The organism is Parafrankia discariae (assembly GCF_000373365.1).
Taxonomy (GTDB): Bacteria; Actinomycetota; Actinomycetes; order Frankiales; family Frankiaceae; genus Parafrankia; species Parafrankia discariae.
Genome location: NZ_KB891225.1, coordinates 1 through 55,520, shown reverse-complemented (window position 1 = coordinate 55,520; position 55,520 = coordinate 1). Strand labels below are relative to the sequence as shown.

General features: G+C 71.8%; 54 protein-coding genes and 4 pseudogenes (1 of these 58 running past the window's edge). 34 read left to right on the top strand and 24 right to left on the bottom strand.

Annotation, left to right across the window (positions count from 1 at the left end; translation table 11 throughout):
* Both B056_RS39585 and B056_RS37310 read right to left on the bottom strand, forming a co-directional pair.
* Nucleotides 1-542, bottom strand: the 5' portion of a protein-coding gene (locus tag B056_RS39585) for a hypothetical protein (RefSeq protein ID WP_051105684.1). It extends 160 nt beyond the left edge of the window; only the first 542 of its 702 coding nucleotides appear in the window; the start codon lies at nucleotides 540-542; the stop codon falls past the left edge of the window.
* The gene (locus B056_RS37310) at nucleotides 542-1,501 is read right to left on the bottom strand and encodes a ParA family protein (protein WP_018503673.1); all 960 of its coding nucleotides are present in this window, start codon (nucleotides 1,499-1,501) and stop codon (nucleotides 542-544) included. The genes B056_RS39585 and B056_RS37310 overlap by 1 nt, the downstream gene beginning before the upstream one ends.
* Before the next feature lie 1,049 nt (nucleotides 1,502-2,550).
* Between B056_RS37310 and B056_RS37305 the strand changes: the two genes are divergently transcribed.
* Nucleotides 2,551-3,189, top strand: a complete 639-nt coding sequence (locus B056_RS37305) for a hypothetical protein (protein ID WP_018503672.1) — start codon at nucleotides 2,551-2,553, stop codon at nucleotides 3,187-3,189.
* Between the two features lie 317 nt (nucleotides 3,190-3,506).
* Here B056_RS37305 and B056_RS0120165 read toward each other — a convergent pair whose 3' ends face one another.
* A complete protein-coding gene (locus B056_RS0120165; protein WP_018503671.1) occupies nucleotides 3,507-4,355 on the bottom strand; it encodes an NAD(P)H-binding protein in 849 nt (282 codons plus the stop codon).
* A gap of 83 nt (nucleotides 4,356-4,438) precedes the next feature.
* Between B056_RS0120165 and B056_RS0120160 the strand changes: the two genes are divergently transcribed.
* From B056_RS0120160 to B056_RS0120145, 4 genes are all read left to right on the top strand, one after another.
* Nucleotides 4,439-4,921 carry a MarR family winged helix-turn-helix transcriptional regulator gene (locus B056_RS0120160; RefSeq protein ID WP_018503670.1) on the top strand — a complete coding sequence of 161 codons (483 nt, stop codon included), beginning with the start codon at nucleotides 4,439-4,441 and terminating at the stop codon, nucleotides 4,919-4,921.
* Between the two features lie 235 nt (nucleotides 4,922-5,156).
* Nucleotides 5,157-7,283, top strand: a complete 2,127-nt coding sequence (locus B056_RS39580; protein WP_018503669.1) for an Hsp70 family protein — start codon at nucleotides 5,157-5,159, stop codon at nucleotides 7,281-7,283.
* An 83-nt stretch (nucleotides 7,284-7,366) separates the two neighbouring features.
* Nucleotides 7,367-8,416 (top strand): hypothetical protein, encoded by a 1,050-nt coding sequence (locus B056_RS0120150; RefSeq protein ID WP_018503668.1) that lies wholly within the window; start codon nucleotides 7,367-7,369, stop codon nucleotides 8,414-8,416.
* A gap of 88 nt (nucleotides 8,417-8,504) precedes the next feature.
* The gene (locus B056_RS0120145) at nucleotides 8,505-9,233 is read left to right on the top strand and encodes a class I SAM-dependent methyltransferase (protein WP_018503667.1); all 729 of its coding nucleotides are present in this window, start codon (nucleotides 8,505-8,507) and stop codon (nucleotides 9,231-9,233) included.
* A gap of 123 nt (nucleotides 9,234-9,356) precedes the next feature.
* Here B056_RS0120145 and B056_RS0120140 read toward each other — a convergent pair whose 3' ends face one another.
* From B056_RS0120140 to B056_RS0120120, 5 genes are all read right to left on the bottom strand, one after another.
* Nucleotides 9,357-9,908 carry a hypothetical protein gene (locus tag B056_RS0120140; protein ID WP_018503666.1) on the bottom strand — a complete coding sequence of 184 codons (552 nt, stop codon included), beginning with the start codon at nucleotides 9,906-9,908 and terminating at the stop codon, nucleotides 9,357-9,359.
* A 138-nt stretch (nucleotides 9,909-10,046) separates the two neighbouring features.
* On the bottom strand, nucleotides 10,047-12,002 hold the full coding sequence (locus tag B056_RS0120135; RefSeq protein ID WP_084647201.1) for a dynamin family protein: 1,956 nt from the start codon (nucleotides 12,000-12,002) through the stop codon (nucleotides 10,047-10,049).
* Nucleotides 12,002-12,556 carry a nucleotide exchange factor GrpE gene (locus B056_RS42010; protein WP_154677134.1) on the bottom strand — a complete coding sequence of 185 codons (555 nt, stop codon included), beginning with the start codon at nucleotides 12,554-12,556 and terminating at the stop codon, nucleotides 12,002-12,004. The genes B056_RS0120135 and B056_RS42010 overlap by 1 nt, the downstream gene beginning before the upstream one ends.
* 133 nt (nucleotides 12,557-12,689) lie before the next feature.
* Entirely contained in the window at nucleotides 12,690-14,240 is a 1,551-nt protein-coding gene (locus tag B056_RS0120125) for a GTPase (RefSeq protein ID WP_084647200.1), read from the bottom strand.
* A gap of 17 nt (nucleotides 14,241-14,257) precedes the next feature.
* Nucleotides 14,258-14,824 (bottom strand): RNA polymerase sigma factor, encoded by a 567-nt coding sequence (locus B056_RS0120120; RefSeq protein WP_063826644.1) that lies wholly within the window; start codon nucleotides 14,822-14,824, stop codon nucleotides 14,258-14,260.
* A gap of 218 nt (nucleotides 14,825-15,042) precedes the next feature.
* Here B056_RS0120120 and B056_RS39570 point away from each other — a divergent pair, with 218 nt between their 5' ends.
* From B056_RS39570 to B056_RS46100, 5 genes and pseudogenes are all read left to right on the top strand, one after another.
* Complete coding sequence (locus tag B056_RS39570) at nucleotides 15,043-17,316, top strand: Hsp70 family protein (RefSeq protein WP_018503661.1); 2,274 nt, start codon at nucleotides 15,043-15,045, stop codon at nucleotides 17,314-17,316.
* A 38-nt stretch (nucleotides 17,317-17,354) separates the two neighbouring features.
* On the top strand, nucleotides 17,355-19,580 hold the full coding sequence (locus tag B056_RS39565) for a hsp70 family protein (RefSeq protein WP_026239914.1): 2,226 nt from the start codon (nucleotides 17,355-17,357) through the stop codon (nucleotides 19,578-19,580).
* Nucleotides 19,581-19,719: 139 nt separating this feature from the next.
* Nucleotides 19,720-20,496: a class I SAM-dependent DNA methyltransferase gene (locus tag B056_RS0120105; RefSeq protein ID WP_018503660.1), complete on the top strand. Its 777-nt coding sequence runs from the start codon at nucleotides 19,720-19,722 to the stop codon at nucleotides 20,494-20,496.
* 111 nt (nucleotides 20,497-20,607) lie between these two features.
* Nucleotides 20,608-21,276: a GNAT family N-acetyltransferase gene (locus B056_RS37280; protein WP_326828237.1), complete on the top strand. Its 669-nt coding sequence runs from the start codon at nucleotides 20,608-20,610 to the stop codon at nucleotides 21,274-21,276.
* A gap of 63 nt (nucleotides 21,277-21,339) precedes the next feature.
* Nucleotides 21,340-21,648: pseudogene (locus B056_RS46100) on the top strand (VOC family protein); the annotation flags it as partial.
* On the opposite strand, the gene B056_RS37275 reads toward B056_RS46100, so the two are convergent.
* A complete protein-coding gene (locus B056_RS37275) occupies nucleotides 21,604-22,479 on the bottom strand; it encodes a DNA-processing protein DprA (RefSeq protein WP_018503658.1) in 876 nt (291 codons plus the stop codon). The pseudogene B056_RS46100 and the gene B056_RS37275 overlap by 45 nt on opposite strands.
* 856 nt (nucleotides 22,480-23,335) lie before the next feature.
* Between B056_RS37275 and B056_RS37270 the strand changes: the two genes are divergently transcribed.
* From B056_RS37270 to B056_RS0120065, 5 genes are all read left to right on the top strand, one after another.
* Nucleotides 23,336-23,713: a dihydrofolate reductase family protein gene (locus B056_RS37270; RefSeq protein WP_018503655.1), complete on the top strand. Its 378-nt coding sequence runs from the start codon at nucleotides 23,336-23,338 to the stop codon at nucleotides 23,711-23,713.
* Between the two features lie 153 nt (nucleotides 23,714-23,866).
* Nucleotides 23,867-24,073 (top strand): hypothetical protein, encoded by a 207-nt coding sequence (locus B056_RS0120080; protein WP_018503654.1) that lies wholly within the window; start codon nucleotides 23,867-23,869, stop codon nucleotides 24,071-24,073.
* 33 nt (nucleotides 24,074-24,106) lie between these two features.
* Entirely contained in the window at nucleotides 24,107-24,433 is a 327-nt protein-coding gene (locus B056_RS37265; RefSeq protein WP_018503653.1) for a YdeI/OmpD-associated family protein, read from the top strand.
* Between the two features lie 307 nt (nucleotides 24,434-24,740).
* A complete protein-coding gene (locus tag B056_RS0120070) occupies nucleotides 24,741-25,652 on the top strand; it encodes an SAM-dependent methyltransferase (protein WP_035752143.1) in 912 nt (303 codons plus the stop codon).
* Nucleotides 25,653-25,888: 236 nt separating this feature from the next.
* Nucleotides 25,889-26,176: a hypothetical protein gene (locus B056_RS0120065; RefSeq protein ID WP_018503651.1), complete on the top strand. Its 288-nt coding sequence runs from the start codon at nucleotides 25,889-25,891 to the stop codon at nucleotides 26,174-26,176.
* A 133-nt stretch (nucleotides 26,177-26,309) separates the two neighbouring features.
* On the opposite strand, the gene B056_RS0120060 is transcribed toward B056_RS0120065, so the two are convergent.
* Nucleotides 26,310-27,104 carry an alpha/beta fold hydrolase gene (locus B056_RS0120060; RefSeq protein ID WP_018503650.1) on the bottom strand — a complete coding sequence of 265 codons (795 nt, stop codon included), beginning with the start codon at nucleotides 27,102-27,104 and terminating at the stop codon, nucleotides 26,310-26,312.
* Nucleotides 27,105-27,196: 92 nt separating this feature from the next.
* Nucleotides 27,197-27,580 (bottom strand): VOC family protein, encoded by a 384-nt coding sequence (locus B056_RS0120055; RefSeq protein ID WP_018503649.1) that lies wholly within the window; start codon nucleotides 27,578-27,580, stop codon nucleotides 27,197-27,199.
* 56 nt (nucleotides 27,581-27,636) lie between these two features.
* Here B056_RS0120055 and B056_RS0120050 point away from each other — a divergent pair, with 56 nt between their 5' ends.
* From B056_RS0120050 to B056_RS0120035, 4 genes are all read left to right on the top strand, one after another.
* Nucleotides 27,637-28,299 carry a TetR/AcrR family transcriptional regulator gene (locus tag B056_RS0120050; protein ID WP_018503648.1) on the top strand — a complete coding sequence of 221 codons (663 nt, stop codon included), beginning with the start codon at nucleotides 27,637-27,639 and terminating at the stop codon, nucleotides 28,297-28,299.
* A gap of 188 nt (nucleotides 28,300-28,487) precedes the next feature.
* Nucleotides 28,488-28,850 (top strand): PadR family transcriptional regulator, encoded by a 363-nt coding sequence (locus B056_RS0120045; protein WP_018503647.1) that lies wholly within the window; start codon nucleotides 28,488-28,490, stop codon nucleotides 28,848-28,850.
* Nucleotide 28,851: 1 nt separating this feature from the next.
* Nucleotides 28,852-29,442 carry a hypothetical protein gene (locus B056_RS0120040; protein ID WP_018503646.1) on the top strand — a complete coding sequence of 197 codons (591 nt, stop codon included), beginning with the start codon at nucleotides 28,852-28,854 and terminating at the stop codon, nucleotides 29,440-29,442.
* A gap of 134 nt (nucleotides 29,443-29,576) precedes the next feature.
* Nucleotides 29,577-30,839 carry a serine hydrolase domain-containing protein gene (locus tag B056_RS0120035; RefSeq protein ID WP_084647199.1) on the top strand — a complete coding sequence of 421 codons (1,263 nt, stop codon included), beginning with the start codon at nucleotides 29,577-29,579 and terminating at the stop codon, nucleotides 30,837-30,839.
* Nucleotides 30,840-30,910: 71 nt separating this feature from the next.
* Here B056_RS0120035 and B056_RS0120030 read toward each other — a convergent pair whose 3' ends face one another.
* Together B056_RS0120030 and B056_RS0120025 are read right to left on the bottom strand one after the other, a co-directional pair.
* Nucleotides 30,911-31,417 (bottom strand): hypothetical protein, encoded by a 507-nt coding sequence (locus tag B056_RS0120030; RefSeq protein WP_018503644.1) that lies wholly within the window; start codon nucleotides 31,415-31,417, stop codon nucleotides 30,911-30,913.
* On the bottom strand, nucleotides 31,414-32,358 hold the full coding sequence (locus B056_RS0120025) for an ADP-ribosylglycohydrolase family protein (RefSeq protein ID WP_018503643.1): 945 nt from the start codon (nucleotides 32,356-32,358) through the stop codon (nucleotides 31,414-31,416). Before B056_RS0120025 ends, B056_RS0120030 begins: the two co-directional genes overlap by 4 nt.
* Before the next feature lie 403 nt (nucleotides 32,359-32,761).
* Between B056_RS0120025 and B056_RS0120020 the strand changes: the two genes are divergently transcribed.
* Together B056_RS0120020 and B056_RS44545 are read left to right on the top strand one after the other, a co-directional pair.
* Nucleotides 32,762-33,643 (top strand): DUF4232 domain-containing protein, encoded by an 882-nt coding sequence (locus B056_RS0120020; protein ID WP_026239913.1) that lies wholly within the window; start codon nucleotides 32,762-32,764, stop codon nucleotides 33,641-33,643.
* A 105-nt stretch (nucleotides 33,644-33,748) separates the two neighbouring features.
* On the top strand, nucleotides 33,749-33,973 hold the full coding sequence (locus tag B056_RS44545; RefSeq protein WP_018503641.1) for an N-acetyltransferase: 225 nt from the start codon (nucleotides 33,749-33,751) through the stop codon (nucleotides 33,971-33,973).
* On the opposite strand, the gene B056_RS39560 is transcribed toward B056_RS44545, so the two are convergent.
* Nucleotides 33,974-34,612, bottom strand: a complete 639-nt coding sequence (locus tag B056_RS39560) for a nucleoside deaminase (protein WP_051105682.1) — start codon at nucleotides 34,610-34,612, stop codon at nucleotides 33,974-33,976.
* Here B056_RS39560 and B056_RS46095 point away from each other — a divergent pair.
* Nucleotides 34,611-35,210 (top strand): annotated as a pseudogene (locus tag B056_RS46095) (hypothetical protein); the annotation flags it as partial. The gene B056_RS39560 and the pseudogene B056_RS46095 overlap by 2 nt on opposite strands.
* Nucleotides 35,211-35,300: 90 nt before the next feature.
* On the top strand, nucleotides 35,301-36,173 hold the full coding sequence (gene purU, locus B056_RS46090) for a formyltetrahydrofolate deformylase (RefSeq protein ID WP_026239912.1): 873 nt from the start codon (nucleotides 35,301-35,303) through the stop codon (nucleotides 36,171-36,173).
* Nucleotides 36,174-36,313: 140 nt separating this feature from the next.
* Here the strand turns inward: purU and B056_RS0120000 are convergent, their stop codons facing one another.
* Nucleotides 36,314-37,069: an AfsR/SARP family transcriptional regulator gene (locus tag B056_RS0120000; protein WP_026239911.1), complete on the bottom strand. Its 756-nt coding sequence runs from the start codon at nucleotides 37,067-37,069 to the stop codon at nucleotides 36,314-36,316.
* A gap of 521 nt (nucleotides 37,070-37,590) precedes the next feature.
* On the opposite strand from B056_RS0120000, the gene B056_RS0119995 reads away from it, so the two are divergent.
* The 4 genes from B056_RS0119995 to B056_RS0119975 all read left to right on the top strand — a co-directional run bounded on the left by B056_RS0119995 (nucleotide 37,591) and on the right by B056_RS0119975 (nucleotide 41,285).
* Nucleotides 37,591-38,265 (top strand): hypothetical protein, encoded by a 675-nt coding sequence (locus B056_RS0119995; RefSeq protein ID WP_018503637.1) that lies wholly within the window; start codon nucleotides 37,591-37,593, stop codon nucleotides 38,263-38,265.
* Between the two features lie 23 nt (nucleotides 38,266-38,288).
* The gene (locus tag B056_RS0119990) at nucleotides 38,289-40,034 is read left to right on the top strand and encodes a pyridoxal-dependent decarboxylase (protein WP_018503636.1); all 1,746 of its coding nucleotides are present in this window, start codon (nucleotides 38,289-38,291) and stop codon (nucleotides 40,032-40,034) included.
* A 51-nt stretch (nucleotides 40,035-40,085) separates the two neighbouring features.
* Nucleotides 40,086-40,355 (top strand): phosphopantetheine-binding protein, encoded by a 270-nt coding sequence (locus B056_RS0119985; protein WP_020572603.1) that lies wholly within the window; start codon nucleotides 40,086-40,088, stop codon nucleotides 40,353-40,355.
* Nucleotides 40,356-40,640: 285 nt separating this feature from the next.
* A complete protein-coding gene (locus B056_RS0119975; protein ID WP_018503633.1) occupies nucleotides 40,641-41,285 on the top strand; it encodes a class I SAM-dependent methyltransferase in 645 nt (214 codons plus the stop codon).
* A 30-nt stretch (nucleotides 41,286-41,315) separates the two neighbouring features.
* On the opposite strand, the gene B056_RS0119970 is transcribed toward B056_RS0119975, so the two are convergent.
* A complete protein-coding gene (locus B056_RS0119970) occupies nucleotides 41,316-42,071 on the bottom strand; it encodes a class I SAM-dependent methyltransferase (protein WP_018503632.1) in 756 nt (251 codons plus the stop codon).
* A 163-nt stretch (nucleotides 42,072-42,234) separates the two neighbouring features.
* On the opposite strand from B056_RS0119970, the gene B056_RS0119965 reads away from it, so the two are divergent.
* Complete coding sequence (locus B056_RS0119965) at nucleotides 42,235-42,879, top strand: class I SAM-dependent methyltransferase (protein WP_018503631.1); 645 nt, start codon at nucleotides 42,235-42,237, stop codon at nucleotides 42,877-42,879.
* An 84-nt stretch (nucleotides 42,880-42,963) separates the two neighbouring features.
* On the opposite strand, the gene rox is transcribed toward B056_RS0119965, so the two are convergent.
* The gene (gene rox, locus B056_RS0119960) at nucleotides 42,964-44,508 is read right to left on the bottom strand and encodes a rifampin monooxygenase (RefSeq protein WP_018503630.1); all 1,545 of its coding nucleotides are present in this window, start codon (nucleotides 44,506-44,508) and stop codon (nucleotides 42,964-42,966) included.
* A gap of 387 nt (nucleotides 44,509-44,895) precedes the next feature.
* A complete protein-coding gene (locus B056_RS0119955; RefSeq protein ID WP_026239910.1) occupies nucleotides 44,896-45,639 on the bottom strand; it encodes an alpha/beta fold hydrolase in 744 nt (247 codons plus the stop codon).
* A 76-nt stretch (nucleotides 45,640-45,715) separates the two neighbouring features.
* On the opposite strand from B056_RS0119955, the gene B056_RS0119950 reads away from it, so the two are divergent.
* Nucleotides 45,716-46,297, top strand: coding sequence for a TetR/AcrR family transcriptional regulator (locus B056_RS0119950; RefSeq protein ID WP_018503628.1), 582 nt, complete (start codon nucleotides 45,716-45,718; stop codon nucleotides 46,295-46,297).
* Nucleotides 46,298-46,317: 20 nt separating this feature from the next.
* Here the strand turns inward: B056_RS0119950 and B056_RS0119945 are convergent, their stop codons facing one another.
* A complete protein-coding gene (locus B056_RS0119945) occupies nucleotides 46,318-47,379 on the bottom strand; it encodes a hypothetical protein (RefSeq protein ID WP_018503627.1) in 1,062 nt (353 codons plus the stop codon).
* Nucleotides 47,376-47,933: a SigE family RNA polymerase sigma factor gene (locus B056_RS0119940; RefSeq protein ID WP_018503626.1), complete on the bottom strand. Its 558-nt coding sequence runs from the start codon at nucleotides 47,931-47,933 to the stop codon at nucleotides 47,376-47,378. The genes B056_RS0119945 and B056_RS0119940 overlap by 4 nt, the downstream gene beginning before the upstream one ends.
* 214 nt (nucleotides 47,934-48,147) lie before the next feature.
* On the opposite strand from B056_RS0119940, the gene B056_RS0119935 reads away from it, so the two are divergent.
* Nucleotides 48,148-48,816 carry a class I SAM-dependent methyltransferase family protein gene (locus tag B056_RS0119935; RefSeq protein WP_018503625.1) on the top strand — a complete coding sequence of 223 codons (669 nt, stop codon included), beginning with the start codon at nucleotides 48,148-48,150 and terminating at the stop codon, nucleotides 48,814-48,816.
* Between the two features lie 64 nt (nucleotides 48,817-48,880).
* Entirely contained in the window at nucleotides 48,881-49,732 is an 852-nt protein-coding gene (locus tag B056_RS37255) for a hypothetical protein (protein ID WP_018503624.1), read from the top strand.
* 25 nt (nucleotides 49,733-49,757) lie between these two features.
* Here B056_RS37255 and B056_RS37250 read toward each other — a convergent pair.
* A pseudogene (locus tag B056_RS37250) lies at nucleotides 49,758-50,720 on the bottom strand (aldo/keto reductase); the annotation flags it as partial.
* A gap of 122 nt (nucleotides 50,721-50,842) precedes the next feature.
* Here B056_RS37250 and B056_RS0119920 point away from each other — a divergent pair.
* Nucleotides 50,843-52,294: an amidase gene (locus tag B056_RS0119920; protein WP_018503621.1), complete on the top strand. Its 1,452-nt coding sequence runs from the start codon at nucleotides 50,843-50,845 to the stop codon at nucleotides 52,292-52,294.
* A gap of 152 nt (nucleotides 52,295-52,446) precedes the next feature.
* Here B056_RS0119920 and B056_RS37245 read toward each other — a convergent pair whose 3' ends face one another.
* Both B056_RS37245 and B056_RS0119910 read right to left on the bottom strand, forming a co-directional pair.
* On the bottom strand, nucleotides 52,447-52,989 hold the full coding sequence (locus B056_RS37245; RefSeq protein WP_018503620.1) for a transcriptional regulator: 543 nt from the start codon (nucleotides 52,987-52,989) through the stop codon (nucleotides 52,447-52,449).
* Nucleotides 52,989-53,543, bottom strand: a complete 555-nt coding sequence (locus B056_RS0119910; protein WP_407672399.1) for a hypothetical protein — start codon at nucleotides 53,541-53,543, stop codon at nucleotides 52,989-52,991. Before B056_RS0119910 ends, B056_RS37245 begins: the two co-directional genes overlap by 1 nt.
* 291 nt (nucleotides 53,544-53,834) lie before the next feature.
* Between B056_RS0119910 and B056_RS45420 the strand changes: the two genes are divergently transcribed.
* Nucleotides 53,835-54,206, top strand: coding sequence for a ClpX C4-type zinc finger protein (locus tag B056_RS45420; RefSeq protein WP_018503618.1), 372 nt, complete (start codon nucleotides 53,835-53,837; stop codon nucleotides 54,204-54,206).
* A gap of 175 nt (nucleotides 54,207-54,381) precedes the next feature.
* Here B056_RS45420 and B056_RS0119900 read toward each other — a convergent pair whose 3' ends face one another.
* On the bottom strand, nucleotides 54,382-54,903 hold the full coding sequence (locus tag B056_RS0119900) for an AAA family ATPase (RefSeq protein ID WP_018503617.1): 522 nt from the start codon (nucleotides 54,901-54,903) through the stop codon (nucleotides 54,382-54,384).
* 463 nt (nucleotides 54,904-55,366) lie between these two features.
* Between B056_RS0119900 and B056_RS37240 the strand changes: the two are divergent.
* Nucleotides 55,367-55,520, top strand: a pseudogene (locus tag B056_RS37240) (transposase); the annotation flags it as partial.

Genomic DNA, 55,520 nt, shown 5'->3' with positions numbered 1-55,520 from the left:
AGATGGTCGTCCCGGGCCGGGAACAACGACCCACGGGGCTGGGCGGCGGCCCTCGCCTGGGCGACGAGCTCGGGGATCCGGCCGTGGCACTCGTCCAGCGCCTCCAGCACGATCGACGTGTTCGTGCGGCCCTTCTTCGCCCGCCGGTACTCCTCCAGCCGTCGGGAGACGGTGGGGCTGACCAGGATGGCGGTGATGCGCACCGTCCCGGTCGGCGACAGATCGCCCCTACCGGCCTCGGGGATGTCGACGGGGGCCGGGACAGGGGTGACGTGTGCCTGGATCCTGGCTTCGGGAATCGCGGGACCGTTGTCAGCGCGCTCCACGGGAACGGGCACGGGTGCCAGGGCCGGGCGCGGCTCGGCGGGCACGCCCTCGACAGCCGGTGCGGGTGCCGGGGCCGGGCGCGGGGCGGGCCGGCGCCGGGCCAGCGCCCCCAGGTCCGCCGTGCGATCCGGCCGGGCGAACAGCTGGCCCAGGTCCTGGGCGGGCATCCGGCGCGGAGCCCCCACGCCGTTCTCAGTCTGCTGCTGCTCGTCCATCACGGGGCCGCCACGGCTTCGAGCTCGTTCAGCAGCACCTGACGGCGGGTGAGGATCTCCCGGGTCAGCGCGGCCAGGTCGCCGGCGACCGCGCCCGCCGTGCCGGCGATCATCTGCGAGCGGTCGGCCTTCCCGCGCAGGACGTCGAACGGGGTCGGGCCGGAGGCGGCGGCGGCTTCCAGTTCGTGGAAGGGCTGCCCGCGGCGGCGGGCGTCGCGGGCCGAGGCCTCGGCGTGGCGGATGATCGTGTCGAACATGACGTCCTTGCCGCCGAGGTCGTCGATGACGTCGCGGCGGACCTCCTCGCGGATGCGGCGGGCGCTGGTCCCGGCGGCGAACAGGACGACGCCGAGCAGGTCGAGGGTGGGGTTCACCCGGCGCATCCGGGCGAACTCGTAGGCGACCTGCTGCATGCCCTTGCGGGACGAGTCGTCGCTCTTGATCGGGATGAGCAGCCAGTGGGCGGCGCCCAGGACGAGCTGCAGCAGCGGCCGGTTCTCGGGCGGGCTGTCGATCAGGATCAGGTCGTAGTCGCCGGCGATCGGCAGCAGCGAACGGGCCAGCGCGAGGGTGCCGAGCTCCCCGGTCTCGGCGAACATGTTGTACAGGTGGGTGGGGAGCTGGCGGATCTCCCCGCCGCCGGGGATGACGTCGAGGCCGGGCCGGACGTCGCGGACGGGAACGAGCGGCGTTCCGTAGCGGACGGCGTCGACCAGCCCTTTACCGTCGTCGTCCTTGTCCGGCTGCGCCGTGTAGCCGAGGTCTTCTCCGCAGTTGCCCTGCGCGTTGACGTCGATGACGAGGACGCGGCCACCACCGGCGGCCACCAGGGCGGCGATGTTGGTGGTGAGGGTGGTCTTCCCGACTCCCCCTTTGCCGTTGGCCACGGCTATCACGTGCTCAAGGTGCTCGTGCGGGAAGACGACCTCGGCCGGCCGTGCAAACGGGTCCGTTGTCACGTGTCCTGCGTTCCCTTCCGTCGCGGCTCCCTCTCCCCCACCGGGCCCACCGGTCGACTCCCACGAGGGTGCCAACGCGGGCCAACAGGTTTTGGGGGTCCAGGGCGGGCCCAAGTGTAAAGGAACGGGCAGCTAAGTCCGCAGACGCCCTGGGCGGCGTGTTGGCCGCGTCCCGGCCACGCCCCCTGGCGGGACGGCGGGCGTGAACACGGGCCTCCCCTGTTCCCTGACCGCATGGCCACGAAGTGGCCAACACCCGGGGCTGAACTCGGGGCGGGACCCGGGCGGGCCTTCGGGCCCGCGGCCGCGCCGTCACACGTGCCCGCCACTTCCCCACCACACGGGATGGCACCGTTGCCCGAACGGTGGGTTACGTGTCCGCTGGCACCTGCGCTCACCTGCGGGCTAACTCACCGGCACCCGAGTGTGCGGGCGGGCGGGCACCTCTGCGGGCACCTCAAGGTGCGTACGTGTTGGCGGGCCGGCTAACCGGCCAAGGTGCAAACGTTCCAGCACACCCGGGCTCACACAGCTGTGCCTGCGGTAGTTCACAACCATTGGGCCACATGTTTGCTGACACTGTTGGCTACATTATTGGCCGCACTGGTGGCTGCATTATTGGCCACGTTATTGGCTGCGTTATTGCGTCAACACTTGCCACCACACGTGCTCGCATTATTGGCGAGGGACCTGTGGCCAGGCCTGGAGGCAACAGTGTGCACCCGTGGTCGACCCCGCGAGGGAGGGGAGTGGTACCCGTCTTGACTTCCCCACGGTGGCCACCGCTTGCCAGGCGTCTGGTGCCCAGACGTGTGTACAGGTGTGTGCACGGGTGCGTGCACAGGTGTGCGTCTGGCTCGGTGCCCACGGCCTGGCACACACGAAGCCGGTGTGGAGCCCCGCCCAGGAGCAGGAGCGGGACGGCATCCGGCGGAGGTCACCGATTAGGGCTCGGCCACGGCCACCCAGGGCGCGGCGCAACACCGGATCATCACCATTTAGTGATACTAAACAGCTGTCAAGTACTACTTAACCAGGTGGAGGCCACAGTGTCGGGGTCCGACCACGAGACGGGCATCGTGATCGAACAGATCACACATCTGCTTGCCGCGGTGCCACCCGCGGCGCGCTGGGCGGCGATCCGACGCCTGCGTGGCCAGCTCCCGCTCCTGCAACAGCTCACCGTCCGCCAGATCGACGGCGAGGATCTGACGAGCGTGGGACGCCAGCTGAACGTGACCAAATCGTGGGTGAGCCAGCTCAGAACCGCGGCACCGGAGGAGGGCCCGTGGGCGACGTGGGGGAGGGTTCTCGCGACCGCCGGAGCGCTCGCGGACCTCGCCGAACAGCCTGGAAGCAGCCGCCTCTCCGACGAGTTCGCGGACCTGTTCACCGACGGTCTGCGCGGTTCACCGACAGCACTTCGCCCACGGGTTGAGGACACAGCACGGCGTTGGGCGGCGGCGGCCCGGCGCCGCCGGAGAGCGGAGGATGCCGACCGGCTGTTCGGCCGACTGTCCTTGCTGCTCGACACGGTGACGCCAGTAGGGGAGTGCGTGCCGGCGCAGCGAGCCGAGTTGCTGTTCGCCTTCCATGCGGATCGGGCCGCGCTTCGTGGTGCGGCGGGATGGCCTGCGGTCAGTGGCTCGGAGGCGTCAACCATGTCTGTCGGCAACGGACTCAAGTGACGGATGTCCGCCCGCGTACGCCGCATTTAGGAAGGTGTGGAGGCGAGCGGCGGAAAGACGGCACCGGCCTCAGCGAGGCACCCGATCCGCCGGGTTCGTGGGTCGAAATGGGCAGGTGTCGACATCGCAGTGGGTGCCCCGGTGCGCGTCCAATCCGGATCCTGGGCAGATAGAAGAGGTGGACTACTCGGCCGCGGTCGCGGACGAGTTCGGCCGGCGTTCGGGCAGCACCTCATCGAGTCGACGCGGGGCACGCGGCGTTGCGCGGCGACGCCCCGATGGGAGATCGATTGCGGCTCCCGCGATGACTCACGTGGTCAGCGGGGCTCGAAGTCCTTCCGGTGGGCTTCGACCCAGGAGCGGAACGACCGGGCCGGATGGCCGGTGATCCGTTCGACCGTGTTGTTCACGGGGGCGGTCAGTCCGACGCTCGCCGCGGCCACGTCGAGCAGGGTCTCCAGGATCGGGCGGGGGATGGCGCCGTCCGCACGTTCCAGCGCCTGCTCGCGGGTCAGCTCGTCCACGGGGATCTCAACGCCGAGGACATCGCCGATGACCGCGACCGTGTCCCGCAGCCGAAGCGAACTCGGGCCGGTGAGGATCTGCATCCGGGACCGGTGGGTGCCGCGGGTGAGCAGGTCGGCGGCGACCTCCGCGATGTCGTCGGGGTGGATCGGGGTGAAGGCGGCGTCCCCGAAGGCCATCGCGACCCGCCCGGTCGTACGGATCTGGTCGGCCCAGTCGCGCCGGGCGTTGGTGGCGAGCCAGCTCGGGTAGAGCACGGTGTGCGCGATCCCGGACTCGGCGACGGCCCGTTCGACCGCGCGGTGGATCAGCCCGATGGGGCGGTCGAACTCTCCGACCTCGTAGGACGCCGGCGAGGACAGCAGCACCAGATAGCGCACGCCGGCCTTCGCGGCCGCCTCCAGGAAGGCGTCGACCGTGCCGATGACCGGGTAGAGGAAGACGGCGTCGACGCCGCGCAGTGCGTCCGCTCCGGCGACGCCCGGGTCGGTGAGATCCAGCTCGACCGGCTCGACTCCGCTGGGCAGCCGTAGGGTCGTGACGTCGCGGGCGGACCCGCGGACCGAATGACCGGCGGCGGCCAGCCGGGCCGTCAGGCGTGATCCGATGTTGCCGCCTGCGCCGGTGACAAGGATGGTCATGACACTCCTGCTGTGAGGCACGGGAAAATTAGCTTTATCAACAAATAATCTTTAACCACAAAGCTAAATGCGAGAGGAGGGACGTGTCAAACGACCCCGGGTGCGGCGGCGAGCTCGACGCCGACGAGGCCGTCCGAGCGCTCCTGCTGCTGATGCCCCAGCTGATCGGACGGGCCAAGCGGACACCACCGCCGGACGAGCTGGCCGGGACGGCCCTCGGCCCCCGGCACCTGTCGCTGCTGTCCTTCCTGCTGTTCGACGGGCCCATGACCGTGAACGCGCTGGCCAGTCGGTTGGAAGTGGCCCCGACGACGGCCAGCCTCATGATCGCTGACCTCAGCCGCGGCGGGGTCGTGGAGCGCCACGAGGATCCCGACGACCGGCGGCGGCGCATCGTGAGCATCGCCGACGCCAGCCGCCCGGCGATCGAGGGATGGCTCGGTCCGGCCGCCGCCGCCTGGCGGGAGGCCCTTCAACCGTTGAGCCAGGCCGAGCGCCGTCTCGTCGTGGACACCCTGCACGCGTACGAACGCGCCGCCAGCAGACAGTCCTCACCCAGAACCTGAGCCTCCTGCGGTCACGCTCGCGAGCCCGCTGTTCCCGACACCGGGCCCCAGATCTCACCGGCCCGCCCGGGCCGACCTCCCACCGGGTCGCCGGCCCTCGGCCGAGCAGCACCGGCGGCAGCGGCGGCAGCGGCGGCAGCGGCGGCGGCAGCGGCGGCGACCGGGAACATTCGGCCGGATCGCGTCGTCCCATCACGGATCGCTCACCTGGTGCAGGAGAGAAGGAGAGGACGACGTGGCCGACTGGTCCCTGGCCGTTGATTTCGGCACCACCTACACGGCGGCCGCCACCGCGTCCGCCGGTGGCGCGCCGGAGGCACTGGAGATCGACGGCAGCAGGTCGCTGCCCTCGGTGGTCTGTCTGGACGACGACGGGCAGGTCCTCACCGGACGGGCGGCGGCCAGCCAGGCGGCGGTGTTCCCGGAACGCGCGGAGCGGCTGCCGAAGCGGGCGCTCGTCACCGCGGACACCGTGCGTCTGGGCGGCCAGGACATCCCCACCGTCGACCTGGTCGCCGCCGTGCTGGCCCGGGTCGCCCGGGAGGCCACCCGGCGGTTCAACGGGCGGCCGGCGGGCGCGGTCGTCCTGACCCACCCGGCCGCCTGGGGGCGGCGGGAGGTCGACCGTCTCGGTCTGGCCGCGGCCCGCGGCGGGCTGCCGGCCCCGCGGTTCCTTCCCGAGCCGGTCGCCGCCGCCGTCTTCTACACGGCGGCCGCGACGGACGGGGTGCCGCTCGGACGGCACGCCGCCGTCTACGACCTGGGTGGTGGCACGTTCGACACGGCGGTGCTGCGGCGCACCGCCGGCGGCTACGAGGTGCGCGGCACCGGGGGAGACCCGCACTTCGGCGGCGAGGACGTCGACGCGATGCTGCTGGATCTCGTGGCCGGACATCTCCCGGACCAGGCCCGGCGCGCCTGGGACGAGCTGTGGGCCGGTGACGGCCGGCGGGCCCGCCGCACCCGGACGAAGATCCGCGAGGAGATCGTGAAGGCGAAGCACGAACTGTCCGACCGGCCCACGCACACGCTCTACCTGGACGACTATCTCGACGGTGTCGAGGAGGGGATCCGGGTCACCCGCGCCGAGTTCGAGGAGGCCGTCGCCCCCGCACTCGACGGCACCGCCGTCGAGCTGCGCCGCGCCGTGCACACCGCCGGCCTCGAACCCGGCGCCCTCGCCGCGGTCTACCTGACCGGTGGCTCCACCCGCATCCCCCGGGTCACGGCGGCCGTCACCACCGCCGTCGGGATGCTGCCCACCACGAGCGGCGATCCCAAGCTCGTCGTCGCGCTGGGCGCGCTGACCAAGCCGCCGGTCGCGGCACCGCCGGCCGCCACACCACCGGCCGCCACACCGCTGGCTGCGGCACCGCCGGTCGCGGCACCGCCGGCCACCTCGCCGTCGCCCGAAGCACGATCAACACGCCCGGCTGTCAGCCGCTCCCCGGCGAACGCGCGCATCACCGAGGGAACCGCGTGGGCCGTCCGGGTCGCCGTCACCCTCACCGGGCACGAGGACACCGTCAACGATGTCGCGTTCTCCCCGGACGGGCGCCTGCTCGCGACCGCGAGCGACGACGAGACCGTGCGGATCTGGGACGTCCCGACCGGCTCGGTGCGCACGACGATCGTCGGGCACAAGGACTGCGTCCGCGGTGTGCGGTTCTCGCCTGCCGGGGAGCTGCTGGCCTCGGTCAGCGACAAGAAGAAGGTCCGGGTGTGGGACCCGCTCACCGGGGCGCAGCGCTTCGTCCTGGCCGGGCACGGCGGCGGGGTCAACGGAGTCGCGTTCTCCCCGGACGGGCGGCTGCTCGCCACCGGCAGCGACGACGACACCGTCCGGCTGTGGGACATGGCGACGGGACGCTTCGTCGCGACGCTCACCGGGCACCCGTCGGACGTCCAGAAGATCAGTTTTTCGCCGGACGGCTCGCTGCTGGCCAGCACGAGTTACCACGAGGCACGGCTGTGGAACCTGCGGACCGGCCGGACGACCGCGGTGCTGCGCGGGCACGCCCACTGGGTCTACGGCACGGCGTTCACCCCGGACGGACGGCTGCTGGCGACCGCGAGCGACGACGAGACGGCCCGGATCTGGGAGGTCGGCGGCGGACGGCAGGTGAGCGCGCTGCGGCACGCCGACGGCGTCTACGACGCCGAGTTCTCCCCGGACGGCAGCCTGCTCGCGACGGCGGCCGCCGACGAGAAGGCCCATCTGTGGAGCACGTCGGGCTGGACCCGGGTCACGAAGCTCGCCGAGCACGACGACGAGGTCAACGCCGTGACCTTCTCTCCTGACGGCAGGCTGCTCGCCACGGGCAGCGACGACCGGACCGCCCGGATCTGGCAGGTCACCTGACCCGGCCGGCGCCCACCGCCGGCGCCTCGTCAACACTGATGATGGAGACGCCCCTGCCCTCGGGATGTGCCGCCGGAGGTTCCGTGCCCGCCTCACCCCCCGCGTACCGCCGGCTCTGCCTGACGGTGGACGTCGAGTCCTACAGTCGACGGCCCGGCCGGCACCAGGTCGCCATCCAGTCGGGGCTCACCGACGCGCTCGAAGCGGCACTGCGACGTGTCGGGATCGCCTGGGGGGCCTGCGACGTGCAGGAGCAGGGCGACGGATACCTGCTCCTGCTGCCCGCCGGGGTCGACGAAGGCCGGGTGGTCCCGGGGCTCGTCCACGGCCTCGCGCTGGAACTGCGGCGGGTCAACCGGCGGGAGCCGGGGGATGGGGCGTCGGGGGATCTGGAACCGGGGGAGGACGCGCGGATCCGGCTGCGGGCCGCGCTGACGCAGGGGGCCGTCCGGCGGGCCGCGGCCGGCTACGTGGCGAAGGCGGTCGTCGCCGCGGCCCGCGTCGTCGGGTCACCCGCGCTGCGCGCGGCGCTGGCCGCGTACCCGGACCGGGACCTCGCGGTGGCCCTCACCGACGACCTGTACGAGGACGTGATCGTCGACGGATCCGCCGCGCTGGCCGGGGTCGCGGTCCGGGAGGCCGAGGTCCGTCTCTCCGACAAGGACTTCACCGCGCACGTCTGGGTGCTGGTACCCGACCCGGCGGTCGGACCCGCGGACCGGCTCGACCGGCTCGGCCGGTCGTGGCCGGCCACGGCCGGCCGGCTGCTCGCGGGCGGCGAGGGCGTCACGGGTGCGGGTCTGGCGATGACCCGACTGTGGGCGGGTGGCTCCGTGACCGGGGAGTCTTCTGATCACTACGGAACTGGCGAACCCCAGGGAGCCGGCGGACAGGATCCTGCCCTCGGCGCGTTCCACTCCACGGGCTGGTCGGAGGGCGGAGACGGACCGGCTGACGATCCCGGCCTGCCCGATCCGCTCGATCACGACGGTGACGCGCCCGTCTCAGCCGGGCTGCCCGACTGGGACGACTCCGATCCGGCGGGATTCGCACCGGAACCGTCGGACTGGGCGGACCACGGCGGGCAGGACATCGGGTTCCACGGCACAGGTTTCCACGACCCGGGGTTCTGAGGAGTGCCGGTAAGAGTGGAGGGGCCGGCCTGCCCTACCCGTCTTCCGCCGACCCGCCGGAACATGTGACGGTGGGTAGGGTCCCTGGATGCCGGATCCGATCTTCGCCCATCCTCTCCTCGCGCGTGTCTACGACTCCTTCGATGGAGACCGCGACGACCTGGCCGCCTACGTCGCGACCGCCGCCGAGCTGACCGCGCGTCATGTGCTCGACGTTGGTTGCGGGACCGGTTCCCTGGCGGTCCTGCTCGCTGGAAGCGGCCGCACGGTCGTGGGTGTCGATCCGGCCGAGGAGTCGCTCAGGGTCGCGAGGTCGAAGGACCGGGCGGGAAGTGTCCGTTGGATCCACGGCGATGCCGCGGCGCTGCCGGCGCTCGACGTGGACCTGGCGATGATGACCGGGAACGTGGCTCAGGTCTTTCTCACCGACGACGGCTGGGACCGGGCCCCTCAGGGCATCCACACCGCCCTTCGCCCACATGGCCATCTCGTCTTCGAGACCAGGCGTCCCGAACGTCACGCCTGGGAGGAGTGGGCGGTGGACGTCGATCCCGTCACCCTCGACATCGCCGGCATCGGCCTGGTGGAACGACGTCAGGAGGTCACCGACGTCAGCCTTCCGTTCGTCTCCTTCCGATACACCTACCGCTTCCTGGCCGACGGCGTGGTCGTCACCTCGGACTCGACCGTGCGGTTCCGCGGCCGGGGCGAGGTCGAATCGAGCCTGGTCGCCAACGGGTACGGAGTCCTCGACGTGCGGGAGGCACCGGACCGCCCGGGGTGTGAGTTCGTGTTCGTCGCCGAACGTTCGACCTGAAGCGGCCAGCACCCATACCGCATACCGCATACCGCATACCGACGATCATCGGCTGATCACGAGTGCGACCGAGCCTCCCACGGTTTGTCCCGGTCTCCTACGGCACAAGCCCCTGCTCCTTCGTCACCAGTGGCCGCCCGGGTCCGCGTCGTCGGGGTTGTCGTAGCCGCCGAACTGGACGTCCTCCAGCTCGTGCGGGTTGGTTCCGTGCAGGTAGTCGTCGTGGGTCTCGTAGACGTAGCCGAGCGCGTCCTCGTCGGGGTTGGTGACGGTCGCGCCGTCCGGGAACTCGACGTCGAGATCGTCATCGGAGTCGGGGTCGGGGTCGGGCATCGCGTCGTACCTCTCTCCCACGGTGGCCGCGTCGAGGGGTCCCGGGAACGGCGACGGGTCGGGGCCGTCGCCGTCGGGCTCCCGGCTGGTGTAGGCGGTGGCGAACAGGTGCGCCCAGATGTCGTCCGGGGGCGGGTCGAGGCGCGCGCTGGCCAGGACGGCGTCCAGCGCGCGGTCCAGATCGGGGGTGAGCGTGTCGTCCGGATCGATCCCGGGGTAGTCGGGCGGGTCGGGCCAGCCCGCCGCCCCGAGGCCGCCGTCGGCCGGGTCCCCGGGTGGCGGGGACCAGTCGGCTGTCGGGTCGTCGTCGCCCGGCTCGTCGGGGAACAGCCTGCCGATCACCCGGTCAGCCCGCGGGGACCCGCGCCCACGCCGCCTGACCGCGCGGGCGAGCGGGACCGGCCGCACCCACGCGGACGGTGTGGCGGGCGCTGGGGCGGCCGGTCCGCCGGGCCGCCCCGGCGCCCGATGGTGGCGCGCTCACTGGTGGACGGCGAGCTGGGCGGCCAGGCTGTCCGCCCGGCTGTGCAGCGTGGCCAGGGTGTCGATCTCCCGCTGCACGGCGGCACGCCGCCGTGCGAGCTCCTCCTCGGCGGTCTTCAGGTTCTGCCGGTGTTCGGCGAGCTGCTGTTCGAGGCGCCGGCGGGTCTGGTCCAGCTCCGCGGCGACCCGGCGCTGGACGTCGCTGACAGCCCGGTCGAGCGCGTCCTGCAGCGCGGAGGGGACCTCGGTCTGGATCGCGGCGATGACGTCGTTGACGTAGCGGCGGGCGTCGCCCCTGGCGCGGGCGACCTCCTCCCGGTTCCTGCGCTGCCGGGTGATCAGCGCCCAGACCCCGAACCCGGCGGCGAGGGGAGCGGCGATGCCGCCGACCACGAAGGCGGTGGCCTTGGCGAACAGGGCACCGATGCCGACCGAGGTCACGGCCCGCTCGACCTGGTCGGCCACGCTCGGGCCGCCCGCGGTGCCGGCCGGGCCGCCCGCGCCGGTGGCCCCGGGCAGGGTCCGCAGCCCGTCGGGCAGGGCCAGTTCGACGCCGACACCGGTGAACCCGTCGGCGTCGAACGTCCGGCCGAGGTCGCGGACGATCTCGGTGACGCGCCGGCGCAGCAGGGTTTCCAGGTCCATCCAGATGCCCTGCACGCCGGCTTCCAGGTCGCCGGGCAGCTCGCGCAGGACGTCCGGGCCGCCTTCGGCGATCTTCCGGTCGGCCAGGGACCTGAGCTTGTTGACCCGGCGCTGGTACTCGCGGCGGATCTCCCGGTCGAGGGCCTTCACGTCGCCGGTGAGCTTGCCGCGCCAGCCCGCGCCCTGGTCGGCGAGCGCCTTGAGCTGCGCCTGGCGGCCGGTGACCTCGGCGACCAGGGTCGGGTCCCGGTTCAGCGAGCGCAGGTCCTGCGCCCGTTCGGCGGCGAGCTGCGCCAGCGGCGGCCGGGTCACGGTCAGCACGTTGGCCAGCCGCAGCGCACCGGCCCGGGTGGCGACCTGGCTGACCAGGGCGGTCTCCAGGGCGGGGAAGCCGCTGGAGGCCAGCAGCGTGTCGGCCAGCCGCCCGTCACCGGCGTCGCGTTCGGCCGCGGCGTCGAGCTTCTCCCGGCTGGACACCGCGAACCACGGCGCGCCGCTGTAGCGGGGGGCGTGGGTCGCGATCAGCGCGCGGTCGCGGTCGAGGACGTGGCGCCATCCCGGGTACTTGTCGGTCTGGGTGAGGACGAACAGCACCGTCGCGATCCGTTCGGTGGCCTGTTCGAGGAACCGGCATTCGGACGCGGTCAGCTCGCTGGACCCGTTGACCACGAACACCAGCGCGTCGGCGCGGGCCAGCGTCGCCAGCGTGATCTCGGCGTGGCCGGACACCAGCCCGCCCACCCCCGGCGTGTCGACGACCGCCATGCCTCTGGCCAGCAGCGGGTCGGGCAGGCCGACCTCGACGCCGGTGACACCGCGGCGGCGGGCCTGGCCGGTCAGCGGGTCCAGCGCCGCGTACTCTCCGACGTCGCCCAGCGGGATCTCCCGGCCGGTCGGGCTCTCGGCGTCGCTGACCCACGCCGCCGGCTCCTCGGCGTGGCGCAGCACCAGGTGGACGCTGGTGGCCACGTCCTCGTCGACGGGCAGCAGGCCGCGCCGGCCCACCAGAGCGTTGATCAGGGAGCTCTTGCCGCGCTTCTTCTCTCCCACGACAACCACCGTCGCCGCGCCCGAGCGGGTGCGGCCCAGTTCGGCGCGGATCGCCTCCGCGGCCTGGGGACGTCCCAGGCCGGCGACGGCGTCGGCGGCCTCCCCGGCCCAGGCCACCACCTCGCCGGAGAGGGGATGCGTCCCCGGATCCGGCTTCGGGCCGGCCGGGCCGGGCGGCCCGACTGGCCCGCCTGGGCCGCCTGGGCCGCCTGGGCCGCCTGGCGTCGAAGCCTCGCCCGGTGCTGTCGCTGTCGCCATCAGACCGTCTCCTCCATCCGGTAGACGACCACCTCGGGCCGGCGCAGCAGCCGGCCTCGGTCGGTGAAGCCGCAGAACTCCGTGCTCGCCACGGTCAGATGCCGCGCCGCGTCCGTGGTGCTCTCCCGGCCGACCGCGTCGTGGCCCTCCGGGTCGAACCGTTGCCCGTCGACGACGACCGCCTCCACGCCGACCACGGCCAGTCCCCGGCACAGCCGCCGCCACAGCGCCGGATTCGCGTCCCGGAGCCGGTCCGACAGCTCGATGCAGGCACCCACCAGCGCCTCACGGTCCGCGCTCGCCACCGACGCCACCGATGCCGCCGGATCGGCCGGATCGACCGGCTCGGACAGCCCGGCCGGGTCCTCGGGCGGCTCGACCGGCTCGGGCGGCCCGGGCGGCCCGGGCGGCCCGGGCGGCCCGGGCGTCGCGGACGATCCGGGTGGCTCCGCGGCCGCTTCCAGGCCGCCGCGCCGCCGGGCGCCGGCCCACCAGGCTCTGGCGGCGCCGACGGCGAGGCCCACCGCGGCGCCCCCCAGGGCGGGGATCACCATGTCCACCTCGCCATACGCCGATCCCTCCTCGTGGCCGTGGCCGTGTGCGGAGATGGGACGACGCCCGACGCGCGAATGTTCCGCCCCGGACCGGAAAATCCGCGGGGATCCGCGGGGATCCCGGCAGGCGGGGTCAGGCCGGGGCGGCCGCCTGGGTGTGGATCGCCTGGCACAGGTCGAGCGCGGCGCGGATCGCCCGACGTTCCAGGGCCCGGGTCGGGGCCGCCTCGCGGGTGCGCCAGCGGCCGAGCGCGGCCTCGGCGGCGCCCGCCACCTCGGCGCCGCTCGCCGCGGGCGCACAGCCGACCATCGCCGCCAGGTCGCCGCCGGTGGCGAGCGCGAGCAGTTCGTCGGTGGCCGTCCCCTCCGCCGCCAGCCGGCCGCCGGCCGCGGTGCCCGCCGCGCCGACCAGCGCGGCCAGGGCCGCGGCGGCCTCGATCTGCAGCAGCAGCGGATGCCGCCGCAGCCGGGCGATCTCCTCCCGGACCCGGTCGAGCACCTGCCGCCCGTCGGCGGACGCCGCGGCGCCCCGGCTCATCGCCACCTCCAGCCGGCCGACCGCGGCCTGCGCCCGCAGCCGGTCCGCGCCGGCGACGAAATGCCGGTCGACGTAGTCGAGCACCGGCCTGATCCCGGACAGCTCCTCCATCGTGTCGAGCAGCGCCCTGGTGCCACGCGCCCCGCCGTCGATCGCGGTGAGCAGATGCGTCAGCCCGTAGACGTCGAGCATGCCCAGGAGCCGCTGCCGTTCCGCCGCGTCGAGCGGACCGTCGTCCCAGGTCAGGAAGGACTCCGCCTTGTAGAGGGCGCGGCGGGCCGCGGCCCGGTCGGAGTCCGCGAGGCGCAGCAGCCGCCGGGTGTCGGCCTCGGTGAACTCGTCCCCGAACGCCGTCTCGGCGAGCAGGCCGACCACCGGGAGCACGTCGGCGAGCAGGCCGCGCAGCTGCCCGGCGCTGCGGGCGGCGACCTTGCGGGCCCCCGGCCAGACGTCGTCGGGTCGTTCACCGAGCAGGTCGATCCGGCTGAGCACACCGAGCACCGTCGCCGCGCTCAGCCGGGCGGCGCCCGCGTTGGCCCGCAGCTCGGTGAGCACCTGACGGTCCTGCAGGCCCGGGTGCGGCATGAGGTAGAGCAGCGCGTCCGCGTCGGCGAGCGCGGCCAGCGAGGCCTCGTCCAGGCCGGTCAGCGAGCCGAGACCGGGGGTGTCGACGATGATGTGCCGCTCCGCCAGCCGCCGGTTGGGCACCTCGACCGTCACCGAGGCGATCCGCCGGGCCAGCTCGGCCGCGACCTCATGGTCACCCTCACGGTCCGGGGACGCCGTCGCCCGGTCCTCCGGGCGGCGCAGGTCCGCGGGGATGCGGCCACCCGGGCCGGCCGGGAGGTGGTAGGGCGCGCCGTCGCGCGGCCGGACCAGGATCCGGCTCTGATAGTGATCCCGGAACCAGGCGACGACCATGGTCGTCTCGGTGCCGTTCGTCGCCGCCAGCCGCTGTCCCAGCAGCGCGTTGACCAGCGTCGACTTCCCGGCGTTCAGCTTCCCGCCGACCGCGATCCGCGGGGTGCGCTCCGCCAGCCGGTCCCGGATCGCGGCGAGCTCGTCCCGCACCGGTCCCGGTCCGAACGCCCCCTCCGCCTCGACGCACATCGCCCGTACCCGGTCGCACAAGGGGCCCGCGGACATCCCTGGTTCCTCTCCACTCAGTTCCGCTCGGTGTTCTCAGCGCCGGTGTTCTCAGCGCCGGGCAGGCCGAGCAGCTCGGCCAGGGCCCGCCGTCCCCGGGAGATCTGCGACTTCACCGTCTGCACCGGGATGCCGCGGATCTCGGCGATCTCCTGGTAGGACAGGCCGCAGAACTCGCGCAGCACGATCGCGGCGCGGAACTGCGGCGGCAGCCGGGCGACCGCCCGGTCCAGGTCCAGCCGGTCGGCGAGCTGGTCGGACAGCGACGGACCGGACGCCAGGGGCTCCGGCAGCGTCGCGGCCGGGTCGGGACGCCGCGACCGCCGCCGCACCTCGTCGATGGCCGCGTTCGTCGCCACCCGGTACAGCCACGTCGACACCCGCGACCGGCCCTCGAACTCCCCGATCCGCCGCCACAGGATGATCAGTGTGTCCTGCAGGGCGTCCAACGCGTCCTGGTCGTCGCAGGTGATCCGCCGGCAGATCCCGTACAGGCCGGCCTGATGCCGCCGGACAAGCGTCTCGAACGCCCGGCGGTCCCCGCCGCCCGCCCGGGCGGCGAGCTCCGCGTCCTCATCGTGCATGGGCTCGGGCTCCGCCGGGTCCATGAGTCCCGCCGCATGCCACCAGACCGCCGGCCATCATGTCCCCCCCGCCAGACAACCCGACCTACAGCGCGGATCACACCGTAAGCCCCGGTCGGGACATCCCGGGCCCTGGCCGAGAGCCACCCGTCGAGAATTGTCCGGACAGCCTGGAACATCAGCCGTGGCCGGACCGTCCAACAGCGGACTCACCAGCAATGACAACCGAGCGGGGTCCCGCGACGCCCGACGACGACCGCTTTCTGGGAGGCGTGTTCATGCCCGGCTGGTCCCTGGCCATCGACTTCGGCACCACCTTCACCGCCGCCGCCACCGCGGCCGACGGCGCCGCGCCCGAGCCGGTGGAGATCGACGGCAGCCGGTCCCTGCCCTCGGTCGTCTGCCTCGACGACGACGGCCAGATCCTCACCGGACGGGCGGCGGCCAGCCAGGCCAACGTGTTCCCGGAACGCGCCGAACGGCTACCGAAGCGCGCGCTGGCCGCGGGGGACACGGTGCGGCTCGGTGGGCGCGACACCTCGACCGTGGAGCTGGTCGCCGCCGTGCTGGCCCGGATCGCGCGGGAGGCGACCCGGCGGTTCGACGGCCGGGCCCCGGCCACGGTCGTGCTCACGCACCCGGCCGGCTGGGGCCAGCGGGAGATCGCCCGGCTGGGCCGGGCGGCCGCGCGCGCCGGGCTGCCCGCGCCCCGCTTCCTGCCCGAACCGGTGGCGGCCGCCGTCTTCTACACCGCGTACACCGCGGCGGCGGCCGAGACCGGCGTGCCGCTCGACGGCCACGCGGCCGTCTACGACCTGGGTGGCGGCACCTTCGACGCCGCGGTGCTGCGCCGCACTGCGGAGGGCTACGAGGTCCGCGGCACCGGCGGCGACCCGCACTTCGGCGGCGAGGACATCGACACCCTGCTCCTGGACCTGGTCGCCGGGCACCTGCCGGCGGACGCCCGGGACGCCTGGGACGAGTTGTGGGCCGGCGACGGCCGGCGAGCCCGTCGCGCCCAGACGAAGATCCGCGAGGAGATCGTCCGGGCCAAGCACGAGCTGTCCGAGCGGCCCACTCACACCGTCTACGTCGACGAGTACGTCGACGGAGTCGACGACGGCATCCGCGTCACCCGCGCCGAGCTCGACGAGGCCATCGCGGGGCCGCTGGCGGACACCACCGTCGAACTGCTGCGCACCATTCACACCGCCGGTCTCGATCCGGCCGCCCTCAGCTCCGTCTACCTCACCGGCGGAGCCACCCGCACACCCCGCGTCAGCACCGCCGTCACCACCGCCCTCGGCCGGCTCCCCACCACCAGCGGCGACCCCAAGCTCGTCGTCGCCCTCGGCGCACTGACCACCCCGCCGAAGGCGACTGCCCCGTCCGCGGGCCAGGCCGGGCGGGCCGGGGCCAGGAGGACGGCTCCTCCCACGAAGGTCACCCACAGGATCAGGCACACCTTCACCGGCCACGATGATGTTCATGTCACCGGTTGTGCCTTCTCGCCCGACGGCCGCCTTCTCGCCTCCGCGGGCGAGGACAGCACCATCCGACTCTGGGATATCAACAGCGGGCGTAACACAACAACAATTCCGAGTCGGACGAGCAGCCTTGACCCGTATGGCATTCTTTTCACCGCGGGCGCCTTTTCTCCTGACGGCCGGCTGATTGCCGCACTCGGCGGCAAGGGGCGGAGCGCCCGGATATGGGACGTCTCGACGGGCCTTTCCCTGGCCAAAATCACCCTCCACGAGGAGGAACCCATCTGTGTGTGCTGCTTCTCTCCCCGAGGCCGGATGCTGGCCGTCTCCCACGACGACCAGACGATCCAGTTGTGGGATGCCGCCGCCGGCCGGGTGGCCAGCGTGCTGAGCGGCCACACCGGGTGGGTCCGCCACTGCGTCTTCTCGCCGGACGGCACGATCCTCGCCACAGCGAGCGACGACTCCACCGTCCGACTGTGGGACGTCGCGACCGGCCACACCATGGACACCCTCAGCGGCCACACCGGATGGGTCACGTACTGCACGTTCTCGCCCGACGGCCGCCTTCTGGCCACCCTGGGCGAGGACCGCGCAGTCCGCCTGTGGGACGTCGCCACCGGCCAGGCGACGGCCACGCTCGCCGACCACGCGGGATGGGTCGGTGACTGCGCGTTCTCGCCGGACGGCCGGATCGTCGCGACCGTTTCCGGCGACGGCAAGGTTCGCCTGTGGGAGGTAGCGGGCGGAGAGGCTTCCGCTGTCCTGAGCGGCCACACCGACAGCATCACCAGCTGCGATTTCTCTCCGGACGGTCGGCTGCTCGCGACCGCCGGCAAAGACAAGACGGTACGGCTGTGGGACGTCATGACCGGCGACAGCGCCGCTGTTCTCACCGGACATCAGAAGGCGGTCAACAACTGCGCTTTCGCCCCTGACGGCCGACTGCTCGCCACCAGCAGCGACGACTGCACCGCTCGCCTGTGGGAAATAGCTCACGCATAGGAGATCCCACTGAAAAGAGAACTCGCGAGAGGGGAAACATGGCCGACTGGTCACTGGCCATTGACTTCGGGACCAGCTTCACCACCGCTGCCATGGTGGTGGACGGCGGCGCGCCGGAGCTGCTGGAGATCGACAACAGCCGGTATCTGCCGTCGGTAGTGTGCCTGGACGACGACGGGCAGGTCCTGACCGGCCGGGCGGCGCTCAGCCAGGCCGCCGTGTTCCCGGAACGGGCCGAGCGGCTGCCGAAGCGGGCGCTGGTCGCGACGAGCACCGTCCGGTTGGGCGGTCGGGACGTCCCGACCGTGGACCTGGTCGCCGCCGTGCTCCGCCGGATCGCGGCGGAGGCCCTGCGCCGCCGGGCCGGGGACCCGCCGGGCACGGTCACGCTCACCCATCCGGCGGGTTGGGGCCCGCGGGAGCTGGATCTGCTCGGCCAGGCCGCCGGCCGCGCCGGGCTGCCCGCTCCCCGGTTCGTGCCCGAACCCGTCGCCGCGGCCATCCACTACACGGCGGCCGCCGCTGCCGGGACCGGCACCGGTGGGACCGCCGGGACCGCCACCGGCCTCGCCGACGCCGTCGCCGTCTACGACCTCGGCGGGGGCACGTTCGACACGGCCGTGCTGCGCCGGGCCGCCGACGGCTACGAGGTGTGCGGGGCGCCCGGCGGGGATCCGCACTTCGGCGGCGAGGACATCGACGCGCTGCTGCAGGACCTGATCGCCGGTCATCTCCCACCGCGGGCCCGGGACGCCTGGGACACGCTGTGGGCGGGCGACAGCCGGCGGCACCGGCGGGCACAGGCCAAACTCCGCCTGGAGATCACCGCGGCGAAGGAGGCGCTGTCCGAGAACCCCACCCACACCCTGCACATCGACGACTACGTCGACGACGCCCCCGAGGACGGCATCCGCGTCACCCGGGCCGAACTCGAACAGGCCGCCGACGGGCCGCTGGGCCGCACCCGCGACGAGTTCCTGCGCACGATCACCGCCGCCGGTGTGGAACCGGAGAACCTGACGGCGGTCTACCTCACGGGCGGTGCCACGCGTACCCCGTACGTCGCCAGCCTGCTGGCCGCCGCGCTCGGCCGGCTGCCCACGACCAGCGGCGACCCCAAGGCGGTCGTCGTCCTCGGCGCACTGACCACCCCGCCGTCCGCGCCACGGGGCACCGCGCGGAAGGCCGGCGGGGGAGGTGGCCCGATCCGGCGGCCCGAGGTCGCCGCCGTGCCCTGGACCGCGCGGCTGGGGATCCTCAGCGACGACGAGGTGCGGTACGGCGGCGGGTATCCCGGCCACGTCGTCGACGGAGACGTGGTCTACGCCCAGTCGCCGGCCGGCATCTTCGCCTTCGACGCCCGCTCCGGTGAACCGCTCTGGGAGAACCCCGAGATGGCCGGCGCACCCTGCGGCCGGATGTTCGTCGCCGGTGATCTGCTCGTGTCGGCTGTCGGCTCGCGCCATGGATCGGGCGAACCCGGCGATCTGGTCTGGGTAGGAGACAAACATTCAGGTGTCGAACTGTGGCACCATACGCTTTCAAACGGGCCCCGTTATCACGGCCTGGCCATCGACGAGAGCAGAGTCTTTGTCAATATTACCGGCCAAGTTCAAGCATTCTCCCTGACAACCGGAGATCAGTTGTGGTCCGTCGTCACCGAAGCGAACGGAATACTAAAGGCGCGGGAATTTCTTTACATTTCGAACGATATTCCGGGGCGGGTCTCAGCACTCTCGGCCGACACAGGCGGCCTGGTGTGGAGCACTCTCACCAAGGATCAGTTCTGGTGCGTACCCGCGACCGACGGGAATCTTCTTTTTGTCGGCGCCGGAAAAAGTGTTCTCGCCCTGGACATGAGGTCGGGTGCGGTCGCCTGGAAGGCGAAGGACTACCAAAAACAAGCCGGCACGATCGGCGTCGGCCAGAACGGCAACATCTACCCGTCCCATTTCACCCGTGGAACCATTCGCGCTCTACGTGCTCACGACGGAAAAGGGGTCGGCACTTTCGGCTGGCCGCGCGGAATAGGTCTTGGTCAGAATCGAACGGCCGCGCACGCCACCGCGGACCATCTGTACGCCACGAGCGGTGAAGGCCTGCTCGCCTTCCACGTGGGTGGAGGCACACCGGTGTGGCACCGGCAAGACCTCGAGGTGTTCGAATCGACGGTGACCGTCGCGCACGGGCTGGTCTACGTCATCACAGGCGACGGACATCTGCACGCCGTCGACGCGGCTACCGGCCGGGGATCCGCACGATAGGCGCTTCCCCACCTCCGAACGAACCAGCCCGGGTCTGCGTCTCCCGCCCCGTCCGGACCGCGTCGAGCACGTCCCACAGCCGGGCCATCCGGGAAAAACAGGATGCGGGACCGGTGGTTCTCATGGCATGGTTCCGTGCATGAAAGCGGACCATACGGAGAATCTCGACGGCGTCGATCCGGCGCGGTACGGGGACCGGATAGCCGACGTGTACGACGACTGGTTTCCCGGTGCCGCGGGCCGGGCGGAACCCGAGACGATGGCGGAGGTCCTGGCTGGTCTCGCCGGCTCCGGGCCCGCTCTCGAGCTGGGGATCGGTACCGGTCGCGTCGCGCTGCCGCTCGCCGCGCGCAGAGTTCCGGTGTCCGGAATCGACGCGTCCGGGAGAATGGTCGCGCGGATGCGGGCGAAGCCGGGCGGCGACACCGTCCCGGTGGCCGTCGGTGATTTCGTGGACGTGGCCGCGCCGGGTGGGCCGTTCAGCGTCGTCTACGTCGTGTTCAACACGTTCTTCGTGTTGCTGAGCCAGGACGACCAGGTCCGCTGTTTCGCCAACGTGGCGCGCCGGCTCCGGCCGGGCGGCGTCTTCGTCGTGGAGGCCTTCAGGCCGGATCCCACCCAGTTCGACCGCGGTCAGCGGGTGAACGTGGCCGCGCTCGACGGTGACGAGTTCCGGCTGAGCGCGGCGGTCCACGACTGGGCCACGCAGCGGGTCCGGGCCCGGACCGTCTCGGTCACCGAGGGCGGGGTCCGGATCTACCCGGTCGAACTGCGGTACGCGTGGCCGTCCGAGCTGGACCTGATGGCGCGCCTGGCCGGGATGACGCTGGTCAGCCGGCACGGCGGCTGGCGCGGGGAGCCGTTCACCGCGGGCAGTCCCACCCATGTCTCGGTCTGGCGGGTCGCCGGCGGCTGACCGCCGGAAAGAGCGGCGGGACGACGCGCCGCTCCCGGCGGATGGATCAGCGGCGGGAGGGCGGCATAGGTGAGCCCGGCCGGCGGTCCGACTCGTGTGACCGCCTGTCCAATGGGGAGACACCGCGGCCCTGGCCCTCCACGCCGCGTAGTCGCGGGCGGAGCGAACCCACGACCCGTCAGCCCCGTCCGTGACAGCCCGGTACGTCCACAGCCCGGCGACATACACCGCGAACGCGGTCAGCGCGTCCCCGTCCAGCGTCCAGCCGGCTCGCCCAGCCGCCCACGCCTGCGCGTCCGCCGGGCAACGGCCAGCGGCGACGAGCCGGATCACCATGAACGCCGGCCCGGAGACCATGCGCTACCTCGCCGGCACGTTCGGGATGGTGGCACCGAGCGGCTCGTCACCCACCTGATCGGCATGTGGGTCATCCGCGGGCACGGTATGTGGGCCGTCGAGGACCGCGGGACCGGCGAATTCCTGGGCCGTGCCGGTACCTACTTCGCCGACGGCTGGCCCGGAGTCAAGGTCGCGGTGTCGATCCGCCGGGACCGGTGGGGCCAGGGCCTGGGCACTGAGGCGATCACCGCGGCGCTGCGGTTCGGATTCGACCGGCTCGACGTCGACGAGCTGATCACGGCGACCCATCAGGAGAACACGGGCATGAACACGATCGCCCGCAGGCTCGGGATGAATTTCCGTGAGATCGCCGATGTCGGCCCGTGGCAGGCGAGCAACATCTACGCGATCAGCCGCGGGGACTGGGCAGCCGGTCAGTGAGCCATTCCGCGCAACGTGTCGGTGGCTGGGAGGGGTCATGTGAATGCCTACTACGCTCGACCCATGGAGTTCTCCGACCCCCAGGTGATCTTGTTCGTTTCCGACACCGAGCGTGCGGCCAGGTTCTATGAAGTCTTCGGCTTCCGTGAAACATTCCGTTCGCCTCAGGAGGATCCCGTCAAGATCGAGATGACGTTGGGAGGGTTCACTATTGGCCTGGCACTGCCACAACTCCTGGCGGAGAGTCACGGCCTGGAGCCTGTGACAGCGGGTCACCGGGCGTGCATCGCCATCTGGACAGACGACGTGGACGCCGCATATCGCTTGTCACTCAGCTCCGGGGCAACGGACAACCGCGCCCCCTACGCCTTCGGGGAAGGTCGGTTCAGGATCGCGTTCGTCGAGGACCCCGATGGCCATCCCGTGCAACTGGTACAGAAGACCGGCTGAGCCTGGCACCCGCACCGGCAGTAGGCGTCTGGGCGAGGCGGACCGTGGACGCCAACGGCCCTCGACCGTGGCGAACCTGGTAGCGGCGGCGTAGCCGCTAATCACACCGTTGCGCATCAGGAAACTCGTCTTGGTCGGCGGGGACTCCGGCCAGAACTGTGAGAGCACCAGGTGTTCGCGGGCCAGCTTCTCCTGAAGAGGCGCGTTCTCTTTGGGGTAGGACTTGAAAAGCCCCGTTCCGATGACGGCGACGGTACAGCCCCCCTCACGCAGGGCGGCTCTGTGCGCTGCCGTGTCGACGCCGCCGGCGAGACCACTGACGACCACGCGGCCCCGGCGGGCAAGCCCGGCGGCGATCTCCTCGGCACGGCGCAGTCCCTCCGCCGAGGCCGCCCGGGTACCGACCACGGCGACCCCGGCGGCGTCGTCCGGGCTCATGCTGCCCCGGAAGAAGAGGAAGGGGGGACGCTGGTGGACGGTGAGCAGCTGCGCGGGATAGTCCGCGTCAAGCAGCGTGACTATGTGAATGCCTTGCGCGTCCCACCCGAGCAGGGTCTCGCGCGCCGCGTCCAGGGCGCCGCTCATCCCATCCGGGAACCCGGCGAAGAGGTCGCCCTGGTCCGCGTTCGTGTCGGCTTCGAGCACCCGCAGCGCGCTGCCGGTCTCCTCGACCTCGTCGGCGACGAGCCCCCACTGACGGCGGCGGCCGCGGAGGAGCGTGAGCAGCGCCGCGTGCTCCGTCAGACGGTCCATGGCTGGCGACCCTGGCCGTGGACTCATCGGTACCCGAACCGGGGACCGCGGCTCCACACGGCACGAGACAGATCATGTGGTCTCCGTGGGCTCCCTGGATCACACGCCAAACCCGCCAAGGACCTTCTAGCCCGTCGAGCTAGCCCGTCGAGGCTTTTCCGAACATACGTTCGACGATGAAGCCTACCGCACGCCCGGCCCTCTCGGCCGCGGTGGTGGCCCGTCGGGGCCTGTCCCGTTCGGGGACTCCACGTGCCGCCCGCCTGCCCGGACCCACCAGGGCGTTCGCCGGCGCGGGGCTCGCTCGCATCCTCACTGTCATGTGATGACCGTCCCCGGCGATACGAGCACCCCCCGGCGGACGTCCCGGTGGACCGGCCGGTGGTGATCCGAGGGGATCGCGGTGATCACCCGCTGACTCCGGACGTCTCCGCCGCGGTCCGCGCCGTCGCCGCCGCCGACCCCGAGGCCACCCTGACCCTCACCCGCCACAACGAGGACGGCGGCGCCGAAGGGAGGTGGCCCTCGGGGGAGTGCGGCTCGGCTGGGTCCGCCGCGCCCACGGCCCCTGCGGCTGGCACCCCGTCAGCCTCGACCTCACCCGCAGCCAGCGACGAGTTCCGGACAACAGGCCGGTCTGCACAGACGTCACCGTGGGGCCGACGGAGGAAACCGCGCGGTCCATGGCCCTGCCCGCAACGCCGACAGCGAAGGAGGCCGTGAGATGGGCGAGGTCACCGCCACCGCCACGATGTCGCTCGACGGCTACATCGCCGGACCAGAAGAGAGCGGCTTCGACCTGCTGTTCCAGTGGTGCTAAAACGGCACCGTCGAGATCCCCTCCGCCAGCCCCGACGTGCCACCGTTCCACCTCTCCGCGGCGAGCGCGGAGCTGATCATGCAGGAGTGGGAGAACACCGGCGCGCTGCTCGTCGGCCGGCACCTCTACGACCTGACGAACGCCTGGGGCGGGCGCCATCCGATGGACGTGCCCACGGTCGTGCTCACCCACCGGCGCCCCGACGACCGCCCGCGGGACGACGAGAACTTCGTCTTCGTCACCGACGGCATCGAGGCCGCCGTGGCCAGGGCGAAGGAACTGGCCGGGGAAGGGAACGTCGGTGTCAACGCCGGGCAGATAGCCCGGCAGTGCCTGGAGGCCGGCCTGCTCGACCAGGTGGGCGGCGTACGGGGCCGAGACCGCCGCGGATCTCTCGTCCCGGTAGCGTCGTAGAACGGTGCCCGGCCCATGGGCGAGAACGTCACAATCACGCCCCGACCCGAGCAGCTCCACAGATCCAGGCTAGCTCCCGACTCCCAACTCCAGGCTCCCGGCACCCTCACCTCCGCTTTACCGCATGGACGGGATTTCTGGGACGATCCAGCCGTGAAACATCCCTGGTGGCACTACCTCGTGATGCTGGTTCTCGCCGGTTCGTTGCCACTGGTGACACCCGCCGTGGGTGCGGTGGTGAGCGACTTCTTGGGGACTGGCGACGAGGGGTACGCCGCCGGCGGACTCCTGGTAGGAATCGTCTACACGCATCTGTCCTACCGCCTCTGGCGACCAGCGCAGGCCGTCGCAGCGGACTGACCTCGAATGCGGTCGATCGGTGATAATGACGGTATGACCGACAGCGGCGGGGACGAGGCCCGCTCGGGACTCGCGGTCGAACTGGTCGCGGCCCTGGACGCGATGGACGGGGCCTGGGAGGGCTGGAACGCCGCGGACGACCGGACCCGCGAGCTGTACGCCACCTGGGTCGCGCAGGCCCGCCGGACGGCCCTGCGCCGAGACCGTGCGCTGACCGCCGCCTACCACGCCACCCAGGGGACACTGCGGCACGCGGTCCAGGGCGCCGACGGTACCGAGGTCGCCGGCGTGATCGCGGATGTCGTGGGCGCGGGCCTGGCCGGCAAGCTGTTCCGCATGCTCGCAAATCTGATCAACTGAGGCGGAGCGGCCTGCTTGTCTCTCGCCGGTCCCACCGGGGAACGCGCGTTGCTCACAGCCCTGGGCCGTGTCCGCGGCGACCCGACCTGCGCGGAAATCACCCGGATCCGTGAACATCTCCCGCAGGTCGCACCGGACACCGCGGAACCGACCAGTCCTCATGTACGGGTGGATGACCGGCAGGAGCTGCGAGAGGTCGCCGATGTCGGAGGAGCCGGGCGGGCCGGGACGTCGTCGGGTCACGGAACCGGTGGCGCGTGGTCACGGATAGATTTCTCCTGGCTTCCCACGGCGAAGGGACTGCGGCATGGCAGTGCAGCGGAGCTGGGACATCGTCACCGGGCCTGGCATCACGGCCCTCGGGATAGCCGCGGCCAGGTGCGTGGAGTCGTCGATGCCGGACGCGCTGATCGACGACCCGTTCGCCGCCGTGTTCGTCGGCGCGGTGGACTCGCCGGTCGCGTTTCCGCTGCGCTGGCCCGCCGAGGGCGAGCCGGTCAGCGACCGGCAGAAGCTGTCCCTGCACACCTCCCGCTACATCGGCGTGCGCGCGCGGTTCTACGACGACGTCCTCCGGGACGCGGTCCGCGGCGGTGCCGGTCAGGTCGTCCTGCTCGCCGCGGGTCTGGACACGCGGGCGTTCCGGCTGCCCTGGCCGGCCGACGTCACCCTCTACGAACTGGACCAGCCGCAGGTGCTCGCCTTCAAGGACGACGTGCTGCGCGCCGCGCAGGCTCAGGCACAGCCCGGCGTCCGGCGCGTCACGGTCGGCATCGACCTGCGCGAGGACTGGGCGGGCGCGCTCACCGCCGCCGGGTTCCGCCCCGACGTGCCGACCGTCTGGGTCGCGGAGGGACTGCTCGGCTACCTTCCCGCGGCCGCCGAGGAACACCTGCTGCGGCGGATCCACCGGCTGTCCGCCGGCGGCAGCAGCCTCGCGCTCGACCGCTTCGCCGATCTGGACCGCCTGGCCTCCGACGCCGAGACGCTGGAGCGGCTCGGCCGCCGCTCCGGCCTCGAAGCGCGGTCACTGTTCAACACCGAATCCCGTCCGCACCCGGGCCGGTGGCTACGCCCGAACGGCTGGACCGTCCACGAGGACGACGACACCACGGTCGCCCACCGTTACGGGCGTGACCTGGCCGACCCGTTCACCGGACAGCCCACTCGCCCCTGGCTCGACACCCGCTTCCTCACCGCCGAACTCAGCCCCACCTGACCCTCCCCGGACGTCCGCGGCACCGGCCGGAACCTCCAGGGCTGCCGGTGCGGCTGGAGTCCGTCCACGGCGCGGGCGGATGTCGCTACGCGTGCCCAACTTGCGACGAAACAGGCGTTTACCTACGCGCAATCGGGGACGGACACTCCACGCGAGGCGTACCTGCGTAAGGCGCGGACATGGGCGCTGGTCGCTGTGGCTCACGCACTGCTGATCGATGAGAGGGGGCTCGCGCGATGAACCGCACCCACGAGCTGAAGCCGTACAGCGACGAGACGATGCGCCGGCTCCATCGCCAGCGGAAGCTGCCGGGAAACTGCTTGACCGACCCTCTGCTGCACGGCCCGGCGATCGCCGCCTGGCAGGAATGGGAGCAGGCGGACCTGGTGAGCTTCGGCGAGGCCCCCGACCTGTACCCCCACGTTCCGAGCACGGTCCCGGCGGTCTGGCCGACCGCGACCGTGGGCCAGCCCTGGCCGGCGGAGGTCTACGAGAACTGCGGGATGGAGCCCCCCTGGGGGTGAGCGGTGACCGATTCCATCGTGGGCACGGTGACCTTCGGCTTCCCGCCCTCGGTCACCGTGCCCCGGTGACCGAGGGCGGCCGTGTGCACCCGGGTCACCGGGGCGATCGGATCGTCAAGGGTGTCCCGGTCGGTCAGGGGAGGGGGGCCGGGGTGGGGATGAGGGCGGCGAGGGCGGCGGGGGCGGTGAGGGGGAGCAGGTGGTTCTCGCCGGGGACGACGGTGGTGCGGGCGTCGGGGAGCATCGCGGCGAGGTGCTCGACGAGGTGGTGGGTGAACGGTGGGCTCGCGCCGCCGGCGACGAGGTGGACCGGCTGCTCGATCCGGCGCTCCAGCTCCTCGTCGAAGTGCCAGGCGACGAGCGCGGGGATCTCGCCGGCGAAGGTGTAGCCGCAGTCGCGTTCGGCACGTTCCAGGCCGGCGCGGCCGAGGGCGGACTCGATCACCGCCCGGTGGTGCGGTCCGCAGACCGCGGTCAGGAAGGTGTCGAAGGCGGTGCGCAGGTCGCCCTGGGCGGCGGCACCCATCGCCGCGCCGAGGGCGGGGCCGATCGCTGCGGCGGCCGGCGCCCGGTCCGCCGGCGGCAGGAGCGGGTCGATCAGCGGCGGTTCGATCAGGACGAGGTCGCCGACCAGCTCCGGGTGGTCGAGGGCCAGCTGCAGCGCGAAGACGCAACCGGAGGAGTGCGCGAGGACCTTGGCCCGCTCGATCCCGAGACGGCGCAGCAGGTCCGCGCACTCGGCGGCGTGGTCGGCGACCGACAGCGGCTCGGCGGGGGCGGGGTCGGCGTAACCGGTGCGGGTGACGCTGATGCGGCGCAGGCCGGCGACGGCCGGCTCGCGCTCGAACGGGACGAACCAGTCGGCGAAGACCGCCGCGTGGATCAGGACGAGCGGCTCGCCGTCGCCGCCGGAGTCGGTGTGTCGCATGAGGATTCTCCTTCTCGGTCCGTGCTCGGTCTCGGTCTCGGGCTCGGCTTGTGGTCGGTCGGGCTCAGTGCGGTCGGTCGGTCTGTGGTCGGTCAGTCGGCGTAGAGGCGGATCTCGATGCCGTCGGGGTCGTGGAGGCCGACGAGGACGGTGCCGCCGTGGTGGCCGGTGACGAGGCCGCCGTGCTTCTGGTCGAGGGCGGTCAGGTGGTCCACCCAGGCGTGGACGCCGTCGCGGGTCGGGACGCCGAGCGCGACGAGGTCGAAGCCGGCCAGGGCGGCGGCGCGCTCGGGGTCGTGGCGCAGTGCGATCTGGGTGCTGCCGTCGGGGGCTCCCAGGGCGACGCCGCGCAGTTCGCCGTCCTCGGTGAACTCGATCGCCACCCGCAGGCCGAGTACCCGCTGGTACCACTCGCTGCTGGCGCGGACGTCGCTGACCGGGATCTTCACGTGGTGGATCGGTGCGAGGTCGGGCACGACCCCTCCTTTCACTAGAGCCGACTCTAGCGAGTCATTGGAGTAGTCTCTAGCGAGTGGGTGATGCCGTCAAGGACACGCCGAGTCGGGTCAAGGACAAGCCGAGCCGGGCCGAGAAGACCAGGCTGACCAGGCGGCGGATCGTCGCCGCGGCGGCCGAGCTGTTCCTCGACCAGGGCTACGGCGCGACGACGCTCGACCAGGTCGCGGCACGCGCGGGCGTCGCCGTGCAGACCGTCTACTTCCACTTCGGGAACAAGGCGACCCTGCTCAAGGAGGCCCTCGACGTGGCCGCCGTCGGCGACGACGAGCCGGTCGCGCTCCTCAACCGGCCCTGGCTGGAGGAGCTGACCGCCGAGCCCGACCCGGTCCGGGTGATCGAGCTCTGGACGCACGGCGGCCGCGAGATCATGGAGCGGGTGGCGCCGCTGCTCGCCGTCGTGCGCGGCACCGTCGGCACCGATCCCGATCTCGCCGCGCAGTGGGACGTCAACGAGGGCCAGCGCCGCGTCGCGTTCCGCGCCCTCGCCGACCTGCTCGCCGACCGCGCGGCGCTGCGCCCCGGGCTCACCGTCGAGGGCGCCGCCGACCTCGCCTTCCTCATCACCAGCGCCGAGAACTACGTAGTCGCCACGACCACCCTCGGCTGGTCCCCGCAACACTGGCAGAGCATCACCGCCACGCTGCTCGTCCAGGCACTGCTCGGCGCGACCGCCTAGCGGCGCGGGGCGGGTGTCACCGCGCATGACGTCGGTCGAGCTACCTGACTGAACGGCGCGACGGCGTGGCTCGCGGCGCAGGGCGGCCGGGCGACGCCGGCGGCAGACGGTGCGGTCTCCGATCTTCCGACCCGCCTTGCCTATGCCCATTACTTGACTATGCCAGGTACCCGGCTTAGCTTTGCTCCATGGCGCCGACACATGATCCCCAGCTCCTCAAGGGCGTCCTGTCGCTGCTGCTGCTACGGCTGCTCGCCGAGCGCGAGTCCTACGGCTACGAGGTCGTCCAGCGGCTGCACGCGCTCGGGCTGTCGGACATCAGCGAGGGCAGCGTGTATCCGGCGCTGGCACGCCTGGAACGCGAGGGCCGGGTGGAGGCGCGCCTGGTCGCCTCCCGATCCGGCCCGGCCCGCAAGTACTACCGACCGACCGCGGCCGGTGTCCAGGCCCTGGCCGAAGGCACCGCGAGTTGGCTGTCGCTGGCCGCGGTGGTCCATCCCGTGCTTGTCCGACGCCTCCCCGACCCGCCCACCTCACCGGAGGACACCTGACATGGCCACGTCACGGAGAACTCTCGACCGGCTCCACATCGAACGCGCCGTGTGGACGATGGACGCCCGGTTGCAGGACCTGCCGCGCCGATCCCGGATCGCCAGGCGGCGGGAACTGCGCGACAACCTGCGGGCCGCGGCCGAGGACGTCGGGGGCCGCCAGGCCGTCCGCCAGCTCGGTGATCTGCGCGTCCTCGCCGCCGGCTATCTCACCGCCGAGTACGGCGAGTTGTCACGGCGGCCGTCCTGGGCGGCCGCGGCCCTCGCCCTTCTCCTCGTCGACGCTGTCATGACGGTGCTCGAACACGTCGCAAGAACCGCCTTCGACGCCGGGATCACCGCGACCGCCCCGCGCATCTCCGGCACCTTCCACTGGACCGGGGTCCCCTACCTGATCAGCGACGAGACGTTCACCTATCTCAACGGAACGTACACATCCGTCGGTGGCGCCTGGACTCCGCTGGTCTACGTGCTCATGTTCGCCGGGGCTTTCGTCGGCGGACGGATGTGGCGGCTGATATCCGCCCGGCTGCGGCAGCGCCGCCAGACCCGGCTGGCCGTCACCGAAGAGAAAAGTGGCAGCCGGGCATAACATCCCGGACCGGAGAAAGTCACGACGAACATGAACAGACGAAGAAGAACCACGGTAGCCCTGTCACCGCGGGCCGCCGGCCGACCTGGGCTTCCTGGGCTTCCTGGGCCGGTCATACGGCGAAACCATTGGAGATGGCAGTGAAATCTCAGGTGTTCCGCGAGTTCGTCACCGACATGTGGCGCCGTTCATCGGACGTGCACGGCCCGCACCGGACATATCGGCTGAGGCCCGCGGGGACGCTCCTCCCAGTCGCGGCTTTCTTCGTGATCGTGATTCTGGTTTCGTCCCCGCTGACGGGGGCCGCCCCAGCCCTGGCCGGCACGGCGGCGCGTGGGGTCCCCGAGCCGGGCACGTCGGCGGGGATCGACCCCGAGCTGCGCACGCTGCTGAGCGAGGTCATCGCCGCCGGCGTCCCCGGCGCGGTGGTCCGGGTACAGGACCACGGCCGGGTCCGCCAGGCCGCCGCGGGCGTCGCGGACCTGGCCACGGGTGCGCCGTTGCGACCGCAGGCCCGGATGCGGATGGGCAGCATCACGAAGACGTTCGTGGCCACCGTGGTACTCCAACTCGTCGAGGAGGGACGCCTCGCCCTCGACCGGCCCGTGGAACGCTGGTTGCCGGGCCTGCTGCACCACGGAGACGCGATCACCGTCCGGCAGCTGCTCAACCACACCAGCGGCCTGTTCGACTACACAGCCGACCCCGGTCTGCTGGCCGGCGTCGTCCACAACCGGGTCTTCGACCCGGCGGAACTCGTGGCCATCGCCGAAACCCACCCGGGTGCGTTCGCCCCCGGTACCGCCTGGGCGTACTCCAACACCAACTACATCGTCGCCGGACTGCTCGTCGAGTCGGTCACCCACCATCCGCTGGGCGAGGAACTCCGCCGACGGATCTTCACACCACTGCGCCTGGCCGACACGTCCTTCCCCGCCGTCACCGGGGACCTGCCCGGCTATTACGCCCACGGATACGTCCCGCCTGACCTCGTTCCCACCGCCGACGGCAGGCCGTTCGACGTGACCGGGCTCAACCCGTCGCACGCCTGGGCGGCCGGCGCCATCGTCTCCAACGCCCAGGACGTGTCCCACTTCTACCGTTCCCTGCTGGGCGGCGAGTTGCTCAGCGCTCGGATGCTCCGGCAGATGACGACCACCATCGTGGAGGATCCCACCGACCCGGCCTTCCGCTACGGCCTCGGGATCGAACGGGTCCAGGACCGCTGCGGAGTGAACTGGGGCCACAGCGGCGCCGTCTTCGGATACGAGACCATGGCGTTCTGGAACGAGGACACCGCCCGCACGGTCGTCCTGGCCAGCACGATCCACCCCGCCCCCGCGGCCGCCACGGCCGTGCTCGCGACGGCAGCCGACCACGCGCTGTGCGGGATATAGGAGCGAAACAGCGGCCCGAGGGCCTCGCGCCCGGCGCACCGCGCGGCGTCGACGCTCGGGTTTGCCGCCGCTCAGCGTGCCGCCGGACGGCCGATCGTGTCGAGGAGTCCGGAGGCCGTCGTGCGGTCCCAGGTTCGGGCGCGTTCGACCCAGCGGTCGTAGGTGGCGGGCTGGTTGCCGGGCCAGCGTTCGGCGAGGCCCGCGGCCATCGGCCGGCCCTCTCGCCAGGCCCGGCGCATCACCGCGCAGCGGTCGAGCCAGGTGGCGTCGACCGGACGCAGGCGGCCCGCGCCGCGCAGTCGTTCCCGGGCGGCGGCGATCTCGGGATCGTCGTCCCCCGGCGGGGTGGGCCCCTCGGGGCGCGCGCGGATCCGGCCCCGGGCCCGGGCCTCGGCTTCGACCAGACGCACGAGGCGGGAGGTGACGGCCGCACCGGGGCTGGCGGCCGCCATGGTCAGGGCGGTGCACAGCCACCGGCCTGCCTGCGGGCGCCAGGTGGTGTCGATCTGCCAACGGTGTCCGGTGTCCGGGTCGGTCCAGACGAAGCTGTCACGCTCGCGCGCGGGTTCGCCGGTCATCCCCGCAGCGGCTCCGCGCTGGGGTGGTGGCTGCGCAGGGCGTGCAGCACCGGGGTGAGTTCGCTGATCTCCTGGGCGTATTCCAGTTTCCGCGCCCAGCGCTCGGGCAGGGCGGCGGCCCCGTCGCGGGCGCCGAGCAGGCCGCCGGTGATGGCACCGGTGGTGTCGGCGTCGTCGCCGCGGTTGACGACCGCGACGAGAAGCTCCTCCAGCGTGCCGGGCTGCTGGAGCGCCCAGACGGCCACGGCGAGGGAGTGCACGACGTAGCCCGTGGTGGGCAGGTCGACCAGGGATGTCGCAGCGGAGGTGGCGAGGGCGGCGTCGACCTCGGCGGCGCGGACCGGGGGAGTGGTCCCACGTCCCGCGTGGAGGGCTTCGGGGACGGGCGCGCCCTCGACGAGGGCGGAGACGATCGCGGTGTAGGCGACACAGGCGTGCACGCAGCGGGGGTCGGCGTGGGTGACGGCGCTGATCTCGGCGGCCTCACGGGCGCACAGCTCCGGGTGGGCGCGGGCCAGCCCGGTGGGCAGGGCGCGCATGAGGCTGCCGTTGCCGGCGCCGCCGCCTCCCGCCGCGGCGGTCGCCGCGGCACCCGCGGCCAGCGGCTCCTCGCCGTCGGCGATACGCCGCAGGGAGGCGGCGGTCATGCCGCCGATGTCCCGGGGGCGCCCCTCGTACCAGCGCAGGAAGTGCTCGGTCACCGCGCCGAGCCGGTAGCCGCCGGCGTAGGCGCGGGCCACCGCGATGGTCAGGTCGGTGTCGTCGGTGCCCTGCCCGGGACGCCACCCGAACGCCCCTCCGCCAATGATCTCGGAATGGACGCCGTGGCGGCGGGTGATCTCGGCGGGGCCCATGAATTCCAGGGTGGCGCCGAGCGCGTCGCCGGCGGCCAGTCCCAGCAGCGCGCCGTGGATGCGCTGCCGGGAGGCCGGTGTCGTCATGGTGGGCCCTTCTGTCGGAGCACACGGCCCTTCGGCGCCGAGCATCTCCGGCAGGCCGCTTTCAGACCGGTCAGGGGCGTGGCGTCCGCCCTCGTCGTGCCGAGGGCGCGTTGGGCCAGGAGGCAGGTCGCCGTCACCATGCCCATCACCCTTCTGTGGGGATAATGACATAATCACCACGCAATGGGACGGTGGTCAACCCCCGGGACCGCGGACCGCGACCCGCGTACGGCCAACACGGCGGCGGTCGCGCGGTCGGCCGTAGGGGGTCGGGACTGGCAGAGTCGTGTATTCGCGGGTCGAACCCGACTGGTCGCCTCCGTGTGCGGTCGCTGCCGTCGAAACCTGGTGCGAATCGGGCGTCGGCGGCAGCCGGCGCTCCTACCCCTGATGGGATGACCGGATGCGCAGAGCTGCCCCCCTTCTTCCAGCTTTCGTCTCGCTTCTGCTGCTCACGGCATGCGGATCCGTATCCGGGGGCCCGACCGTGGCCCGGACCTCCGTCACCGTCCCGCCCGTGGACGGCGTCCGGATCACCTCGAAGACCGTCTTCTCCGGCAGGCTCCCCCCGTGCCCCGACGACTACTCCGCTCCCCTCCCCACCGACGGCCCCGAGATCTCGGCCACCTACGAGGTCGCCAACGAGGAAACCGAGGCGTTCACGTACACGATCCTGTTCTACTTCCTCGCGGAAACCGGCGAGTTCGTGGACGGCAGATACGAGACCGTGCACTCGGTCGGCCCCGGCGCGACCGTGCGCGGCACGGTCCGGCTGGGGGTGCCCGACCCCGAAGAGTGCCCGGTGACCCGCGTCAGGGTCGCCGAGGTGACCAGGGTGCCTGCCGCCGAGGCGCCGCCCGCTCCCGGCGAGTGCCCGCCCTCCGGCCTGCGCCTCACTGTCGATGACGGCACATCCGCGACGGGGCTGCACGTACGGGGTCTACGCCTGGAGAACTGCGGGACGCGCGACTACGCACTCGACGGCTACCCGCTCCTGGAGCCGCTGGACAAGGACCGGTCACTCGTCGAAGGTGTCCAGATCCTGCACGGGAGCGGCGGCGTCAGCACCTCGGCACCGGGATTCGACGAGCCAGCCCGTCCGCTGGTCCTGAAACCGGGCGAGAGCGCCATCTCGGGCCTCATGTGGCGCAGCGCCGCCGGCAGAGTCACCTACGTCAGGGTGCGGGCCCAGCGGGGCGCCGATCCGGTGACCCTGACGCTCCACCTCGACCTCGGCACCACCGGGAAGCTCGCCGTCCGCGCCTGGACGCGCCCGCCGAAATAGGGCCCCGGCTCCGGCCTTGTCGCCCTAACCCTCTTCGTGCGAATGCTCGCCTGCCACCGTCGAGAGCCCGTACCGGATCCGGCCGTCACCGACATTCACTGGTATGTGGCCACCGCACGCACCTGGCAGGAGAAATCGAACCGTTCGTGGGTGCTCGGTGCCGCCGGTTTCGCGTCGGCGACGCTGTGGGTCCTGGAAACGAACACCCGCGCGATCCGGTTCTACACCCGTCTGGGCTGGCAGCCGGACGGTGCCGTCAGGGATGAGGTCGTGGGTGGTGCCGCGATCCGTGACGTGGGGTACCGGCGGGAGCTCAGGGCACAAGGATGATCAGCTCGGGTCGTCGTGGTCCGTCAGAAGATCCCAGACCAGCTCGAGGGCCTGGCTGGTCGAATCAGGTTGATCCGATTCCAGGCGATGCGCGATAAGGCGAGCACGGTGCGCACGTTTCGGCGCGACCTTTTCCATCGCCCGCAGCAGGGACCCGCGGGTGTTCAGCGCGGGCAGAACCGCGGCCCACTCACCCAGCGGGCCGGCCAGCGGGCCGCTGATCCTCGGCCATCGGAGGCGGACCTCGTCGTTGAGGTCCGGTAGCCTCTCGATTCCGAGCCAGGTCGGATCGAAAGCCCCGAAATGAACCTGCCCCACCCGTGCCACCACCACGGCCCCCAGACACATCGGGCACGGGTGCAGGGTCGTGTGGAGAACAGCGTCGCGAGCGCGCTCCTTGTCGGGAGGAAGCGCGGCCAGGACCTCCATCTCGGCGTGGGCGAGCAAGCGAGGAGACGTAGCGGAGAAACGCCGGTTCCGGCCATGAGCGAGGACGCGGCCCGCACTGTCAGTCAGTATCGCGCCGACTCCGACACCGCCTCCGCGATACGACTCCCACGCCAGCTCCAACGCTTCGCGCCATGGTTCTTCCAGTGAAATCCAGGCCTCGTCAGCCTTCTCCCACCGACGCAGCGTCATGTCACGGCCTCCCAGCGACCGGGCATCGTTGATCGGGGCATCCCGGCGGTTAACATTCGCACGGTCCGGTTGTCTCGGTCACGGTGGGTGTGCCGGCCACACTTCTGGGTGCGGTGGGAAGCTCGACCACGCCGACGACATCGTGGCGGCGGCCCGCGTCCTGAGGGCGGAGCGGCCCGGCCTGCTCGGCGGGCCGCAACGCGAGTTGACCCGATCGCTTGGGCTCGCCGGGATCGTTGTCGTCGGTCGTTCCAACAATGTGGGCAAACCAGCGATATCACTGGGTTACGAGCGCCAGACCACCGTCGAGTCCGTCGACGGGTGGGCAGACCGGACCATCGGGATCGGGCGCCATACGCGCTGGGCCGATGTCCTGATCGTCGCGGCCGGCAAGGTTGGGTTGATCAAAGCCGAACACGTCGGCGAGAACGCCGTAGTCATCGACGTCGGGATCAACCCGCAGACCGGCGTCGACGGACGGGTGCACATGGTCGGCGACGTCGACTACGCTTCCCTCGCGCCCCGGGTCCGCGCCATCACCCCGGTTCCCGGCGGGGTGGGCCCAGTGACCGACGTGTGGCTGCTACACAACACAGTGCTCGCCGCACGGGTCCTCGCCGGCCGTCCGGTCGTCGACGGACGACGGATTTGTCCTTCTCGACCCGACCGAATCGCTCCTGGAGGCATGATGACTGCGCCCGTCGGCGCCCAGCACGGCGTCCTGCTGCTGTCCTGCCCGGACGCCCCGGGCATCGTGCACGCGGTCACCGGGCTGCTGGCGGGGGAGGAGTGCACGATCGTGCAGAGCCAGCAGTTCGGGAGTGCGACCAGCGACGCCTTCTTCATGCGTGTGGAGTTCGCGCACGTCGACGGCTCCCCGCTGGACCTCGACATTCTCAGCCAGGAGATGCGGGTCCTCGCCGACAAGTTCGACATGATCTGGCAGCTGACCGACACCGCACGGCGTCTGCGCGCCGTCATCATGGTGAGCAGGTTCGCTCACTGCCTCAACGACCTGTTGTTCCGCAACTCCATCGGCGAGCTGAACCTCGACGTCGTCGCGGTCGTGTCCAACCACCCCGACCTCGGCCGCATCGCCGACAGTTTCGGCGTGCCGTTCCGGCACATCCCGCTGACGAAGGACACCAAGCCGCAGGCCGAGGCCGCCCTACTGGACCTCATCGGCGAGGAGCGTGTCGATCTCGTCGTCCTGGCCCGTTACATGCAGATCCTCTCGGACGACCTGTGCAAGCGGCTCGAGGGCCGGGCGATCAACATCCACCACTCGATGCTGCCGAGCTTCAAGGGCGCCAAGCCCTACCACCAGGCACACGCACGAGGGGTCAAGTTCATCGGGGCGACCGCGCACTACGTGACAGCCGACCTTGACGAGGGCCCGATCATCGAGCAGGAGGTCATCCGCGTCGACCACTCGCTCGGCCCCGACCAGCTCGCGGCCTGTGGCCGGGAGGCCGAGAGCCGCGCGTTGGCCCGCGCTGTGCGCTGGCACAGCGAGAACCGGATCGCGGTCATCGGGAACCGGACAGTCGTCTTCCCGTGAACACACACGACACGGTAGCCGGCGGCCTTGCCCGGGAACCGATCGGACGGTTCCGGGATGCCGGAAAAGACCGACTTTTCGTCTTGTTGACGCCGTCAACCGGTAACGGACAGGTCTGGGCTCTCCTCCCGACAGAAGGCTCAGCCCAGCGACGGCGCGTGGTTCAGGATCTCCTCGAAACGGTTCCGGAGCAGCGCGGACGGCTCCACTCCGAGCTCCCGGGACAACCGCTCACGGACATCGTTGTAGGTCAGGATGGCCTCCGCCTGCCGGCCGCACCGGTAGAGCGCGAGCATCAGCAGGTCGATGATCCGTTCGTGCCACGGGTGCGCGAAACTCACCCGCCGCAGCTCTCCGACGACGTACGCCGGATCCCGATGCTCGACGCTGAACCGCAGACCGTCCTCGACGGCTGCCAGGTACTCCTCCTCGAGCTGCAGCACGGTGCCACGGCAGAGCGGGCCGGCGGTGATGTTCTGCAGCGGAGCCCCCCGCCACAGCCCCAGCGACTCCTGCAGGATGGCGTGGGCCCGCTCGGGGTCGGTGCCGCGCGTGACCCGGGCCCGGGCGACACCGGCGCGGAACGCGGTCAGGTCGAGATCGTCCGCGTCGACGTCGAGCAGGTAGCCGGGCGCGCGGGTCAGCAGCGCGGGAGGCCGTCCTCCGCCGATCTTCCTCAGTGCCCTGCGTAACCGGGAGACGGTGGCATGCAGCGAGTTCTCGACGGTGGCCGGTGGGTTCTCACCCCACAGCTCGGCGTGGAGCAGCTCGGCGGGCACCGGACGTCCGCCGCTGACCAGGAGTGTCGCCAGCAGCAGCCGCTGGCGGGCCCCGGGAATCCGGTGTGCCCTGCCACCGGCCTCGACCTCCACGGACCCGAGCACCCTGAACTTCACCTGAGGCTTCTCCTGCCGCGCGACACCCTCGAAGCGGAAACACATCGGCCCCTGGCGCATCGTCGGCCACTGCGCACCGCGGTCGTCCGCACCGCGCGGCACCCGGCCGCCACATGGCCAGCATAAGACGGCCGTCCTCGCACCCATGCCACATTCTGAAAACCCTTTCCGGGCTTGTTAGTTTCCTCACGGTGCACAAAAAGGTCGAGACGGATCTCTGGATATCTGGCCGGCCGGGATCCTCTTGCCCGACGAAGACGTTCCCGGGGCCCCGGTAACCTCGCCCGGTATCGGGTGTGGATGGCGCACAACCTTCCGAGTTTATTCGCCGCGCGCTTTGCGGTCTCGTCAGCCGCGGGTCAGCGTTCTGTCAGGGCGCGAAAGCATCGTTGTTTCCAGCCGCGGCCCCGGGACTTCTCCTCGTGGACGCCGCCGCCCCCGGGCAGCGGCCGTCCGAGACGTCGCCGTCCCGGCGGGCACGGCCCCCGCGCCAGGCGGCGCACCCCACCGGAGGAGGAGCGATGACGACATCGATCACCGGAACGAGCCCGGGAGGCGGCCCGACCTCGGCGCGCCGGCGCAGACAGTTCGAGGTGAGCGGCACCCCGGACCTGGAGGCGGTGACCCGGACCCTCACCCTCGCCTTCACCGCCGATCCGATCCTCGACTGGACGATCCCGCGCGGGTCGGCCGAGCGCGACCGGTGGCTCGCGGGCTTCTTCGGGACCGTCACCGGGATGCTGCTCGACCATCGGGGGCTTGTCGGCTTCACACCGGGTTACTCGGCGCTGCTGGTCTGGTCCCCGCCCGGGGAGCCGGTACTGGACGACGTCGAGCAGGCCCGCTTCGACGAGCGCCTGGCCGCGGCCTGCGGACCCCACGGCGAGCGGGCGGTGGCCCTGATGCGTGCCCTCGACGAGCACTACCCGACGGACCTGCCGCCGCACTTCCACATGATGTTCGCCGCGACCCGCCCCGAGCCGGGCGCCAGCGGCAGCGGCGTCCTGCTCGTGCACACGCTGCTGCGCACGGAGCACCTGGGCGGCCACGGGATCTACGCGGAGGCGTCCAGCCCGCGCAACCGGGACCTGTGGCGGGAAATGGACATGCGCCCCGTCGGCGACGAGATCACCCTGCCCGACGGCGGCCCGTCCCTCTACCCGCTCTGGCGGGACGCGCCGGCCCCCCGGGCGTGACCTCGTCAGCCGAAGGAGCAGACATGACGGGACCGGCGAAGACCGATCCCAGCGACATTCCGTTCGGGCCGGCGGACACCCCCTGGCAGAAGGCGTTCAGTGGCCTGCGCACGCTTGACGGCATGCCCACGGTGACGCCGCCGAGCAGCGATCCCCGAGAGATCTACGACGACGTCCCCGGGATCGCCTACGCCGGGTTCCAGCTGCCGGCCTGTGGTCTCACCGTGGAGCAGTACACCGCGGCGGAGTCCCTGTTGCGGGCCCACCTGCAGCGGCAGTGCCGGAACTCGGTGGGATTCCAGCTGAACGGCGACCTCGACTACCAGCACCGGCTGGCGCCGTACCTGGACCTGCCCGTCAACAACGCGGGTGACCCCTACCGGACGGGTTCGGTCACGCACAACACCAAGATCCTCGAACGGGCGGTCCTCGACTACTTCGCGTCCCTGTGGAACGCCCGCTGGCCGCATCGCGACGACGATCCCGAGTCGTACTGGGGCTACACGCTGACCATGGGCGCGAGCGAGGGGAACCTGTACGCGCTGTGGAACGCGCGGGAATACCTGTCCGGAAACCCGCTGCTGCACCCGACCCCGGGCCCGCCCGTCCCGGGAACCGCCCGGAACACCCCGGCCGCCGCCCACCGCGAACAGGACTCCGACGCCTTCCACCCGGTCGTCCTCTTCTCCGAGGACACCCATTACTCGGTGACGAAGGCGACCCGGCTACTGGGCCTCGACACCATGCGGTCCCTCGGCGAGCGGCGTTTCCCCGGTGAGAACCCGCTGGGGCCCGGAATTCCCTGGCCGGCGGCGGTGCCCTCGGCCGGTGGCGGGGAGGGAGACCCGGGCGGGGACGGGGACGGGGACGGCACGGTCGACGTCGACCGGCTCGCGGTGATCGTGCGGTTCTTCGCCTCCCGCGGATTCCCCGTCATCGTCAACCTGAACTACGGCTCGGCGTTCAAAGGCGCCTACGACGACGTCGCGGCCGCCGCCCGGGTGGTGCACGACATCTGCGCGGAGTACGGCCTCGACGAACGCCACGTCGACCACGGCGACCACGGCGACCACGGCGGCCACGGCGGGCCCGACAGGCCCGGCGGGTCCGGCCCCACGGACGTCCGGACCGGCTACTGGTTGCACGTGGACGGCGCCCTCGGCGCCGGGTACGCGCCCTACCTGCGGATGGCCCACCAGGCCGGGCTGGTGGCGGCGGCCCCGCCGCTGTTCGACTTCCGGCTTCCGCAGGTCCACTCGATCACGACCAGCGGCCACAAGTGGCTGGGCGCGCCCTGGCCGTGCGGCGTCTACCTGACCCGGACCAGGCTGCGGATGCTCCCGCCGGCGGACTCGGAGTACATCGGCTCCGCGGACACCACGTTCGGCGGATCACGCAACGGCTTCTCACCGCTCGTCATGTGGGACCAGCTCGCCCGCCGTTCCTACGACGACCAGATCCGCGCGGCTGTCGAGTGCGACCGCCTCGCCGGCTACGCCCATGACCGGCTGCGGGACCTCCAGGCGGAGTCGGGGCGGGACCTGTGGGTGGCCCGCAGCCCGTGCTCCCTCGCGGTCCGCTTCCGCCGGCCCAGCGCCTCGATCGTCACCCGCTACTCGCTGTCGTGCGAGACGACGCGCGTGGCCGGGCTGGCGCGGCCGTACGCCCACCTGTACGCCATGCGGCACGTGACCCGGGACCTGATAGACGCGCTGATCCGTGACCTCGCCGCGCCCGGGGCCTTTCCACCCGAGTCGACAACCGCGTAGTCGCACGTGGTCGCCGCGAAAGAAATCCTTCACAGAACAGGGAGAACGGCAGTGACACAGGCTGACAGCGAAATCATGCGCCCGGTGACCGAGCTGCTGGGGCGGTTCACCGACTCCACGGAGGCGATCGACTGGGACCGGGACCTCGTCGAGGCGGGAGTCCTCGACTCCCTGACCATGGTCGAGTTCCTGCTGTTGCTGGAGGAGATCACCGGAGTTCCCGTCGACCTGAACACCACGGATCGCGAGCACCTCCAGACCCTCAACGGCATCAGCGCGCTGCTCGACCGGGCGCGGGCCCGGGACCTTCCCGAACACTGATCTGACGGCTCCCTTCCGGGCCAGGTCGCCGGCGCTCTGGTCACCCTCTCTTACGTGCCGTGGAGGGGGTCCAGGCGCCGGCGTCCGTGCGTCGCCCGACCGAAACGCGCGCCGTCGATGGCGGGTCCGCCACGCTGCCTGACGGGACGGGCCGGGATCTCCGCCAGGCCGCACCGGGCCGGCGCCGTCGCGGTCGGATCCATCCGGCGGTGTGCCCACAGGCCGCCGGACCCGACCCACACCGCGACCTTGGCCCTCGTAGCCGACTGTCGATAGCGTCTGGCTGTGCTCGACTGGGACCACAACGCCTACTACCACCGGCTGCTGCTGCGCCAGCTGCCGCAGCCCTCTCGACGGGTGTTGGATGTCGGCTGCGGCGCCGGAGCGTTCGCGGCCCGGCTCGCCCAGCGCAGTGAACGGGTCGACGCCGTCGACCGCTCCCCGGCGATGATCGAGGAGGCGAGGCGCCGCACCCCCCACAACGTGACCTGCGTTCTCGCTGACGTGCTGGCCGATTCGCTGCCGGCCAGGGAGTACGACGCGATCTTCTCGATCAGCGCGCTGCACCACATGCCCCTGCCGGACGCGCTTGCGGTGCTCGGGGCCGCCCTGCGACCCGGAGGGATCCTCGCCGCCGTCGTCCTGCCCCGGACGGACGTGCTCCGGGAATTTCCCGTCGAGATCGTCGCGGCGGTCGGACATCGCCTGCTCGGCGCGCTGTTTCGCATGAAAGGACTGCTGGGCGGCGGTAGCTGGTTCGCGAAGGACCCCGCACACGCGAGCATGCCCGTGGTCATGGATCCGCCGCTGACCACCCGAGAGGCCGCGCGCCAGGCCGCCGCCGTACTGCCCGGGGCGCGCGTGCGACGGCTCCTCTTCTGGCGTTACCTTCTGATCTGGCAGAAGCCGATCAGCCCGGAAACCCGGTAGCCGTAATCGTGACTCGATCGATTCCTCGGCTCAGCTGGGCCGGCGGGCCTCGATGAGGAACCGCGTCGCGTGCGCGACGAAGGACCCGTCGGCCTGGATACGGTCGTGCAGGGCCCTGAGCTGCGGGCGATACCGGGCGACGGTGAATCCCGGGACCATCCAGATCACCTTCCGCAGAAAGTAGATCACCGCCCCCACGTCGAAGAACTCGGTGCGCAGCGACTCCATCCGCAGGTCGACGACCTCCAGCCCGGCGGACCCGGCCTGGGCCCTGGCCCGGTCGGGGTGGCGCCGACCTCGCACTTCCGGCGGCTGCGGCCCGAGAAAATACTCGGCCAGCTCGAACACACTGCCCGGACCGACCTGCTGGGAGAAGTACACCCCGCCCGGGCGCAGCACCCGGGCGATCTCCATCCACGCGGTGGCCACCGGATGCCGGCTGACCACCAGGTCGAAGGCGTCGTCGGCGAAGGGGAACACGTCACCGGCGGCCACGACCGACACCCCCCGGGGGCGCAGCAGGGCGGCGGCGTGGGCGATGTTCGGCGGCCAGGACTCGGTCGCCACCGTCCCCGCCGGCAACTTCGACACCCCAGCGAGAATCTCCCCACCACCGGTCTGGACGTCCAGCGCGACCGACGCCGACGCCATCCGCTCGCCCATCAACCGGGCATAGCCCCAGGACGGACGCTCCTCGGTCGCCCGGCCCTCCAGCCACGAAAATCCCCAGCCGCCCACCGGCGCCGACTCCGCCTCGGCGACCAGCTCCTCGAACGCGCGCGGCATGCCCCGATCCTCGCAGGACGTCGACAACTCGCGCAGGTGGTCAGGATTTCCACGGTGCTGCCCGGGTGACTCCCGCGACGACAGCCGAAGCGGGGCACACCGGTCCTGCACTGACCGTGGTTACCGGGAGACACCGCGCGGCCCGCGCCTATGATGATCGGCCATGGTCGAGTCCGCTCCGAGCTATCTGGCGAGCGTCGCGGCGGCGTACGACGGTGTGGCCGAGGTGTACGCCGAACTGTTCGCCGACGTGCTCGACCGCCAGCCGTTGGAGCGTGCGCTGCTGGGCGCGTTCGCCGACCTCGTGCGCGACCTGCCCGGCCCGGTCGCGGACCTCGGCTGCGGGCCCGGCTATGCGACGGCCTACCTGCACGGGGTGGGGCTGGACGTGTTCGGGGTGGACCTGTCACCGGAAATGGTCACCCTGGCCCGGCGCGCCCATCCGGGGCTGCGGTTCGAGGTCGGCACGATGACCGCCCTGGACCTGCCGGACCGTGCGCTGCGCGGTGCCCTGTGCCGCTACTCGCTCATCCACACCCCACCCGCCGACCTCCCCGCCGCCCTCGCCGAGATCCACCGGGTCCTGGCACCCGGCGGGCACCTGCTCCTCGGCTTCCTGGCCACCGACGAGCCCACGGCCGGCGTGCACGCCTACGACCATCGGGTCACCGGCGCCTACCGCTGGCCCCCCGACTACCTCGCCGAACTGGCACGCCACGCCGGCCTCGTCGAGGTCGCCCAGCTGGTGCGAGCACCCACGGACCAGGAACGAGGCCGGCAGGCCCACCTGCTCGCCCGCCGTCAGTAGCGAAGACCAGAGCCTCCGCCGCGGGCGCGCCGGAGACCCGGTCGAACAACCGTCCGGGCCGGGCGGCGGGTGTCGTGGCCGCGGTCAGCTGGCGGGCTGGCCGAACCAGCGGGAGAGGTGGTCGTCCAGGTCCCGCTGATCGTCGCCGACCCAGGCGACGTGGCCGTCGGGGCGTAGCAGGACGCACGGAACATCCAGTACCGCGGTGGGATCCGCGAGGTGGTCGACCCGGTCCGACCAGCCGCCGGCGGTCAGGCGTTCGGTGCGGTCCAGCAGCAGGCCCCGGCCGCGGTGCAGCAGACCGTAGAGGTGGCCCTGTTTCACGTCGAGGTCGCGCAGGCGGCGGCCGAGCAGATCGGGGCCCGCGCCGAAGTCGTGGCGGATGTCGATCGCGGTGATCTTCTCGATCAGGCGGCGGTTCACCTCGTCGAAGTCCATCAGTTCGGTGAGCAGCCTGCGCACGGCCCGCGGGCCCGGTTCGGTGGACAGCAGTTCCAGCTGGGCGCGGGTGTTGTCCAGCACGTCCTCGGCGACCGGACGACGTTCGGCCTGGTAGGTGTCCAGCAGTGTTTCCGGCGCCCAGCCGCGGATCTGCGCGGCCAGTTTCCAGCCGAGGTTGAACGCGTCCTGAACACCCAGGTTGAGGCCCTGCCCGCCGACGGGTGGATGGATGTGGGCCGCGTCGCCGGCCAGCAGCACCCGCCCGACCCGATAACGTTCGGCCAGCCGGGTGGCGTCCCCGAAGCGGGACAACCAGCGCGGGGAGTGCACTCCGAAATCGGTTCCGGCGATGGCACGCAACCGCTGTTTGAAATCCTCGAGGGTGGGCGGTTCCGCGCGGTCGCCGACTTCCGCGCCGGGGACCACGACACGGTAGACCCCTTCGCCGAAGGGCCCGAGGCTGAACCGCTTGTCGGTCTCGCGGATTTCGGCCACCCTGGCGGCGATCTCCTCCTGCGGCGCACCCACTTCCAGCTCGCCCATCAGCGTCGCGGTCCGCGAGGGCTCGCCGGGGAAGCCGACGCCGAGCAGTCCGCGCACCGTGCTGCGCCCGCCGTCACAGCCGACGAGGTAGCGCGAACGCAGCCGTTCCCCGTCGGCCAGCTCGACGTTCACACCCTCGCCGTCCTGCTCGAGACCGGCCACCGCACGACCGCGCCGGACCTGCGCACCCAGTTCGATCGCGTGTTCTTCGAGCAGGTGGTCGATGACCGGCTGCGGGATGCCCAGGAAATAGGCGTGCGCGGAATCCAGGTCCTCGGGGGCGGGTTTGGCGATGGCGGCGAAGAAACCGCCGGCCGGACGCCGTCTTCCGTGTGGGAGAATGCGTTCCAGCAGTCCGCGCATCGCCATGATCTCGATACTGCGAACATGCAGGCCGACTATGCGGACGAACGACGCGGGCTCGGTTTCCTTCTCCAGGACGAGTACCCGCACATCGTGCAGCCGCAGTTCGGCGGCCAGCATCGCACCGGTCGGCCCGCACCCGGCAATGATCACGTCGAACATGAGGGGCGCGCGAACGGCGCCGGAGGCCGGTGACCGGAGTCCGGGGGCGTCGCCCGCGGTGAAGTCGCGCTCGACCGTGTCGTTCGACGAGGGCTCGGCGGTGAACCGCGGAGAGTGCATAGGTGTGCCTTTCGGGAGTGCCTTGTCGGCGAGGCGCTCCCGGCGACACCTACGTCAGTCGCCCGACCGTGACCGGAAGGGGGAGCACCCACATCGCTGCAGCGTTCATGGGTCTCACCTCCTCGGGCGGTGTCACGGTCAGCTGCAAGCTACAAGCCCGGGCATCATCCCGTCCAACCCTTTCCCAGCCCCGTGATCACGACTCCGAACGGGCCCGTACGGTCGCAGCGCGGATCCGGCTGGACGCGCTGGTCGGGCTCGGTGGCCGCTACGACCTCACCGCCGGTGCCCTGCTCACCGCCATGGGCCTGACCTGGCTGCGCCGCCGCCACCGCGCCCTAGCGCGTAACCGCCTCGCGTCCTCGGGTCCGCGGGGGCAGCCGCCTGTCAGCGGGTGGCCCGCAGGCTCAGCAGCAGATCGCTGACCGCGGTGGGCTGGGACAGGAAGGGGTGGTGGCCGGCGTCGAACTCGACGACCCGGCCGGCCCTGCGGGCGAACTCGCGTTGCAGCCGGGCGGGGGTGCCCTTGTCCTGCGCGCACACCAGGTAGGTGGTGGGGATCTGGTGCCAGGCGGCCGCCCCGACCGGCTGCCCGGTCACCTGGATGTTCTGCCGGGCGAGATGCGCCGGGGCCTGTGCCTGGACGTCGGCGTCGCAGTCCTGCAGGAACGTGTCCACGAGCAGCTCGGGACGGACCCCGAACGTCCCGGTGTCGGGGTCGACGTCCAGGAACGGGGCGGGGGTGTCGTCGCCGAACTCCGACAGGCTCTGCCCGGCCTCGGGCAGGTAGCTGGAGATCAGCAGCAGGTGGCGCACCGAGTCGACCCCCGCGGCGGCCTCGGCGGTCACGATGCCGCCGTAGCTGTGGGCGACCACGATGGTGGGTTCGGCGCCGTCGCGCAGCACGTGCCGCACGGCGGCCACGTCCTCGGCCAACCCCGGCCCGCCGGTCCCGACCGGCCCGCCGGCTCCGGTCGGCACGCCCGTCCCGGTCGGCGCGCCCGTCTCGCCGCAGCTCGGCAGGGCCGGGGACACGCTGGGCACCCCCCGTTCCCGCAGCAGCCGCGCCGTGCGGTGCCACCACCATGATCCGTCCCGCACGCACGCCCCGTGCACGAACACGACCTGCATCGCCACCTCCGCGTCCGTCCTGGCTGTGTCCCGACCGACGGTAGACGTAGCGGTTGTTACGCGAAAAACTGCGGCGATGGGACGGCGACCACAGCCCGAGATCAGACAGCGGCTGCTCGACGCCTGCACCGACCACGCGCTCGCACACGGCCTGCCCGACCGGCTCGAGCCGCTGGCCCGCGCCACCGGCACCTCGACCCGCATGCTGATCTACCACTTCGGCACCCGCGACGCGCTGCTGCGCGCCGTCCTCGGGCAGGCGCGGCAACGCCAGCTCGACACCTTCGGCGCCCTGCTGCGCGCCCGACCCGACGAGCCGTACACCACCACGCTGCGCAACGCCTGGACCTCGATGACCGGCCCGGACGGAGCGCCGTTCCTACGGATGTTCGGTCAGTCGCGGGAAAGCCCCGTGCGGCGGCTGTGGCCCGAGTTCCACCGGGCCGCGACGACCGACTGGCTCGGGCCGCTCGCCGACGGCCTGCGCGGCATCGGCCGTCCCGAGCTCGCGACCCTCGTCCTCGCGGTCATCCGCGGCCTGCTCCTGGACCTCGACGCCACCGCCGACACCACCCGCGCCGATCAGGCGTTCCACCATTTCCTCCACACCCTCGACCACCCGAACGGCGACGAACGCACCGCCCCACCAGTCCGATGATCTTGTATGCGACCGCGGTCCTAGCCGACGGCGGGGGGCGCGGGGGTGGCAGGTCCGTCCATGCCCGCTGTCGGGGCCGTCGGCGGCGCGGACACGAGTGTGGGCAGGGAGATCGGGGTTTCCGGCCCCTCGCCGCAGATCATCACCACCGCGCCGCAGGCGGTGGACGTCGACTGGGCGAGCAGCGTGCCAGCGGAGTCGTAGGCGTAGAGCGTCAGCGGCATCTGGCTGATCTCCTGGTGCCGGGCGAGATCCGGGGTGGTGACCTGGATGCGGGTCACGAACGCGCCAGTCGAGGGCTCGAAGGGGACGACGACGGCGTCCCCGGTCGGGAGCGCCGCGACGAGCAGGGCGACCCGCGGGGACACCTGGCCGACGGCCCACCGCCGCGCGTTCCACTCGCCGAGCCGCCCGGACCCGTCGTCGCCCGAGCTGAACACCTCGATGGGACGCACGGGCGGCCGCGCCAGGTCATGGCGACCACCTGGCCAGAGGATCGGCCCGTTGATACCGGTCAGGTCAGGGACCGTGGCAGGGCCGTTGAAGGTCCGGCACATCGCCCCGCCGTCCTCGCCCGCGAGGAGGACCTGCAGGCCCCACCGGTCGGCGACCGCGACGAACAGGTTCGGGACCTCCGGCGCGCAGTGGGCGTCCACCTCGGCGCGCTGGGCGTCGGTGAGGGCCAGCAGGCGGGGGGTGTCGACGTAGCGCAGGTGCAGAGGCGGACCGCCCGCGACGCCGGGAACCTCGGTGGGCAGTGCCGGCGCGGCGCCGCGGACCACGGTGGGGGACCCGGCCACGGGCCGCAGCGTCGTACGGCCGTCCGCCGCGCCACCGGCAAGGACACCCGCCCCGATCACGACGGCCGCCAGGACGGCGGCGCCGGCCGGTACGGCGACGGCGAGACGGCGCCGGCGCCGGCGCCGGGCGGCGGGCACCGCGTCCCGCGCCGCGGCGACCAGCCCGTCCGGCGGGCGGACCTCCAGCTGGCCGGCCGCCGAACGCAACCAGCCCGCGACCGCGTCGGCGGAGCTGTCGAAACTGCTGAAGCTGTCGGAACTGCCGGACGGGGTCGGGTTCATCGCGTCTCCTCTCGCGCGACGGGGCGTCCCACCCGGGGCGACGCCGGCGGGGTGGCGGGCCCGGTGATCGCGGGATGGGCCCGCAGCTTGGCCAGGCCCTTCGCGGCCTGGCTTTTCACCGTGCCGACCGAGCAGCCCAGCAGCGCGGCGACCTCGGCCTCGGGCAGGTCCTCGCAGTAGCGCAGCACGACGACGGCCCGCTGCCGCGGCGGCAGCACGGCGAGCGCCGCGGCCAGCCCCGCCCGGTCCTCGACGGCGGCGAGCTGCGACGACGCCGCCGCCCGCTCCGGCGGCACGTCGACAAGCACCTGCCGAACCCGGCGGCGGAACCGGTGGGTGTTCGCGTTGACCATCACCCGGCGGGCGTAGGCGTCGGGCCGGTCATGGCCACGGACCCGCGGCCAGACCATGAACACCCTGGTCAGCGTGGTCTGGGTCAGGTCCTCCGCCTCCCCGGAGTCGCCGGTCAGCAGATAGGCGAACCTCAGCAACCCGCCGGCCCGCGGCGCGAAGTACGCCGTGAACCCACCGTCGTCGCCCTCGTCTGTGCGCAACGCGACCTCCCTCGCCTTACAAAGGCCGGCGGGCCGCTTTCAGGTTGCCCCACTTCCCGAACTTCGCTTCCCGAACTTTCCGAACCCCCGCCGTCGACATCGCCCGCACCGCCCGCGAAGCCCTGTCATCGGAACCTGACTCCGGCGACGATCACGTGCTCGGATTCGGTCGGCGGGCCCCGCGCGTCCGGTCCCCCGGTTAGGGTCGGGTTTCGTGGATCGCTTCGCGCGGGAGCGTCATTGGGTCGGCTGGCACCGGCAGTACGACGTCGCGGGGTCGTCCCTGCACCGGCGGCTCGCTCTCGTCCAGCGGCGCGTCCGGCAGGCGCTGGACAGCCAGCCCGCGGGGGAGATCCGCGTGCTGAGCATGTGCGCCGGCCAGGGCCGTGACCTGCTCGGCGTGCTGGCCGGCCATGCGCGTCGCGACGACGTCCGGGCCCGGCTGGTCGAACTCGACCCCGAGCTTGCCGCCGACGCCGAGCACGCGGCGCGTTCCGCCGGGCTGAACGGCGTGGAGGTCGTGGTCGGCGACGCCTCGGACTCCGGCGTGTACGAGGGTGTCGCCCCGGTGAACCTCGCACTGGTCTGCGGAGTGTTCGGGAATCTCAGCGACGTCGACGTGCGGCACACCGTCGAGCAGCTGCCCCGGCTGTGCCGGCCCGCCGCGACCGTCATCTGGACCCGTCATCGCCGGCCACCCGATCTGACTCCCGCCATACGCTCCTGGTTCGCCGACGCGGGATTCGAACAGGTCGGGTTCGACGTCGAGGACGGCTTTCTGATGGGTGTCGGAACGCATCGGCTGGTTGGACCGACGTTGCCGTACCGGCCGGACATTCGGCTGTTCGACTTCGTCGGGGACGGCGACGACGCCCATCGGTAGGAAACGCGCGCCCACATCGATGCCACGCCGGAAACCTCACCCCGCAGGCCATTACGGAGGTCGGATGCGCATCGAGGGCGACGGCGGGATCGTGGACCGCGGCGGGTCGCGGGTCGCACGCGCCGTCCGCCGGAGGCACTGGCGGCGCTGGCGGTCCGCCGGCGTCGTCGCCGCGGCGGTCGTCGCCCTGGCCGCGTGCGGCGGCCCGAGCGACGGGGGCTCGGCGGCGGTACCAGCCGGGTCGGCCAGCCCGGGCGGACCTCCACCTGTGGTGCTCCCCGCCGGCCCGGGGGGCGAGCCGGTCACGCTCCGCTTCGTCAAGACCCGGCGGCTGCTCGACCTCGACGCCGACGCCGAGGCGGCGGTCGTCCACCGCTGTGTCCCCGGGGGCAACGGCCACCCGGTGCCGTCGGATGGCGGCCGCCCGGTGTCGCCGGACAGCGACGGCCGGCTGCTCGTCGCGGTCGACGGCCCCCTCGTGCTCGTCCAGAACAGTCAGGGTGTGGCCGCCTGCCTGGTCGAGCTGGTCAGCCGGGACGGCCCGCCGGACTTCTCCTGGTCCGACAAGCCCATGCTCCGGTGGTGGGACTCGGACCTCAGTCCCGACCTCTCCCAGCCCCCGGAGGCGCCGATCGAGGTCTTCAACACGAGCAGTGACGCCAGCGGCACCGTCGAATGGGAACACCCGACCTGGTTCTGGCACGCCTTCGGGCGGGTGTCCCCGGAGGTGAAGGAACTGTTCGCCGTGATCCCGAACGGGGAGGCGATCAACGTCCCCGTCGGTGCCACGGGCGCGTTCGCCCTCTACTGGAACAGGACGGTCGACACGTCCGAGCAGGTGCCGCTCAGGCCGCCGCTGTCGCTGTTCGCCCGCGACGGCGCCGGCCGGGTGCTGCACTCGGTGACCCTTCCCTGATCCGGCCACGAGCCCCCCGCGCGCCTCAGACGTTCGCGTAGCCGGGGATGCCGGCTTTGATGCGTTCCAGTTCCGCCGGGTCGGAGACTGCCTGGAAATCGTGGCGCGGGGTGTAGGGGAGTTCCAGGCGGCGGGTTTCCTCGTCGGTGAGGTCGAGGTCGAGGGAGGCCACGGCGTCGTCGATCTGCCGGATCGTCCGGGCGCCGACCAGTGGCGCGGCCACGACGGGATTGCGGCGCAGCCAGCTCAGGGCGACCTGGGCGCGGCTGACGCCGCGGGTCCGGGCGATGGCGCCGACCTCGTCGATGATCTGGCGGTCGCCCTCGGCGTCGGCCTGGTAGAGCAGGTCGGCGTAGCCGCCGTCGGTGGCCGCGCGGACGCCGGTGTGTGCCTGGTCGAAGGGGCGGGCGAGGCGGCCGCGGGCGAGCGGGCTCCACACCGTGGTGGCGATGCCTTCGGCGGCGCACAGGGGGAGCATTTCCCGTTCCTCCTCGCGGGCGAGGAGGTTGTAGTGGTTCTGCATCGTGACGAAGCGGGCCCAGTTGTGACGTTCCTGCAGGTGCAGGGCGTTGGCGAATTCCCAGGCGTGCATGGAGGAGGCGCCGAGGTAGCGGGCCTTGCCGGCCCGCACCACGTCGTTCAGGGCTTCCAGGGTCTCCTCCAGGGGGGTGTCGGTGTCGAGGCGGTGGATCATGTAGACGTCGACGTGGTCGGTGCCCAGGCGGCGCAGGCTGGCGTCGATCTCGGTCATGATCGCCTTGCGGGACAGGCCGCCGCCGTTGGGGCGACCCGGGCGCATCGTGTGGCGGACCTTGGTGGTGATGACGACGTCGTCGCGGTCGGCCTGGTCCTTCAGCGCGCGGCCGAGGATCTCCTCGCTGGAGCCGTAGGAGTACAGGTTGGCGGTGTCGAAGAAGTTGATCCCCGCTTCGAGCGCGTGCCTGATCAGAGGGCGGCTGGCTTCCTCGTCGAGTCCGTTTGCCCAGACGTACCCCCACCAGAATCCTGGCGTCGCCCCTCAGAACTCCGTCAAAAACAGGGGAAGTTGTGAGAGGTGTTGCGCGGATCGGCATTTCATGGCCTGTTCCAGAGGTCGGTAGCGTCGGAATCATGGAGTGGAGTTTTCAGTCAGCCGAAGAGCTCGCGGCCGCGTTGCGTGCCGGTGACGTGACCTCGGCGGAGCTGACCGACGAGGCGATCGCCCGTATCGAGCGGGACGACAAGGTGATCAACGCGATCTGCGTGCCGGACTTCGACCGCGCGCGGGACGCCGCGCGCGGCGCCGACCAGGCGCGCGCCCGCGGCGAGGACCGGCCGCTGCTCGGCATTCCGGTGACGGTCAAAGAGTCCTACAACATCGCCGGGCTGCCCACGACCTGGGGTATGCCGCAGCACACGAACTACCTGCCGGCCGAGGACGCGGTACAGGTGTCGCGACTCAGGGCCGCGGGCGCGGTGGTGCTCGGCAAGACCAACGTCCCGTTGGGGCTGCAAGATATCCAGAGCTTCAACGAGATCTACGGCACCACCAACAACCCGTGGGATCACGATCGCACGCCGGGCGGCTCCTCCGGTGGATCGGCGGCGGCCCTGGCGTCCGGGTTCGGTGCGCTGTCCATCGCCTCCGACCTCGCCGGTTCGCTGCGCACCCCCGCGCATTTCTGCGGCGTCTACGCGCACAAGCCGACACTCGGGCTGGCGGCGAGCCGCGGCATGGTCGCGCCTCCCGCGCCGCCATTGCCGACCGACTTCGACCTCGCCGTCGTCGGTCCGATGGCGCGCACTGCCCGCGACCTCACCCTCCTGCTCGACGTCATGGCCGGACCGGACCCGCTGACGCTCGGCGTGGCGCACAACGTGGCGCTGCCGCCCGCGCGCCACGAGCGCCTCGCCGACTTCCGGGTCCTGGTCCTCGACGAGCACCCGCTCATTCCGACCGGGTCCGCTGTGCGGGCGGGCGTGCACCGGGTGGCCGACGCGCTTGTCGACGGAGGAGCCCGCGTCGAACGGCACACTCCGCTGCTGCCCGATCTGACCGAAGCCGCGACGCTCTACACGCAGTTGCTGTTCTCGGGCTCCGTTGCGCGTTTTCCCGTCGAGGCGTACGAGCAGCTGCGGACCCGCGCCGCCGGGCTGAGCGCGGACGACCGGAGTCTCAACGCGGCGCGGCTGCGCGCCATGGTGTTCAGCCACCGCGACTGGATCGAGGCGAACAACCGTCGCGAGCTCCACCGCCACGGCTGGCGGCAGCTGTTCGCCGAGTTCGACGCCGTGGTGTGTCCGATCACGCCGACTCCCGCGTTCGGTCACGACCACAACCCCAATCCGCTGGAACGCCGGATCGACATCGACGGCGTCGAGTACCCGTACTTCGACCAGCTCGTCCTGGCCGGCCTGGCCACCATGCCGGGCCTGCCGGCCACCGCGATACCCGCGGGCCGGTCCCCCGAGGGCCTGCCGGTGGGAGTGCAGCTCATCGGCCCGATGTTCGAGGACCGCACCCCGCTGCGGCTGGCCGAACTGCTCGAACGCAAGATCGGCGGCTTCCAGGCACCGACGTAGGGCGTACCACCGGGTGTTCGTCGAGGACGAGGTGCGGATGACGAGCGAGGGCCGGGGCCTGGTCCTGACGCTCGCGGCCTGGCACGCGGGGCCGGCCATGCCGGGTGTTCGTCAGAGGAGGACGCAGAGCGGCTGCGGGGCGGCCCGGACGATCAGGCCTCGGTGCCGATGTCCTCGGAGGGGAAGAACAGGTCTTCGATCCGGCCCTCGAACACGGCGGCGATCTTGAACGCCAGGGGCAGGCGCGGGGCGAGGCGGCCCGTTTCGATGGCGTCGACCGTCTGGCTGGACACGTCGAGGCGGTCGGCCAGGTCCGCCTGGCTCCAGCGCCGCGCGGCCCGCAGCTCGGGGAGCCGGTTCCGCAGCGGACCCGCCGCGTCCTGATGGTCAGTGCGGCGATCCAGATCAGCGTGCTCCCCGGCGATGACCTCTCGCAGTGCGGCGACGTGGGTGCTCAGGGCGGCCCGGCCCGGCCCGGCCAGCGAGATCCACGTGGTTCGGCGACCGCCGTGAACTCCTTTGCGGCTCCTGACGTAGCCGAGCGACGCGAGGGCGCCCACGTGTTTGGAAAGCACCGAGTCGCTGACCTGGAGGCTGTCGCGAATGGTCGAGAACTCCGCCTCGGACACGGCGGTCAGCATGGTCATCAGCCTCAGCCGGGCCGGGGCGTGCAGGTTGGCGTCCAGCTCGGGCATCAGCCGCCGACCAGCCCCAGCAGCGCCAGCGCGGCCAGCGCGAGGACCGAGACGACCACCAGCCACCCGGCCGACTCGGCCCGAGCGTGCGTCGCCGGGTCTCCTCGGTAGCGGCGCAGCCAACGTCGGCCGCTCAACGTGTAGGCCAGTCCTCCAGCGCACGCGCAGACAGCCACCAGCCACCACACCCCGGCGAGGGCGGCCCAGAACGCGGCGCCCAGAGCCAGCGCGTACGAGGTCGCCGCGGCCTGCCCCGTTCCGAACACGACCCGGCTCGTGAGTCCCCCGATCCACACCCCGTTGAGCCGCCGGAACCGGAGCAGCTGGATGCCCGCCGTCAGGGCGAAGACGGCGGCTCCGGCGATCGCCAGCAGTCGGGTCCAGCCGGTGTCGAAGGCGACCTCCACGGCGGCTACGGCGATCTGGACAGCCACGGTGACGCCGATCGAGCTGTGGAAGAAGGACGGCAGTCCGAGGCCGCCGGCCAACTGCGCCCGTGAGGTCTCCGCCTCGGCCAGGGCGGCAGCGGCGTCTTCGGGGGTGGGCACCCCCATCATATTTTCCATGTTGGAAAGTATGATTCATACTTTCCAACATGGCAAGTTCGCCTGTTGGGGAGGTCCTGGTGCGCGGGTCGGCGTGTGGTCTCCGGCGATCCACGGACGGCGTCGGGTACGCCAGCCGGGGAGGGCGGTGCGATGTCAGGCGCGGATCGGCGACACCTCGGCCCGCGGGGTGCACCCACTCCAGCGCGCGCCCGACACGGACGGGCACGCACACCAGTTGTCAGGGCTCCCCTGACAACCTAAGGTGTCAGGGACACCCTGACACCTTAGGAGTGTGCTGTGGCGACGCCTGACACCCCGATCGAACTCGCTCGGTGTTCCTTCTGCGGCAAGCCGAACACCAAGGTCGACAAGCTGGTCGCCGGTCCCGGTGTGTACATCTGCAACGAGTGCACGACGCTCGCCATGTCGATCGTCGACGGGAGCTTCGCCAGTCCCACGGAACCGCGTGTGCCCTTCTGGGAGTCGATGACAGACGGGGAGATGCTGAGCCACATTCCGCGCGTCGCCGCGCACATCGACCAGGCCGAGGCCGACCTGCGCTCGTGGGTGCGGGAACTGCGCCGGCGCGGCGTCACCTGGATCAAGATCGGCGAAACTCTCGGGATCACCCGACAGTCCGCATGGGAACGGTTCTCCGGCGAGGAGTGACGCAGCCTGAGGAGTGACGCAGCCTGGAGTAAGCCGCCCGCACTTCGTGGCCTTCTCAGCAGAACAATCCCGGTATGCATGGCGGGCGACGAGGTGCTGAGCTGCGGTAATACGCCAGTGGCATCGCTGGCCAGCACGAACGGCCGTCAGGACAGCCCTGGACGGGACGGTCGGGCTAGCTGTCGGTGCATGAAGGCCAGTGGTCCGCTGCCCACTCCGCCCAGCCCGGCCACCCTGCTGGCGGGCCGGGGATCGCACCACCGCCGAGCTCGACGGCATCGGGTACCTGGAACTGCTCCCGCCATTGGTCCACGTCGGCCCCGCTGATCGGGAACGTCTGATGCGGCGCTGTTGCCTGGCGGTGCGCGATCCGGGCGAGCTGGACGTCCTTGTCCACGGGGAGGTAGATCACCTGGCAGGCCGCTCCGCACGACCGCGCCAGCCAGCGCAGTGCCGACCGTTCATCGCGGCCCCAGAGCCCGTAGTCGAGCACGACGCTGGTCCCCAGCCGCAGTGCCTGCAGGGCAACCGAGATGAGCCGCCCTTCCAGCACGAAGCGCCTGCCGTCGGCCATCGGCTCGCCGAACAGTGGGATCATCCAGTGATCCGGGGTCAGCCGCAGTGCCCGGTTCGCCGCGGCGAGCTCTTCGGCCTGGGTGGTTTTCCCGGCTCCGGGGAGCCCGACCATCAGGAGCATCGTGACAGCGGGTACGGCTATGGACGGGTGCGGGAATGGTTCTTCGTGCCGTGCAGGTGAATCGGATCGCCGCGGCTGAGACATGACTTCCCCTGATCGGACAGGACGATCCGGCAGCACAGGGAAGGACACGCGAGTGGCTGCCGGCGGGACACTGATCCGGCGGTACGCCCTGGCGCTGCCCCAGCAGGGGGCAGGCATTGAGGCCGCGGTTACAGCAGCCTCGGTATCACCGCTAAGCAGCGGTCCGGGTGGTCATGGCAGCGAAGCAGCACACGCCTTCACCATAGCCCGACAGCGTCGATGGAACAGGCCGTCAGCCCGCCGAGGGTCGGCTGCCGGCCGATCTGGCCCGTTGTCTCAGTGCCTGTCCTGAATCTTGGTTGTGTGGGCCGCATGTGGCCCATTCCTGATCTTCCTGGTGTGGCGGGCCAGGCTGGGAGGGCGGGTTCGCCAGGGTCCGGACATGGCGCGATCGCACCGGTATCCGTCGGATCTGTCCGATGAGGAGTGGGCCTACGTCCAGCCGTTGCTGCCTCCGGTCCCGAAAGACGGCCGGCCCGAGAAACACGACCGGCGCGACATCGTGGACGCGATCCTCTACGTAACCCACAACG

Excerpts from the sequence above, each read along its gene's own strand:
- B056_RS0120165 (WP_018503671.1), bottom strand. The coding sequence starts at position 4,355 with ATGACCATCCTTGTCACCGGCGCAGGCGGCAACATCGGATCACGCCTG.
- B056_RS0120145 (WP_018503667.1), top strand. The coding sequence starts at position 8,505 with ATGCCGGATCCGATCTTCGCCCATCCTCTCCTCGCGCGTGTCTACGAC.
- B056_RS0120135 (WP_084647201.1), bottom strand. The coding sequence starts at position 12,002 with ATGGCGACAGCGACAGCACCGGGCGAGGCTTCGACGCCAGGCGGCCCA.
- B056_RS42010 (WP_154677134.1), bottom strand. The coding sequence starts at position 12,556 with ATGGTGATCCCCGCCCTGGGGGGCGCCGCGGTGGGCCTCGCCGTCGGC.
- B056_RS0120125 (WP_084647200.1), bottom strand. The coding sequence starts at position 14,240 with ATGTCCGCGGGCCCCTTGTGCGACCGGGTACGGGCGATGTGCGTCGAG.
- B056_RS0120120 (WP_063826644.1), bottom strand. The coding sequence starts at position 14,824 with ATGCACGATGAGGACGCGGAGCTCGCCGCCCGGGCGGGCGGCGGGGAC.
- B056_RS39570 (WP_018503661.1), top strand. The coding sequence starts at position 15,043 with ATGACAACCGAGCGGGGTCCCGCGACGCCCGACGACGACCGCTTTCTG.
- B056_RS39565 (WP_026239914.1), top strand. The coding sequence starts at position 17,355 with ATGGCCGACTGGTCACTGGCCATTGACTTCGGGACCAGCTTCACCACC.
- B056_RS0120105 (WP_018503660.1), top strand. The coding sequence starts at position 19,720 with ATGAAAGCGGACCATACGGAGAATCTCGACGGCGTCGATCCGGCGCGG.
- B056_RS37280 (WP_326828237.1), top strand. The coding sequence starts at position 20,608 with ATGGGGAGACACCGCGGCCCTGGCCCTCCACGCCGCGTAGTCGCGGGC.
- B056_RS37275 (WP_018503658.1), bottom strand. The coding sequence starts at position 22,479 with ATGGACCGTCTGACGGAGCACGCGGCGCTGCTCACGCTCCTCCGCGGC.
- B056_RS37265 (WP_018503653.1), top strand. The coding sequence starts at position 24,107 with ATGACCGACAGCGGCGGGGACGAGGCCCGCTCGGGACTCGCGGTCGAA.
- B056_RS0120070 (WP_035752143.1), top strand. The coding sequence starts at position 24,741 with ATGGCAGTGCAGCGGAGCTGGGACATCGTCACCGGGCCTGGCATCACG.
- B056_RS0120065 (WP_018503651.1), top strand. The coding sequence starts at position 25,889 with ATGAACCGCACCCACGAGCTGAAGCCGTACAGCGACGAGACGATGCGC.
- B056_RS0120060 (WP_018503650.1), bottom strand. The coding sequence starts at position 27,104 with ATGCGACACACCGACTCCGGCGGCGACGGCGAGCCGCTCGTCCTGATC.
- B056_RS0120045 (WP_018503647.1), top strand. The coding sequence starts at position 28,488 with ATGGCGCCGACACATGATCCCCAGCTCCTCAAGGGCGTCCTGTCGCTG.
- B056_RS0120040 (WP_018503646.1), top strand. The coding sequence starts at position 28,852 with ATGGCCACGTCACGGAGAACTCTCGACCGGCTCCACATCGAACGCGCC.
- B056_RS0120035 (WP_084647199.1), top strand. The coding sequence starts at position 29,577 with ATGGCAGTGAAATCTCAGGTGTTCCGCGAGTTCGTCACCGACATGTGG.
- B056_RS0120030 (WP_018503644.1), bottom strand. The coding sequence starts at position 31,417 with ATGACCGGCGAACCCGCGCGCGAGCGTGACAGCTTCGTCTGGACCGAC.
- B056_RS0120025 (WP_018503643.1), bottom strand. The coding sequence starts at position 32,358 with ATGACGACACCGGCCTCCCGGCAGCGCATCCACGGCGCGCTGCTGGGA.
- B056_RS0120020 (WP_026239913.1), top strand. The coding sequence starts at position 32,762 with ATGCGCAGAGCTGCCCCCCTTCTTCCAGCTTTCGTCTCGCTTCTGCTG.
- B056_RS39560 (WP_051105682.1), bottom strand. The coding sequence starts at position 34,612 with ATGACGCTGCGTCGGTGGGAGAAGGCTGACGAGGCCTGGATTTCACTG.
- purU (WP_026239912.1), top strand. The coding sequence starts at position 35,301 with ATGACTGCGCCCGTCGGCGCCCAGCACGGCGTCCTGCTGCTGTCCTGC.
- B056_RS0119995 (WP_018503637.1), top strand. The coding sequence starts at position 37,591 with ATGACGACATCGATCACCGGAACGAGCCCGGGAGGCGGCCCGACCTCG.
- B056_RS0119990 (WP_018503636.1), top strand. The coding sequence starts at position 38,289 with ATGACGGGACCGGCGAAGACCGATCCCAGCGACATTCCGTTCGGGCCG.
- B056_RS0119970 (WP_018503632.1), bottom strand. The coding sequence starts at position 42,071 with ATGCCGCGCGCGTTCGAGGAGCTGGTCGCCGAGGCGGAGTCGGCGCCG.
- B056_RS0119965 (WP_018503631.1), top strand. The coding sequence starts at position 42,235 with ATGGTCGAGTCCGCTCCGAGCTATCTGGCGAGCGTCGCGGCGGCGTAC.
- rox (WP_018503630.1), bottom strand. The coding sequence starts at position 44,508 with ATGCACTCTCCGCGGTTCACCGCCGAGCCCTCGTCGAACGACACGGTC.
- B056_RS0119955 (WP_026239910.1), bottom strand. The coding sequence starts at position 45,639 with ATGCAGGTCGTGTTCGTGCACGGGGCGTGCGTGCGGGACGGATCATGG.
- B056_RS0119950 (WP_018503628.1), top strand. The coding sequence starts at position 45,716 with ATGGGACGGCGACCACAGCCCGAGATCAGACAGCGGCTGCTCGACGCC.
- B056_RS0119945 (WP_018503627.1), bottom strand. The coding sequence starts at position 47,379 with ATGAACCCGACCCCGTCCGGCAGTTCCGACAGCTTCAGCAGTTTCGAC.
- B056_RS37255 (WP_018503624.1), top strand. The coding sequence starts at position 48,881 with ATGCGCATCGAGGGCGACGGCGGGATCGTGGACCGCGGCGGGTCGCGG.
- B056_RS0119920 (WP_018503621.1), top strand. The coding sequence starts at position 50,843 with ATGGAGTGGAGTTTTCAGTCAGCCGAAGAGCTCGCGGCCGCGTTGCGT.
- B056_RS37245 (WP_018503620.1), bottom strand. The coding sequence starts at position 52,989 with ATGCCCGAGCTGGACGCCAACCTGCACGCCCCGGCCCGGCTGAGGCTG.
- B056_RS0119910 (WP_407672399.1), bottom strand. The coding sequence starts at position 53,543 with ATGGGGGTGCCCACCCCCGAAGACGCCGCTGCCGCCCTGGCCGAGGCG.
- B056_RS0119900 (WP_018503617.1), bottom strand. The coding sequence starts at position 54,903 with ATGCTCCTGATGGTCGGGCTCCCCGGAGCCGGGAAAACCACCCAGGCC.